At 46.3% G+C, this 49,768-nt stretch carries 48 protein-coding genes; 23 read left to right on the top strand and 25 right to left on the bottom strand.

All coding sequences use genetic code 11. The features are described 5' to 3' along the window. Window positions 1-267: 267 nt before the first annotated feature. Both L0U89_RS19015 and L0U89_RS19010 read right to left on the bottom strand, forming a co-directional pair. The gene (locus L0U89_RS19015; protein WP_234862970.1) at window positions 268-693 is read right to left on the bottom strand and encodes a hypothetical protein; all 426 of its coding nucleotides are present in this window, start codon (window positions 691-693) and stop codon (window positions 268-270) included. A gap of 358 nt (window positions 694-1,051) precedes the next feature. After that, on the bottom strand, window positions 1,052-1,432 hold the full coding sequence (locus L0U89_RS19010; protein WP_008628100.1) for a PH domain-containing protein: 381 nt from the start codon (window positions 1,430-1,432) through the stop codon (window positions 1,052-1,054). Window positions 1,433-1,822: 390 nt separating this feature from the next. Here L0U89_RS19010 and L0U89_RS19005 point away from each other — a divergent pair, with 390 nt between their 5' ends. The 4 genes from L0U89_RS19005 to L0U89_RS18990 all read left to right on the top strand — a co-directional run bounded on the left by L0U89_RS19005 (window position 1,823) and on the right by L0U89_RS18990 (window position 5,086). Further along, window positions 1,823-2,545 carry a hypothetical protein gene (locus tag L0U89_RS19005; RefSeq protein ID WP_234862969.1) on the top strand — a complete coding sequence of 241 codons (723 nt, stop codon included), beginning with the start codon at window positions 1,823-1,825 and terminating at the stop codon, window positions 2,543-2,545. Between the two features lie 94 nt (window positions 2,546-2,639). Further along, window positions 2,640-2,990: an iron chaperone gene (locus L0U89_RS19000; protein WP_234862968.1), complete on the top strand. Its 351-nt coding sequence runs from the start codon at window positions 2,640-2,642 to the stop codon at window positions 2,988-2,990. Window positions 2,991-3,092: 102 nt separating this feature from the next. Continuing rightward, a complete protein-coding gene (locus L0U89_RS18995) occupies window positions 3,093-3,587 on the top strand; it encodes a hypothetical protein (protein WP_234862967.1) in 495 nt (164 codons plus the stop codon). Between the two features lie 173 nt (window positions 3,588-3,760). Further along, window positions 3,761-5,086: a GntP family permease gene (locus L0U89_RS18990; RefSeq protein WP_234862966.1), complete on the top strand. Its 1,326-nt coding sequence runs from the start codon at window positions 3,761-3,763 to the stop codon at window positions 5,084-5,086. Between the two features lie 39 nt (window positions 5,087-5,125). Here the strand turns inward: L0U89_RS18990 and L0U89_RS18985 are convergent, their stop codons facing one another. Next, window positions 5,126-6,370 carry an NAD(P)/FAD-dependent oxidoreductase gene (locus L0U89_RS18985; RefSeq protein ID WP_234862965.1) on the bottom strand — a complete coding sequence of 415 codons (1,245 nt, stop codon included), beginning with the start codon at window positions 6,368-6,370 and terminating at the stop codon, window positions 5,126-5,128. 302 nt (window positions 6,371-6,672) lie between these two features. Here L0U89_RS18985 and L0U89_RS18980 point away from each other — a divergent pair, with 302 nt between their 5' ends. Beyond that, window positions 6,673-7,485 (top strand): ion transporter, encoded by an 813-nt coding sequence (locus L0U89_RS18980; RefSeq protein ID WP_234862964.1) that lies wholly within the window; start codon window positions 6,673-6,675, stop codon window positions 7,483-7,485. A 1-nt stretch (window position 7,486) separates the two neighbouring features. On the opposite strand, the gene L0U89_RS18975 is transcribed toward L0U89_RS18980, so the two are convergent. The 3 genes from L0U89_RS18975 to ileS all read right to left on the bottom strand — a co-directional run bounded on the left by L0U89_RS18975 (window position 7,487) and on the right by ileS (window position 12,288). Further along, window positions 7,487-8,086 (bottom strand): hypothetical protein, encoded by a 600-nt coding sequence (locus L0U89_RS18975; protein WP_234862963.1) that lies wholly within the window; start codon window positions 8,084-8,086, stop codon window positions 7,487-7,489. Between the two features lie 100 nt (window positions 8,087-8,186). Then, window positions 8,187-8,834 carry a lipoprotein signal peptidase gene (locus L0U89_RS18970; RefSeq protein ID WP_008628114.1) on the bottom strand — a complete coding sequence of 216 codons (648 nt, stop codon included), beginning with the start codon at window positions 8,832-8,834 and terminating at the stop codon, window positions 8,187-8,189. 70 nt (window positions 8,835-8,904) lie between these two features. Beyond that, window positions 8,905-12,288, bottom strand: coding sequence for an isoleucine--tRNA ligase (gene ileS / locus L0U89_RS18965; RefSeq protein ID WP_234862962.1), 3,384 nt, complete (start codon window positions 12,286-12,288; stop codon window positions 8,905-8,907). Between the two features lie 252 nt (window positions 12,289-12,540). On the opposite strand from ileS, the gene L0U89_RS18960 reads away from it, so the two are divergent. Beyond that, window positions 12,541-12,993, top strand: a complete 453-nt coding sequence (locus L0U89_RS18960; RefSeq protein ID WP_234862961.1) for a DUF1569 domain-containing protein — start codon at window positions 12,541-12,543, stop codon at window positions 12,991-12,993. Between the two features lie 3 nt (window positions 12,994-12,996). Here the strand turns inward: L0U89_RS18960 and L0U89_RS18955 are convergent, their stop codons facing one another. Then, complete coding sequence (locus L0U89_RS18955; RefSeq protein ID WP_234862972.1) at window positions 12,997-13,377, bottom strand: RidA family protein; 381 nt, start codon at window positions 13,375-13,377, stop codon at window positions 12,997-12,999. Window positions 13,378-13,507: 130 nt separating this feature from the next. Here L0U89_RS18955 and kynU point away from each other — a divergent pair, with 130 nt between their 5' ends. Continuing rightward, window positions 13,508-14,794 carry a kynureninase gene (gene kynU, locus L0U89_RS18950; RefSeq protein ID WP_234862960.1) on the top strand — a complete coding sequence of 429 codons (1,287 nt, stop codon included), beginning with the start codon at window positions 13,508-13,510 and terminating at the stop codon, window positions 14,792-14,794. Window positions 14,795-14,818: 24 nt separating this feature from the next. Next, complete coding sequence (locus tag L0U89_RS18945) at window positions 14,819-16,174, top strand: FAD-dependent oxidoreductase (protein WP_234862959.1); 1,356 nt, start codon at window positions 14,819-14,821, stop codon at window positions 16,172-16,174. A gap of 829 nt (window positions 16,175-17,003) precedes the next feature. On the opposite strand, the gene L0U89_RS18940 is transcribed toward L0U89_RS18945, so the two are convergent. Then, window positions 17,004-17,912: a M28 family peptidase gene (locus L0U89_RS18940; protein ID WP_234862958.1), complete on the bottom strand. Its 909-nt coding sequence runs from the start codon at window positions 17,910-17,912 to the stop codon at window positions 17,004-17,006. A gap of 72 nt (window positions 17,913-17,984) precedes the next feature. Between L0U89_RS18940 and L0U89_RS18935 the strand changes: the two genes are divergently transcribed. Beyond that, window positions 17,985-18,965 (top strand): NTPase, encoded by a 981-nt coding sequence (locus tag L0U89_RS18935; RefSeq protein ID WP_234862957.1) that lies wholly within the window; start codon window positions 17,985-17,987, stop codon window positions 18,963-18,965. A gap of 350 nt (window positions 18,966-19,315) precedes the next feature. Here the strand turns inward: L0U89_RS18935 and yjjX are convergent, their stop codons facing one another. Continuing rightward, window positions 19,316-19,885 (bottom strand): inosine/xanthosine triphosphatase, encoded by a 570-nt coding sequence (gene yjjX, locus L0U89_RS18930; RefSeq protein WP_008628146.1) that lies wholly within the window; start codon window positions 19,883-19,885, stop codon window positions 19,316-19,318. Window positions 19,886-19,935: 50 nt separating this feature from the next. Continuing rightward, window positions 19,936-20,643, bottom strand: a complete 708-nt coding sequence (locus L0U89_RS18925; RefSeq protein ID WP_234862956.1) for a YebC/PmpR family DNA-binding transcriptional regulator — start codon at window positions 20,641-20,643, stop codon at window positions 19,936-19,938. A 150-nt stretch (window positions 20,644-20,793) separates the two neighbouring features. Here L0U89_RS18925 and L0U89_RS18920 point away from each other — a divergent pair, with 150 nt between their 5' ends. After that, window positions 20,794-22,137 (top strand): NAD(P)/FAD-dependent oxidoreductase, encoded by a 1,344-nt coding sequence (locus L0U89_RS18920; RefSeq protein WP_234862955.1) that lies wholly within the window; start codon window positions 20,794-20,796, stop codon window positions 22,135-22,137. Here L0U89_RS18920 and L0U89_RS18915 read toward each other — a convergent pair. Continuing rightward, window positions 22,125-22,574: a gamma-glutamylcyclotransferase family protein gene (locus tag L0U89_RS18915; RefSeq protein ID WP_234862954.1), complete on the bottom strand. Its 450-nt coding sequence runs from the start codon at window positions 22,572-22,574 to the stop codon at window positions 22,125-22,127. The two genes, L0U89_RS18920 and L0U89_RS18915, sit on opposite strands and share 13 nt — an antisense overlap. 155 nt (window positions 22,575-22,729) lie before the next feature. Here L0U89_RS18915 and L0U89_RS18910 point away from each other — a divergent pair, with 155 nt between their 5' ends. Continuing rightward, window positions 22,730-23,131: a DUF4890 domain-containing protein gene (locus L0U89_RS18910; protein WP_234862953.1), complete on the top strand. Its 402-nt coding sequence runs from the start codon at window positions 22,730-22,732 to the stop codon at window positions 23,129-23,131. 47 nt (window positions 23,132-23,178) lie between these two features. Here the strand turns inward: L0U89_RS18910 and L0U89_RS18905 are convergent, their stop codons facing one another. The 4 genes from L0U89_RS18905 to L0U89_RS18890 form a co-directional block, all read right to left on the bottom strand. Beyond that, window positions 23,179-23,742 carry an HI_0787 family protein gene (locus L0U89_RS18905; RefSeq protein ID WP_234862952.1) on the bottom strand — a complete coding sequence of 188 codons (564 nt, stop codon included), beginning with the start codon at window positions 23,740-23,742 and terminating at the stop codon, window positions 23,179-23,181. Window positions 23,743-23,835: 93 nt separating this feature from the next. Further along, window positions 23,836-24,447, bottom strand: a complete 612-nt coding sequence (locus L0U89_RS18900; RefSeq protein ID WP_234862951.1) for a class I SAM-dependent methyltransferase — start codon at window positions 24,445-24,447, stop codon at window positions 23,836-23,838. 38 nt (window positions 24,448-24,485) lie between these two features. Further along, the gene (locus tag L0U89_RS18895; protein WP_008628160.1) at window positions 24,486-26,009 is read right to left on the bottom strand and encodes a P-loop NTPase family protein; all 1,524 of its coding nucleotides are present in this window, start codon (window positions 26,007-26,009) and stop codon (window positions 24,486-24,488) included. A 3-nt stretch (window positions 26,010-26,012) separates the two neighbouring features. Beyond that, window positions 26,013-27,113, bottom strand: a complete 1,101-nt coding sequence (locus L0U89_RS18890; RefSeq protein ID WP_008628161.1) for a vWA domain-containing protein — start codon at window positions 27,111-27,113, stop codon at window positions 26,013-26,015. A 322-nt stretch (window positions 27,114-27,435) separates the two neighbouring features. Here L0U89_RS18890 and L0U89_RS18885 point away from each other — a divergent pair, with 322 nt between their 5' ends. From L0U89_RS18885 to L0U89_RS18875, 3 genes are all read left to right on the top strand, one after another. Next, window positions 27,436-28,521 carry an AI-2E family transporter gene (locus tag L0U89_RS18885; protein ID WP_234862950.1) on the top strand — a complete coding sequence of 362 codons (1,086 nt, stop codon included), beginning with the start codon at window positions 27,436-27,438 and terminating at the stop codon, window positions 28,519-28,521. A gap of 125 nt (window positions 28,522-28,646) precedes the next feature. Next, window positions 28,647-28,853, top strand: coding sequence for a hypothetical protein (locus L0U89_RS18880; RefSeq protein WP_234862949.1), 207 nt, complete (start codon window positions 28,647-28,649; stop codon window positions 28,851-28,853). Next, window positions 28,840-29,112: an acylphosphatase gene (locus L0U89_RS18875; RefSeq protein ID WP_234862948.1), complete on the top strand. Its 273-nt coding sequence runs from the start codon at window positions 28,840-28,842 to the stop codon at window positions 29,110-29,112. The genes L0U89_RS18880 and L0U89_RS18875 overlap by 14 nt, the downstream gene beginning before the upstream one ends. Before the next feature lie 3 nt (window positions 29,113-29,115). Here L0U89_RS18875 and L0U89_RS18870 read toward each other — a convergent pair whose 3' ends face one another. Continuing rightward, on the bottom strand, window positions 29,116-29,361 hold the full coding sequence (locus tag L0U89_RS18870) for a Kazal-type serine protease inhibitor family protein (RefSeq protein ID WP_234862947.1): 246 nt from the start codon (window positions 29,359-29,361) through the stop codon (window positions 29,116-29,118). Window positions 29,362-29,555: 194 nt separating this feature from the next. Here L0U89_RS18870 and L0U89_RS18865 point away from each other — a divergent pair, with 194 nt between their 5' ends. The 6 genes from L0U89_RS18865 (at window position 29,556) to L0U89_RS18840 (ending at window position 35,669) form a co-directional block, all read left to right on the top strand. Then, on the top strand, window positions 29,556-31,310 hold the full coding sequence (locus tag L0U89_RS18865; protein WP_234862946.1) for a carbamoyltransferase family protein: 1,755 nt from the start codon (window positions 29,556-29,558) through the stop codon (window positions 31,308-31,310). Window positions 31,311-31,333: 23 nt separating this feature from the next. After that, the gene (gene prmC / locus L0U89_RS18860) at window positions 31,334-32,278 is read left to right on the top strand and encodes a peptide chain release factor N(5)-glutamine methyltransferase (RefSeq protein ID WP_369413260.1); all 945 of its coding nucleotides are present in this window, start codon (window positions 31,334-31,336) and stop codon (window positions 32,276-32,278) included. 73 nt (window positions 32,279-32,351) lie between these two features. Then, complete coding sequence (locus tag L0U89_RS18855; RefSeq protein ID WP_234862945.1) at window positions 32,352-32,789, top strand: hypothetical protein; 438 nt, start codon at window positions 32,352-32,354, stop codon at window positions 32,787-32,789. 56 nt (window positions 32,790-32,845) lie between these two features. Then, entirely contained in the window at window positions 32,846-33,673 is an 828-nt protein-coding gene (locus L0U89_RS18850; RefSeq protein ID WP_234862944.1) for a hypothetical protein, read from the top strand. Further along, window positions 33,670-34,347, top strand: coding sequence for a response regulator transcription factor (locus L0U89_RS18845; protein ID WP_234862943.1), 678 nt, complete (start codon window positions 33,670-33,672; stop codon window positions 34,345-34,347). The genes L0U89_RS18850 and L0U89_RS18845 overlap by 4 nt, the downstream gene beginning before the upstream one ends. After that, window positions 34,344-35,669 (top strand): sensor histidine kinase, encoded by a 1,326-nt coding sequence (locus L0U89_RS18840; protein WP_234862942.1) that lies wholly within the window; start codon window positions 34,344-34,346, stop codon window positions 35,667-35,669. The genes L0U89_RS18845 and L0U89_RS18840 overlap by 4 nt, the downstream gene beginning before the upstream one ends. A gap of 60 nt (window positions 35,670-35,729) precedes the next feature. Here the strand turns inward: L0U89_RS18840 and L0U89_RS18835 are convergent, their stop codons facing one another. From L0U89_RS18835 to rbsK, 6 genes are all read right to left on the bottom strand, one after another. Then, a complete protein-coding gene (locus L0U89_RS18835) occupies window positions 35,730-36,338 on the bottom strand; it encodes a thiamine pyrophosphokinase (RefSeq protein ID WP_234862941.1) in 609 nt (202 codons plus the stop codon). Between the two features lie 236 nt (window positions 36,339-36,574). Continuing rightward, window positions 36,575-37,507, bottom strand: coding sequence for a hydrogen peroxide-inducible genes activator (locus tag L0U89_RS18830; protein ID WP_234862940.1), 933 nt, complete (start codon window positions 37,505-37,507; stop codon window positions 36,575-36,577). A gap of 185 nt (window positions 37,508-37,692) precedes the next feature. After that, window positions 37,693-39,078 (bottom strand): nucleoside hydrolase-like domain-containing protein, encoded by a 1,386-nt coding sequence (locus L0U89_RS18825; RefSeq protein ID WP_234862939.1) that lies wholly within the window; start codon window positions 39,076-39,078, stop codon window positions 37,693-37,695. A gap of 212 nt (window positions 39,079-39,290) precedes the next feature. Further along, entirely contained in the window at window positions 39,291-40,289 is a 999-nt protein-coding gene (locus L0U89_RS18820) for a GRP family sugar transporter (RefSeq protein ID WP_234862938.1), read from the bottom strand. 27 nt (window positions 40,290-40,316) lie between these two features. Next, complete coding sequence (locus L0U89_RS18815; RefSeq protein WP_234862937.1) at window positions 40,317-41,894, bottom strand: ADP-ribosylglycohydrolase family protein; 1,578 nt, start codon at window positions 41,892-41,894, stop codon at window positions 40,317-40,319. Between the two features lie 22 nt (window positions 41,895-41,916). Continuing rightward, on the bottom strand, window positions 41,917-42,849 hold the full coding sequence (rbsK, locus tag L0U89_RS18810; protein WP_234862936.1) for a ribokinase: 933 nt from the start codon (window positions 42,847-42,849) through the stop codon (window positions 41,917-41,919). Between the two features lie 158 nt (window positions 42,850-43,007). Between rbsK and L0U89_RS18805 the strand changes: the two genes are divergently transcribed. The 3 genes from L0U89_RS18805 to L0U89_RS18795 are packed head-to-tail and all read left to right on the top strand — an operon-like array spanning window position 43,008 to window position 46,388. Then, window positions 43,008-44,321, top strand: a complete 1,314-nt coding sequence (locus tag L0U89_RS18805; RefSeq protein WP_234862935.1) for a Gfo/Idh/MocA family protein — start codon at window positions 43,008-43,010, stop codon at window positions 44,319-44,321. A 12-nt stretch (window positions 44,322-44,333) separates the two neighbouring features. Further along, complete coding sequence (locus L0U89_RS18800) at window positions 44,334-45,188, top strand: TIM barrel protein (RefSeq protein ID WP_234862934.1); 855 nt, start codon at window positions 44,334-44,336, stop codon at window positions 45,186-45,188. Between the two features lie 12 nt (window positions 45,189-45,200). Next, window positions 45,201-46,388 carry a redoxin domain-containing protein gene (locus L0U89_RS18795; protein ID WP_234862933.1) on the top strand — a complete coding sequence of 396 codons (1,188 nt, stop codon included), beginning with the start codon at window positions 45,201-45,203 and terminating at the stop codon, window positions 46,386-46,388. 729 nt (window positions 46,389-47,117) lie between these two features. Here the strand turns inward: L0U89_RS18795 and L0U89_RS18790 are convergent. The 3 genes from L0U89_RS18790 to L0U89_RS18785 all read right to left on the bottom strand — a co-directional run bounded on the left by L0U89_RS18790 (window position 47,118) and on the right by L0U89_RS18785 (window position 49,065). Further along, window positions 47,118-47,579 carry a nuclear transport factor 2 family protein gene (locus L0U89_RS18790; protein ID WP_234862932.1) on the bottom strand — a complete coding sequence of 154 codons (462 nt, stop codon included), beginning with the start codon at window positions 47,577-47,579 and terminating at the stop codon, window positions 47,118-47,120. A 142-nt stretch (window positions 47,580-47,721) separates the two neighbouring features. Next, window positions 47,722-47,847, bottom strand: a complete 126-nt coding sequence (locus tag L0U89_RS20490) for a hypothetical protein (protein WP_255777950.1) — start codon at window positions 47,845-47,847, stop codon at window positions 47,722-47,724. Between the two features lie 75 nt (window positions 47,848-47,922). Then, complete coding sequence (locus L0U89_RS18785; RefSeq protein ID WP_234862931.1) at window positions 47,923-49,065, bottom strand: metallophosphoesterase; 1,143 nt, start codon at window positions 49,063-49,065, stop codon at window positions 47,923-47,925. Window positions 49,066-49,768: the final 703 nt, after the last annotated feature.

Below are 49,768 nucleotides of genomic sequence, written 5' to 3'. Positions count from 1 at the left end.
TGAAAGGAGGTGTGTCAAAACTAATTTATGCCTTGAATATGGTTCAAGGTTTTGTTGGTGCAAACCGGCTATACGGCCCAGAAACGCGGTTTTTTCAAAAATCGACAGATTATTTCACAGCCTGACGGTTTGCAGCTACAAGAAGTTGGCGATTTCGGAGACGAAAACTGTCAGCTAGGAATGAACTTGATACGAAGCACAAAGCTTCATTTAACCACTGAACCGCCAATTTCTTGTAGGTGCTGTTAGCACTCGTTTTTCTCATCCTTAAACGAAATTCAAATAATTAATTTCTTCAGTCAATATCTTCTTTTCAGTCTCGTTTAGTGTCGAAGCTAATTTGCTTTTCGTTGTTTGTCCAATTTGCAATATTTCGAGCCACTTCGGGTCATTTAAAATTGCTGAGTGGTCATAGTCGTCATTTTTCGGTGAGTCGTATTGATCCAATGCTTCGTGCCAGTCCTTAATTATTTCAAACTCCTGATTTGTCAACCAACCTTTGTCAATCGGATATTTATAATGGTCGTCAATTCCTAAGTCGTCAAAATAACTGCACATAAATTCGACAAATGACCAATGCGGATTTGTATGTGTCTTGTCGAGCCAAGATTTATTTTGAAGGTCAAGCGAAGTCAATTCGTTAATACAACCAAGCCATCTTTCTCGCCATAAATTCTTGTCGTCACTTGTCATGATATTTGTCTGTGTTGTCTGTTTTTAAAATGAGTGCTAACGATTGTATATCCTCAATATTGATGATATCATCCCGATTTGGAGTGATATCAACAATATTGTTGATATTTTTCATTTAGCCTAAAAGTAAGCCCCTTTAGTTCAAAATCCAATAGAACCGAACGGAAGGGTTTCATAAAATCCCCCACTCAAAAAACATCGCCATTGCCCCCGTAACCATAGGTATTCGATCAAAGCAGAAAAACTCAATCTTTCCCCTAGACATCATTTCTCGCAGCGTCCGCGGCTTTTCTTCGCAGCACTATCTGAGTGAAAGACGAAAAACAATCAATCCAAATCAGATGGACTGCTCCGCTTCCTACTTCAACACATAATAAGCCAACAGCCGCTGCACCTCGTAGACGTTGACGGATTTGGAAAACTGCTTGCGGATACTGGGTTCCTGCTCGCTGGAAACCCAAATCTTCAACTCGGCGTCCAGTTCAAAGGTGCCCGCCGTCTCCACGCTGAATCGGGAAATGCTCTTGTAGCTGATGGATTTGTACTCGACCTTGCTGCCAGTAATGCCCTGCACTTCGATCAGGATCAGGCGCTTGTTGGTAAAGATAAACGTATCCCGAATCAGCTTGAAGCCCAACTCAATTTGCTCGTTATCAGTGAGAAGCAGGCCATATTTTTTGAGCAATTCCTCCGGGCTGACTGCACCTGCATTGCCTAACAAAGCTGAAAATAGTCCCATGGTGATTGAATTTTATCAAAGCTAAAAAAGGAAAACCAATTTTTTGGAATCAATTTTTCCCAATAAACGAATTGGTCTCATGCAAACAAACGCATCAACGAGAACGAAAAAATTTAATGTGAGGCTGCACTTGATTGTCGGGAGGATTAGTTGGATATTTAACGAAACCATTTTATCAAATATGCCATGAAGTTCGTTTGCCTTTCCTTTCTTTTCACACTCTTAACTTTTTCCATCATTGCACAAGAAGCTACAGGATCCATTCCCTTTGTTGCTTACTGGCATGCAGGGGATTCCTACGATTTCAAGGTCACAAAAATCAAGAAACAATGGGAAAATGGAAATTTCACCAAGAACGACTCCACAAGCTACCAAACAAATTTTCTTGTTTTGGAGGAAACCGAAAGCGAGTACACAATACAATGGAGCTATCAAAAAGTATTTAGCGCAGCGATACCGGGTCCTCTCGAAAAGCAACTCACGGAAGGAATTCCAAACCAAATCATTTACAAGACAGATGAGACAGGAATATTTAAAGGAATTGAAAATTGGCAAGAGATCGCCAAGGCTGTGAACTCTATTTTCTCCCATTTGACAATCGAAGGCGAACTTGAGGAACAAGTCGCGAATGCAGTAAAACCGATTGTGAATGCTTTAAACACTAAAGAAGGGGTAGAGATGATTCTTTTCAAAGAGCTTCAATATCTCCATTTTCCGTTCGGTATAGAGTATACAATGGGGGAGGACATTACCTTTACTGAATTGTTGCCAAATAGCTTCGGCGGCGATCCGATCAAAGGGAATTCGACAATTTCTCTTCACGAACTGGACCAGGAAAAATCAACATGTACTTTACTTTACGAGATGATTCTTGACCCGGAGGACACAAAAAGGGCAATTCTGGATCTGTTGGCCCGAATGGGCCAAAGTAATGATGAATTCGCAAAGGCATTAGGGAACATGCAATTCGACATGTGCGATCAAAATGTTTTAAAATATTTCTACAACCCAGGTATTCCAATGAATATCGAATTTAAAAGGGAGACTTTGTTAACCCATGGGGGAGAAAAAGTATTCGGTATTGAAATCACAAGAATTGAACTAATCGAGTGATGTTTGAATTTCGATTGCAATCAAATTTTCTGAAAAACCAAATTTTGCAACCTAGGCCTAAAGCAAATTTATAATTATCCATTCCTTCATTCTCTTGTCCCCCATCGACCAATATATCGACACTTTTCCTCCCGAGGTTCAAGTACAACTAAGGAAAATCCGCGGGCTAATCTTCGAAATCGCCCCCGATGCGGAGGAAACGATGGCCTATGGGATGCCGGGCTACAGGACCCAAGGAAAACCACTTGTCTACTTTGCAGGCTACAAAAACCATATCGGCCTCTATGCCCTTCCCACAGGACACGCTGCTTTTGCGGCCGAACTCGCCGGCTACAAGCAAGGCAAAGGTTCGGTTCAGTTTCCGCTGAACAAACCGATGCCCTTTGATCTAATTGAGCGGATTATCCGCTTCAGGTATACCGAAAACCAAGGGAACAAGGGTTAGCCAGCGTTGATTTCACGCAAGACTGAATTTTAGTCGACTAATGTCTTTTTAATTCGTGTTTTGTTTAGTACATTAGTCCTGTTCATCAATCCAATCGTTGTTATGAAAAAGCTTATTCTTTTCTCCTTCCTTTTTGCTGTCACCGGAAGCAGTCACGCAGCAAACTCCCTTTCGGCACCGCTGAACAAACCTTCAGACTATCGACTGGCATTGATTTCGGAATATCCCAACCCAAACGACCCTGCTTTGGAGGAGCTTTTCGACTATTTCAGGAAAAACGTTAAATACCCGACTGAACTGCGACGCGATAATGTCCAAACCCACATGGTGGTATTTGTCCAAGTAGACGATAGCGGAAAAGGCAGCGTCGTAGAGATCATAGGCGAAAACCATGAGGGATTTTCCGGGCAGATCATCGCACTAATCGAAAAATATCCCAACAAATGGGGCGAATCATATTTTGGAAAGAAAGTAGGCATGCCCTTCATTTTCCAGAAACACAAGGGAAAGGAGATTGTCCCACCTTCATTGAAAAACGCAAGCTTTGATGAGCTTTTGACACCGATTACAGTCACCGGCTACGACGCCGTGCGATAGGAAAATCAGGTTGTACAAAAACAACGGCCGCCGCTTGTCTGCCATGGGTTACGCCACCTATCCGACAAGTAGCGGCCTTTTCGCATTTTGATTTGATATTTTTTGCGGAAACAGCTATTTTCCTATGTTGGGGAGAAATGCATTTTCCCAATTAACCATAAACCCGTCCCGCAATGCTGCTCCTCACCATCTTTTTTGCTTTGGCGCTGATACTGATCGCCATCGTGAAGTTTGATATCCACCCGTTCTTGGCATTGTTTGTTGGGGCAATCGTGTACGGACTAATGGCCGGCATGCCAACAGCAATGATCGTAAAGTCCATCCAGGAAGGATTTGGCGGGGTTTTGGGAAGTATCGGATTGCTGATTCTGTTGGGTGTCGTGATGGGTACGTTTTTGGAAAAGACCGGCGGAGCGATTGTAATCGCAGAGAAAATCCTCTCTTGGATTGGCCAAAAATCCATCACCATGGCCATGATGCTCAGCGGCTATATCCTCTCGATTCCAGTGTTTGGCGACAGCACATTCATCATGATGAATCCGATCAGCAAATCCCTTTCGTTGAAAGGCAAGGTGCCATATGCTGCCACCACAATCGCTTTGGCCCTGGGCGCAACAGCCAGCCATTCCTTGGTGCCGCCGACTCCGGGACCTATTGCCACAGCTGGAATATTGGAGGCTGACTTGGGAATGATCATTTTCTGGGGATTGATCGTCAGTTTGATTACCCTGATTCCAAGTTACTTTTTCATTCGAAAGTTTGTGACATCGATACCTCTTGAAGCCAAGATGGCCATCTCCGATGTTGAAAATCTTGCCGCAAAAAGACCATCCGCATTCAAGTCTTTTCTCCCGGTGCTGGTGCCTCTTTTCTTGATTATCCTAGCGTCTATCGCAAAATACCCAACACAGCCTTTTGGAGAGGGAGCCCTTGTGGACACGATCCTTTTTATCGGTACGCCAGTGATTGCATTGCTGATAGGTGCGTTTCTTTCTTTTTCTTTGCCGACCAAGTTTGACCGAAAAATCCTCTCCTCCACAGGCTGGATCGGGGAAGCCATCCTCATTGCCGCACCGGTGGTATTCATTACAGGCGCAGGCGGTGTTTTTGGGAAAATGCTCCAAAACTCCGGCATCGGTGACCTCGTCAGCGGCAACCTCAGTCAAGCGGGTTGGGGGATATTTCTGCCTTTTGCAATCGCCTTTGCGCTGAAGACTGCACAGGGTTCCTCTACCGTGGCGATGATCACCACGGCATCGATCATTGCGCCTTTGTTGGGTACGTTGGGACTCGATTCGGAGACGATGCGGGTTTTTGCGGCTTTGTCAATCGGTGCCGGTGCGGTGGCGATTTCCCATGCCAATGACAGCTTCTTCTGGGCCGTCACCCAACTCTCGGGACTCAGCATCAAGCAAGGCAATATGAGCCACAGCATCGGAACGATGATTATTTCCTTTACGGCGATTGCTTTGATCTATCTGCTGACGCTGGTGGTGTAGACTGTGGGTAATACGAATTATATTATTAGGATAATCGGCTTAAAATCTCCCTACCTCAAACGCTTTCAAATCCAGTGGACTGGCATAGCCTTGGTGCAGGTCTGTGAGGATTTTGCCGGTGGCGGGTGCCATGCTAATACCCATCATTCCGTGACCTGAGCCAATCCACACGTTTTGGTAACCAACAGCTGGACCGATATAGGGCAAGCCATCCGGCGAACATGGCCGGAGTCCTTTCCAAATCTCGGCTTCATTGGGGAATTTGGACTGAAAGCCTGGGTAATATTTATTGATCGATTCAAAAATCCCCCTTACCCGATTCATGTTGATACGCTCGTCAGTGCCGGCTATCTCCATTGTCCCACCGAATCTTACTTGATGACCATAAGGGCTCACGGCGACTTTTTTCTCTGTCAAGATACTGGCTTGGCGGATTTCGGGTTGGTTGTTTTGTAGAAAACTATATCCTTTTCCCCCCATCATCGGCATCGATATCCCGAGCATGCCCGCCAACTCCGCGGACCACGCACCACCACAGAGTATGAATTTCTCCCCTTCTATCCTTTCTCCATCAGTGACCAATGCTGTCACCTTGCCTGCTTTGGATTCAAAGCCTTTCACCTTCAAGAGGCTCTTGAATACGACACCCCTTGATTTCAGGTGTTTCTTCAGAAAGCCATACAAAGCCGATGGCGACAAATGCGCATCCCCCGGAAACAATACCGCACCTCGCGCATTCACTTCGAGATTAGGTTCAATCCTTTGGATATCTGCCTTTGTCAAGACTTCCGCCTCCAAGCCATGCTGCCGTGCGAGGTGGGCAAATTCTACCTCTTCCTTCTCCACTTCCGCGGTTTGGTACAGCATCATGAGGCCTTTTTCGAGCATTTGAAGGTCAGTGCCCTGATGGGCATCCCGGAATTGCTGGTAAAGGGACTTGCTCAATAGGCTGAGGTTTTTGAGATAAGGGATGGATTTCTCAACATGGGATCTATTGGCCGAGCGGAAAAAGAGCCAAGACCACTCCAACAACTTCCTGTCAAGCCTCGGGTGGATGTAAAAAGGACTCTTGGAAGAAAACATCCAAGCGATCCCTTTGCTAATCATGCCGGGCGCCGCCAATGGGATAATATGACTCGGCACAATCATGCCGGCGTTGCCCGTGGAGCAATTTGACTCTAGGTCGCCTTTGTCGACGATAGTGACTTCGACCCCTTCCTGATTTAGAAAATAGGCGGTAAACAAGCCAATAATGCCTCCGCCGACGATGATGGTTGGTTTCAATGTTTGAATTTGTTGTAGTCCTACGCGTAATTTTCAGCTGTTTATAGTACCAAGTTATTGGTATTTGCCTAATTTCTCAGAGTTAGGATCAATGGAGTTCAAAAAGGGGCTAATGCTGGAGGGTGCCAATCTATTTCGGTTAAGCTGACCTTTAAGAGGTTGTCTTACAAAATACGCCAGTGATCTCCGACTACGGATTTACTGGCTTCGGTCACTTGTACAAATAGGGCATTCTTGAATTACCATATTTTCTCCATTTCTGGTGGAAATTTCCTACTTTAACAACACTTTCATCCCTACTCATGTCCCTTTTTCCAAGCAAAGAACGGCTCGCCCATATTGTCTTTGAGCACAGTGACAAAGCCTCCCGACGGTTTGACATCACGGTCCTTTGGTTGATTCTCTTGAGCGTTTTGGTCGCGATCCTGGATTCCGAACCTTGGCTTCATGAGCGATATAAGAGGGAGTTCTATTTTTTGGAATGGGCATTCACCATCCTATTTACCATTGAATACATCCTACGCCTTTACCTAAGCAGCAGAAAACTGGGTTACATCTTTAGCTTCTATGGAATGGTGGACCTCTTGGCCATCCTTCCCACCTATTTGAGTATTTTCCTGGCCAATACCCAGTTCCTCGTGGTGATTCGTGCACTGAGATTGCTTCGGGTGGTTCGGATTCTGAAATTGGGAAGGTATGTCAAGGAAGCAGAAATACTCAAGTCGGCGCTGCGAAAAAGCCGTGCGAAAATCCAGATATTCATCGGTACCGTATTGACGATTGTATTGATCACAGGCACATTGATGTTCATTGTAGAAGGGCCTGATAGTGGGTTTACAAGTATCGGGGTGTCTATGTATTGGGCTATCGTCACCCTGACCACTGTGGGATACGGCGATATCACACCGATTACGCCGATTGGAAAATTCCTGGCCGCAGTGATCATGTTGCTCGGCTATGCCATCATTGCAGTGCCGACAGGAATCATCACCTCGGAACTGACGACGAGCTCCAAGTACACGCCGGATTCGGGCACAAAGGTCTGCAAGACCTGCAAATCAAGGCATTTGGACGCAGACGCCAACTACTGCAAATACTGCGGAGAGCGGCTGTGACCTATTCCAATGCCAAAAAAGTCATGCGGTATCTGCCTTCTTTCCCGTAGAGATAGAGCTTATTGCTTTCGATTTGGTAGACCTTAACCGCACGAAGGTATTCCAAGAATGTATTTTCAAAGTGATGCACAGGCAGCGTATTGGCCACATTGCTCGGTATCTCTGTAATGCCTTTGGAATCGATCACCATTGAAATCCCATCTGCATCATCTTCGTAACAACCTTCGATGATTCGGGCTATGGTGCGCGCTTCGAAACTTCGCAAATCCGCGCAATTCCCTGATTCCGAAATTTCCTTTTCAAATTCCAGCGAGATCTTCAGCAAATTGTCAAAATCCTCCCCGTTCAACGCAAAATGTGCTATTCGCGCGCTACAGGTCGTATTTTGATCAAACTCGCCCGTTTGTATATCCTGAAAACCAACGAATTCCCATTTTTGGTACAGTTCAAAATTTCCTGCTTTGTCGGAAATGTCAAAATCACAAATATGCCTTTGCTTCGGTGGATTTTCCACGATCACTTCGTTGGAAATAGGGATTTCATCCTCCTTGCAGGAAAAAATAATTACACTAAACAACAGAAAAATCAGGCATCTTGACATACGCCAAAATAACGAAAAAGCATCCGCTTTATTGGAGAAAACAAGTGCTTCTTTGAAAATGAAATTAGGAAATCGACAACATTCTACGTCTTCGGCGCGACTATCGATTCTCCTCTCCTTCGATAAATTGTTTTTGGATTTCATCGACTTCCCCAGGTTGGGCGGGCTTTGGCTCTTCTTTAAAAAATCTCCCCTGGAAAATCAAAATGATACTTACCCCCACAAATATCGAGGCATCGGCAATATTGAAAATTGGCCAAAGGGCAGTATAGGAACCTCCCCAAACAGGAATCCAATCGGGAAGATAACCTTCCCAAATATCGATGTAAAACATATCGATCACCTGACCATGAAACCACGGCGTCGGGGCGTTGTAAGGGGCATTGTTAAGGTAAACCCCATAGAAAATACTGTCGATCAAGTTACCGATCGCGCCGCCTAGAATCATTGAAATGCAGATGATGTAACCCACATGCATTTTCCTTTTGACAATAAAATACAAATAATACCCGATACCAAACATGGCGATCAGCCTGAAGGTAGTTAGTATCATTTTGCCATATTCCGAGCCTATCTGCATGCCGAAAGCCATCCCCGGATTGGTGGTGTAATGGAGCTTGAACCATTCTCCAAAGACTTTTATCTGTCCCGGTGTACCAAAATCCATGTTGTAATGGACCAGCATTTTGACGATTTGGTCAAGGATGATGACCGCGAGGGCAATTCCGAAATATTTTAGGTATTTCATGTATTTCTTTTCAAAGCCACAGATTTAAGGAATTTTTTGAAGAATCCTGTCGCCGCAGCGCCTAAATTGATTAATTCACTTTTTCAACATTCACTATCAACTCAAACTCATCCATATCCAAGACGACACCGTCTGCAATCGTCTCAAGGATTTCCAAAGACAAAGCCTGGGTCTCGGTTTGGATGTACTTCGCAAAGTTGGTGATCGCCTGCGTCACCAAATCAGAATGCCGTGAAACTTTGATTCGGATCTTGTCCTGGACTTCCAGACCCATGTCTTTGCGCAGGTTTTGTATCCTGTTGACAAGGTCACGGGCGACTCCTTCCTGCTTCAATTCATCCGTAACGGTCACGTCCAAAGCCACGGTGAGTTCCTGGTCGGTGGCCACGGACCAGCCAGGAATATCCTGCGAACTGATCAGCACTTCTTCCAGCAAGAGTTCGATGGTTTCGCCCTCAACTTGAACATCTATTTTGCCATTTCGCTCGATTTGGGCAATTTCCTCCTGGCCCCAAGCGTTCACAGCAGCTACCACGAATCGCATCTTTGGTCCTAGCTTTTTACCCAAAACAGGCAGGTTGGGTTTTACACTTTTTACTAAAATCCCGGAAGCATCGTCCAAATACTCGATTTCCTTGATATTGACCTCTGACTTGATCAGATCTTCTACGTGTTGGATTTGGGCTTTTGTTTTGGAATCCAAAACAGGTACCATGATGCGCTGAAGGGGCTGACGGACTTTGATGCCGATTTTTGGATTTTTCCTCAGCGAGTGAACCAAGGAAGAAATCCGCTGTGCCAAGTCCATGCTTGCTTCCAAATCCGCATTAATCAACGAGGTGTCTGCCTTGGTCCAATTGGTCAAGTGGATTGACTCAGGAAGGTCGGTGCGTGATTTGGTGAGGTTTTGGTACAACCATTCCGCATAGAACGGCGCAAATGAAGACATCAATTGCCCAACGACCATCAGGCACTCGTAAAGCGTTTCATAAGCCGCCTGCTTGTCGGGATTCATATCGCCGCGCCAGAATCGCTTCCTGGCAAGGCGCACATACCAGTTGGACAATTGGTCCACGGTGAAGTTCATGATCGCGCGGGTGGCCTTGGTGGCGTCATAGTTGTCCATGGCAGCCTCTACGTCCAAGATCAGCGATTGTAGTTTGGAAATGATCCATCTGTCCAACTCCGGCCTTTCGGCCACAGGGATGATATTTTGTGGATCGATTACAAACTCATCCAAGTTGGCATAGAGCGCAAAGAAATTGTAGGTATTCTGCAATGTTCCAAAAAACCTACGCTGCACTTCCGCTACGCCTTCGAGGTTGAACTTGAGGTTGTCCCAAGGGTTGGCATTGCTCAGCATGTACCAACGCAAGGCATCGGGACCGTATTCCTTGAGGGTCTTGAAGGGATCCACGGCATTGCCCAAGCGTTTGGACATTTTGTTACCGTTTTTGTCCAACACAAGCCCATTGGCAACGACATTTTTGAAAGCCACCGAATCAAACAGCATCCCTGCGATCGCGTGAAGCGTGAAGAACCATCCCCGCGTTTGGTCGACACCCTCGGCTATATAGTCGGCAGGGAAGTTGGCTTGGAAAACGTCTTGATTCTCGAACGGATAATGCCACTGCGCGTAGGGCATGGCGCCCGAATCAAACCAAACGTCGATCAGGTCAGTCTCCCGGTACATTTTCTGCCCTTTGCTGGAAACCAAAATGACGTCGTCCACATAAGGTCTGTGCAGATCGATCTCTTTGCCTTCCCATGGGGATTTTTGCATAAAGCCCTTTTCTATGGCTTTCTTCATCTCAACTTCCATTTCGGCAATGGAACCGATGCAGATTTCTTCCGTGCCGTCCTCAGTTCTCCAAATCGGAAGTGGCGTGCCCCAAAAACGGGAACGACTGAGGTTCCAGTCCACCAAGTTTTCCAGCCAATTGCCAAAGCGACCCGTGCCGGTAGCCTCGGGCTTCCAGTTGATGGTTTTGTTCAAGGCGACGAGTTGGTCCTTGTAGGCGGTAGTTTTGATAAACCAGCTTTCCAGGGGATAGTACAACACGGGCTTGTCTGTCCGCCAGCAATGCGGATAGCTGTGTTCGTATTTTTCTACCTTAAAGGCCTTGTTTTCGTTTTTGAGGATGATCGAGATAATGATGTCGGTGCTTTTGTAATCCTTGTCCGACTCATCGTCTTCGGTATAGTTTTTTACAAAAAAATCATCAGGACCATAGCTCTTGTGCGCAGTGATACCATGCTCCTGCATTTTGGCTGCGAGGTATTCGCCCACGACGTGGATAAATTTACCGCGTTTGTCTACGACAGGGATATCATTTCCAAGCTCATCCTTTACAAAGACTCCGGGGACGTTGTTCTGTACCAAAGTCCTGAAGTCATCCGCACCGAATGCTTTCGCCAAGTGAACGATGCCGGTACCATCCTCCGTAGTCACATAATCCCCAGCCACAACCGTAAATGCCGGATGCGGCAATGCCAAAGCGCCTATCGGGAACAACTGCTCGTATTCCCAGCCCAGCATCTGCTTGCCTTTGAACTCCTCCACGATCTCGTAAGGAATCAACTTGTCACCGGGCTTGTAATCGGCTACTGCGATTTCCTTTGCCTTCGGGTTGAAATAAGCAGACAACCTGGCTTTGGCCAAGATGGCGAGCATGGGCTCGAATGTGTACGGATTAAATGTTTTTACTTTGACATAATCGAGGTTTTCACCGATCGCCAAAGCGGAGTTGGAAGGCAAGGTCCAGGGCGTGGTCGTCCAAGCGAGGATATAGGTATTTTCCTGTCCCTTGAGTCTAAATTGGGCGGTGACGGAAGTATCCTTCACATCCTTGTAAGTGCCGGGTTGGTTGAGCTCATGTGAACTGAGACCGGTACCTGCTGCAGGAGAATAGGGTTGGATGGTGTAGCCTTTGTACAAAAGCCCTTTTTCATAAAGCCGCTTCAGCAAATGCCAGAGGCTTTCGATATAGTCCGATTCGAAAGTGATATAAGGATCGTCCAAGTCGACCCAATAGCCGATTTTCTCAGTCAAGTCGTCCCATTCATTCTTGAAGCGCATGACCGTCTCTCGGCATTTTTGGTTGTATTCGGCAATGCTTATCTTTTTGCCGATGTCCTCCTTGGTGATGCCCAGTTCCTTTTCTACCTGCAACTCAATCGGAAGACCATGGGTATCCCAGCCACCCTTTCGTTTGACTTGGTATCCCTGAAGCGTCTTGTACCGACAGAAAATATCCTTCAGCGTCCGCGCCATCACGTGGTGGATACCCGGAGTACCATTGGCGGAGGGTGGTCCTTCAAAAAAGGTGAAAGATGGTGACCCGTTCCGATTCGTAATGGACTTATTGAAAATATCGTTGGATTTCCAGAATTGCAGGATACTCTCCCCGATTTGGGGATAATCGACTTGTTTGAATTCCTGGTACTTTTTCACGGTATACAGCGGTTTTTTTACAGAAATTGCGCTAGGCTGTTGCCAAGCGCAAGATTGGTTAGGTGTTCGCTTGAAGTTTCGGCCAATCAAAACGGCCGTGGCAATTTCCTTCCGAAAAAGGCAAATTTTTGAAAGGCAGGCGCAAAGTTAAAATAAATTGCAGGAATAGAGGCAAATCGCCCGATAATTCGGAATTCGCTTCAATACTGCATTTATCGAAAAGCCCAATCAAAAATTGATTAGATTTAAACCATGCAAAAGACCATCTACGCCCCCGAAACCATACAAGAAATAATCCATAGAATCGACAAACTGAAGCCGACAGATTCCCCCAAATGGGGCCAAATGAATGCCGTGGAAATGCTCACCCACTGCAACATGGCTCATCAATCTATCCTCAAGGCACCACCCTCCGACGAAAAATCCACCCTCAAGCAGTTGGTTTCCAAGTTCATCTTTTTCAGGATAAAGAATGAATTTCCCCGATTCGCCCGCGGGCCAAAGAGGTTTGACATGAAAGGAAAAGTGAATGCCGAGGCCTTTGAGGAAGAAAAGTCAAAATACAAGCATATAATTGGCAAATACGGGAAATTGGAAGGAAAGATCGCCGCGATGCATCCGCGCCTAGGGAGACTCAGCCATGCCGAATGGGGTCGATTTGTCTGGATGCATGCCGACCACCACCTGCGGCAGTTTGGCCTTTGAGCCTTATTTTACCGCGATACAGGAAATCTCCACATTAACGTTTTTTGGAAGCCGGCTTACCTCTACTGTCTCTCGCGCGGGAGGATTGGTTTTGAAATATTGACCATATGCCTCGTTGATCGTGGCAAACTGGTCCATGTTTTTGATGAAAATCGAACACTTCACCACATTACCGAAGCCATAGCCCGCTGCCCGCAATACCGCCTCGAGGTTTTTCATCACAGCGTGGGTCTCTTCGGTGATATTCTCATTGATCAACTCGCCCGTTGCTGGATCCAAGGCAATTTGTCCCGATACATAGAGCGTGTTCCCAGCTTTTACTGCTTGGCTGTAAGGTCCGATCGGTGCCGGTGCTTCTTTCGAAAAGATGATTTCCTTCATGATTTTCTATTTTCCCGAAAAATAGGAATCAGAAACCACCTTTGAAAAAAATGCGGTTTTTTTGAAAGTCCAAAGGTGGTAATTTCGACAACCAAACATCAACTTTCAAGTTTTGTCTTCAAAACCCTTCCAAATGACAACGACCGATTTTGAATATACCGAGGACTTTGCCCAGCGCATGGACGATTTGGATCCGCTTCAACATTTCAGGTCGATGTTTCACTTTCCCTACGTCAATGGAAAAGAGGCCATCTATTTCTGCGGCAACTCTCTCGGATTGCAGCCAAAATCGGTGCGGGAATACTTGGACAGGGAGCTCAAAAACTGGGAATTGATGGCAGTGGATGGCCACTTTCATGGCGAAGATGCTTGGTACCATGTGCGCAAAAAATCCAAGCCTGCACTGGCGGAGATCGTGGGCGCCCACGAGCACGAGGTCGTTGCAATGAACAACCTTAGCTCCAACCTGCATTTCCTGATGGTTTCTTTTTACCGCCCAACAAAGGAAAGGTATAAAATCATCACCGAAGCAGGCGCCTTCCCTTCGGACATGTACATGCTGGAAACCCAAGTCAAATTCCACGGATTTGATCCTGCTGATGCGATCATCGAAGTCGCTCCACGACCGGGTGAATACACAATCCGCACCGAAGACATCCTGGCGGCGATCGAGGACAACCAAGACGAATTGGCACTTGTGATGATGGCGGGCTTGCAGTATTACACAGGTCAGGTATTTGACATGGAGGCAATCACGAAAGCCGGGCATCGCGTGGGCATACCCGTTGGATTCGATTTGGCGCATGCGGCTGGCAATATCCCACTCCAACTCCACGACTGGGGCGTAGACTTCGCGGCCTGGTGCAGCTACAAATACCTCAATTCCGGTCCAGGAAACATTTCCGGAATTTTTGTCCACGAACGCCACGCCGACAATACCGAGTTGCCCAGATTCGGGGGCTGGTGGGGCCATGATGAGGCAATCCGGTTCAAGATGGAAAAAGGTTTTGAGCCGATGTACGGGGCTGACGGATGGCAGCTTGCCAACTCGAACGTATTGTCTTTGGCGGTTCATCAGGCTTCCCTGGACATTTTCAAAGACGCTGGAATTGAAAGACTTAGGACAAAAAGTGAACTATTGACGGGGTATTTGGAGTTTTTGATCCGCAAAGTGGGCGTTGCGAATGGCGTATTGGAAATAATTACCCCAAATAATCCAAAGGAAAGAGGTTGTCAGTTATCTTTGCTGGTTCACAAAGGTGGAAAATTGGTTTTTGACCACCTTTATGCCAACGGCGTAGTGGGTGATTGGCGTCACCCCAACGTAATTAGAGTAGCACCCACACCCCTATACAATAGCTTCACGGATGTATTTCGATTTGCAAAGATCCTTGAACATTCCCTACAAAAATTCGCTTAATGCTTAGGCGATAGCTCTCAAACCATGAAAAAAAACGAAATCAGCATCTTGGGTTCTGGACTTATAGGTTCCCTGATGTCCATATACTTGAAGAAAAGAGGACTTGATGTCCAAGTCTACGAAAAACGGGCCGACAATCGGAAGGTCGAGTACAAAGAGGAAGGACGATCCATCAACATGGCGCTCAGCGACCGGGGTTGGAAAGCACTCGACAAAGCAGGTCTGCGGGACAAAGTACTACCACTCACCATACCGATGTATGGAAGGAAAATCCACGACGAGCATGGTAAGACGACTTTTATTCCCTACGGGAAAGAGGGCCAAGCTATCTATTCCATTTCAAGGGGAAGATTCAACCAACTACTTGTAGAGGAAGCGGAAAAACTGGGCGTCGAAGTCCACTTTGACCACCGGGTGGATGAAATAGACCTGAGGACCAATGAGATTTTGGTCACCAATCCCGAAGGCATTCAGGAAAAAATACCGTCCAATGTGATCATTGGTGCGGATGGCGCCTATTCCGCTTTACGAAACGCAATGCTGAAGCAGGTGCGATTTGACTACAAGCAAGAATATATTTCTCATGGCTACAAGGAATTGACGATTCCGGCTACCGAAGCAGGGGAATTTGCGATGGACCCGAATGCGCTGCATATATGGCCTAGGGGAAGCTTTATGCTGATTGCCCTGCCCAATCCTGACAAGTCATTTACGTGTACGCTTTTTCTTCCCTTCGACGGTGAACGGGTCTGCTTCGAGAATATCCGGGACGAAAAAGACCTCCTCGGAATGTTTCAGACCTACTTCGACGATGCGTTCCAACTGATGCCTGATCTGGTGGGGGAATATTTTCGTAACCACACCTCAGCCCTCATCAACATCGAATGCTATCCTTGGATGCTCAAAAACGCCATCCTCATTGGAGATTCATCCCACGCGATGGTACCGTTCTATGGTCAAGGAATGAACTGCGGCTTTGAGGATTGCTATGTCTTGGACGGCTTGATCGAGAAACTGGGAACGAATGTCTGGGAATTGATTTTTGCAAAATTCCAAAAAATGCGTAAGCCAAATACTGACGCCATCTCCCAACTCGCGATGGAAAACTTCGAAGAGATGCGCAACGAGGTAGCCGATCCGAAATTCCTCATCAGAAAAAAAATCGAAGCGAAACTGCACGACCTGTACCCAAAAGACTGGATTCCACTTTACACGATGGTTACATTCTCGGATATTCCCTATTCCGAGGCGTATGCGCAAGGGAAATTGCAGAAAAAAATCATGGACAAAGTCATGTCCAATCCATTGATTACCCAAAACTGGAACAAACTCGATTACGAGGACATTGTCAACCAGATGGATAAAGCGAAAGCCTTTTAACTAAAAGCCCGATACTACAAAACCTATCGGGCTTTTTTATTTAATTTCTCCCAGCCACCTAGTCGAACAAACGATCACTTTTTATTCTCGCTACCAAAGAAATAAAAGCTACAAAACGTGTTCCCAACATAATTGAACAACTCCTGTTAAAATATAATTTTCCCAATATCAAACTTGCTTATTCAGACCGAGTACCTTTCTCCCAAAGGGCAGCGTGAACTTTCACTTCTGGATTTGCCAAATTTTATTTTAAACTACCCAGGTTGGATAGCTGAAAACGGACAAAGTTTAAGCTTAAAAATGGTTTGGAAGTGGGTGAAAACCGCTCCAAATGAGGCATATACAAGGATTGGAAAAAGCAAGCATTATTTATCCACATTTATCCACATTTATCCACAGAGGATAAATTCAAGCATATATCTATCTGATTTTCAATGTTTTAACTTTTATCAAAAAAAGCCAAATTGTGGATAATACGCTGCAAATCAGCAAATTGGAATTATACAGCTAGAAAAAGAAAGTGGATAAATCGGAAAATTGGAATAAAATTTTGTGCCGCAAATCCTCGGAAATTACAAAGCTAATGCCGGTTGCCATGAAAAAAATAATTTGTCCCACAGGCTATACGCTCATTCCCAACAAATGGCTTTTTTACATCTCTATTGAAAGGCTTGGTCAAGACCCAATACCATAATTTGCATTTTTCAGATAAACAGTTGTGAAAAACAAATAATCAGATCGGTGATTTGTATTTACTGTTTTTTGGCTTTTGTACCTATTTTTTTGTTTCGATCATCTCCTGGCCTATACCAGTTCTTTTTCTTTAGCTCTAATCTTCAAGCAAGTCTCTGTCTAATGCAAGCAACGCACCAAGTATCAGGTTTGCGGCATTGACAAAAAACTCCGGCTGAATCCGATCAAAAGTATCTGTTGTTTTGTGGTAATCCTCATGGTCCTCCACTCCAAAATAAATGAAAGGAATCTTGTTGCGATGGAAGGGCGCATGGTCCGAGGAATACGTCCAATCGCCTCTTTCACCGGGAACATCATGACCAAACCTTAACCTGGGTTCGCGCCCTTTTGCTACTTCTTCCAAAATCGGCTTCAAGCTAGGATAGTGATGGGTCCCGACCGCATATAGCTCGCCGTCCTTGTTTCGGCTAATCATGTCCATATTGACATTGAGCACGATTTGCGGAAGAGGAAAAGGAAAGTCCTCAACAAAGGCCCTTGCTCCCTGGATTCCCAATTCCTCGGCATCCAAGGCCGCAAACAACATCGAATGCTGCGGCCGGTTTTTTGAAAAATATTCGGCAAAAGCCATCAAGGCCGCGACACCGGAAGCGTTATCGTCAGCACCGTAAAAGATCTGGTCACCGTTTTTTCCGATATGGTCATAGTGCGCCGTTACCACAATTATCTTGTCTGTTTCCTCGCCTGCTACGAAGCTGACCACATTTGCGGCTCGTTCATAACTTTTTCCACTTCGTCTGTCGGTAAAATCAAAAAACTGAAGGTAGTCCTTGTATTGGGTAGCTAATCCAAGCTCTTGGAAGCGATCTTGAATATATTTCCGCGCCTTGAGTCCACCAGATTCGAGTGTTTTTCTCCCTTCCATTTCCTTGGAGGAAAGGGTCTCTATATCCTTTAGCAATTTTTGGGAATCGATTTGTTGGGAGACTGCATTCGAGAGTTGAAAAAATAAAACAAAGACAAGGCTGTAGATTAATCGATGCATATTACTTTGGAAATTGGTACGTTAATTATATTCGTAAAATTAACAAGATAACTGCCCCGATTCACCTACCCCATGAAATATCTTCCAGCAGGCCTGTTTTGGGTACTTTTTTCACTTTCATCACTTGCACAGGGTTCACTTCCGGAAAGTTTCCTGGACGGCAAATCAGTTGTGTTGATTTCGAATGCCCCGCAAGCCAGACCGGCATTTCTTTGGACCCAATTGGCGGACGAAATCCACAAAGGCCTGGTGGCAGCCGGCGGCGATCCTGTGGCTTATTATGAGTTGGAGGATGTGGCGATTTCATCGGAAACACAAGCGGGTTTTGCTACCCAATTTGCAAAACGCAGAGTCAGCAGCATAGTCGTATTGACTCGGAAGGCAAACGGTACCGTTGAATTGAACATTGGCCCCTTTACCAACAATGCGAATATCATTCCTACAAGTGGCCTTTGGAAATTGGAATCTGCTGATATCGGCAGAATGAATGAATCCTTGGAAGCGATCGGCAAAACCCAAAGCAGCAAAAACTACCTAGTAATTGAGGTACCAGAGTACCCCGCAGGAGCAAGTGCTAGCGTCACGTCAAGACGCTTTTTCAACAGAAATCCACTGAATCTTGATGTATTCAAGCTGGGTATTCCGCTTTCCGGATCCTCAGGTGAAAGCGGTTTTCTAGGAACGTTTCGCTACGATCTGCTTGGTAAAAGCCCGGAAACAATCGCTGCTGAACAGAATGCCGAAAAATCAGGCCTGGAAGCGATATTCAAAGAACTCTATCCACACCAGTATGAGTTTCTCACGACAGCCAAAAGCGACGCAGAGCTGATTCGAGAACGGGTACAGTTTGTATTGGTCAAGGTGGAGGCACGAGAGGGAGACCTAAAAAGCAATATGGGACTTGAAACATCCGGGACAGATGAAAATCGGATCGTCGTCAAATACTATATCCGGTTTCTGGTAAGGGATGAGCTGTATATCGGACCAGTTTGGGATGCAGATCCTGATTGGGAAATCGCTTTGAGAAATTTTCTCACAAACCTCCAAAAATGATCAGAGCCCTCAAGGGGCTCTTTAAAAATCGGTTTGTAAAATGGGGTGACCAAACACTCTCCGCTGCACTTCTATCGATCAATTCTTCTTTTTGGACTCCGAATCCGCACTTCTTTCTATCAAAGCTATTTTTGAGAACGCTTTCAGAGAAGATCATTCAATGACAAAACGCCTCAATTGTCTTTTTGTTTTACGCTCACACTTACCAAACCCTCAATGAGAGGCTATAATCTGGCAAATTATCGTGTGAACCAAGAAACCCATTCAACACTGATTTGCCAAAACGTGGCGCAAAATTAGCGGCTTACTTTGATATAACCAATTGATTTTCTCTATGATAGACAAAACAATCAGTATAAGTCAGGCTTAATAAAAGGCACTAAAGCAAGTAGTACCGCCTGCTGGTAATAGTTTTTGCGATCAAGAACGCCGTTAGTCAAGATCCCAACAGCACCATCCTGTTCCTTTGAGTTTTCCCTTTCGAAGAAGTGATCATCAGCCTTCCCCAACTCCATTCCAGATTTTACCAGTTTTGCTATTTGTTTTGGTAAAAAGAAAACTGATGTCTTGGCTCTTCCAATCCTTCCGTTTTTATCAATGACAACCACCCAAGCAAAGGCGAGCATCTCTCCCTGAAAATCATCCACGCCCCCTTCGATGCCTACCCAAAAATCCGCCTCAGGAAACACGACCTTGGAGTTCTGCGCCCTGTTCAAAGCCCCCTGATACGTTTGTGCATCACCGACAGGCTGGGCAGCGACACCAGACCCTACATTGAGCCCCTCCACGAGATACGAGCTGTCAAATGCCTGGTGGAAGCCCGCTTCGGTACAACTGATTTTTACCGGATTTCTACTCCCGACAATGACTAGATTTTGGCGCTGCTGCTCCTGGATATTTTTTCTTTTTGGAAAAGCCATGAAAAAGGTCTTTATGATAGTTAAAGTAGCTCAATAAACATCGTCCGCGATCAGGCGACGTTGGTGAAAACCTGGTTGACGTCATCATCCTCTTCCAATCGCTCGATCATTTTATTGATTTCTTCCTCCTGTTCCTCAGTCAGTTCGACAGTAGTACTCGGAAACCACTGGAAGTCGGCGTTGATGATCTCGATATGGCGGTCTTCCAGGACCTTTTGCATTTTGCCAAAATCCTCAAACGCAGTATATACAAAAATCTCTCCTTCATTTTCGGCGATCTCTTCCAATCCATAATCTATCAGCTCCAATTCCAACTCCTCAATATCGAGACTGTGCTGCGCAAAACGGAAAACGGCCTTTTTGGTAAACATGAAGCTCACCGATCCTGAAGTACCCAAGGAACCCCCGGATTTGGTGAAATAGTGACGGATATTGGCAACAGTACGGTTGATGTTGTCAGTTGAAGTCTCCACGATCACCGCCACCCCGTAAGGACCATAACCCTCGTATACGATTTCCTCATAGTTTTTTTCATCCTTGTTGGACGCCCTTTTGATCGCAGCTTCGATTCTATCCTTGGGCATCGCTGCACCTTTGGCATTTTGGATGACTGTTCTCAGTTTGCTGTTATTGGAAGGGTCCGGGCCTCCGGCTTTGACAGCCATGACGATTTCCTTGCCAAGACGCGTAAACACCTTGGACATCTTACTCCAACGCTTAAACTTTCTTTCTTTCCGAAATTCAAATGCTCTGCCCATTTTTGATCAATTTGCTAAAAGGTGGGTAAAATTATAAATCTTTTGGTATGCAAACCAAACCTAAAAACCCAATCAAAGTTCTTTTGACCACCCTTTCTCTTAATTATATTTGATAGATTTACCCAATTTTAAATTTTCTTTCTTTTTGGTATGAGCAATCAAGAGTTACTCCCCATCCCCAATATTCCGGACGCAAAGTACAAGAGGATCGTAATTGTGGGAGCTGGCTTTGCAGGCTTAATGCTCGCGCAAAAACTTTCCAACAAGGCCTATCAAGTAGTGTTGCTCGACAAAAACAATTACCATATGTTCCAGCCGCTACTATACCAAGTAGCCACGGCCGCACTTTCTCCCTCGGCGGTATCTTTTCCGCTCCGTAGACTTTTTCACAAGACAGACAACGTAATATTTAGAATGGCAGTGGTCCGGGAAATCGATAAGTCCGCAAAGACTATCCTTACCAATCTAGGCACTTTGACCTACGATATGCTGGTTTTGTCACAAGGTGCAAACACCAACTACTTCGGAAACCAGAATATCAAGAAATTCTGCGCACCGATGAAGACCACGTCCGAGGCGCTCTATATCCGCAATAAGATCATTTCCAATTATGAACGGGCAGTGAACATCGCCAATCCTGCTGAAAGGAAGCCCATCATGAACGTAGTGATAGTTGGTGGGGGTGCCACAGGGGTAGAACTGGCGGGCTCGATCGCCGAATTACGCAACAACGTGCTGCCGAAGGATTATCCCCAACTCAGCTTTGAGAATATGCGGGTGATCCTGATCGAAGCATCCGGGTCCCTTCTCAACGGCTTGACCCAAAAATCCCGCGAAAAGGCCTTGGAGTATTTGCAGAAGCTTGGTGTGGAGGTCATGCTCAATACCATGGTGGAAGATTATGATGGCTTTGTGGTGAAGCTCAAAGAAAAGGATCCGATCGAGACATTGACCTTGCTTTGGGCAGCCGGCATTAAAGCCAATTCACTTATCGGTGTGGAAGAAGATCAAATGGCTCCGAATGGTCGCCTATTGGTTGATGAATTCAACTGCCTGAAAGGCGAAAAAGACATCTATGTCCTCGGTGACCAATGTCTGCAAGTGGAGGAAAAATTCCCGAAAGGTCACCCCCAAGTCGCTCAAGTTGCCATCCAACAATCAAAAAATCTCGCCAAAAACCTATTGGGCGACCTGAAGCAAAAGCCGTGGAAACCATTCAGATACAATGACCTCGGCTCAATGGCAACCGTCGGGAAGAAGATGGCCGTGGTGGATTTGCCTTTTGTGAGCTTCCAAGGATTTTTTGCCTGGTTTGTATGGCTATTTGTACATCTGATGGCGATTTTGGGAGTCAAAAACAAACTGATGGTTTTCATCACTTGGGCATGGAAATACCTCTCATTTGACCCAAGCCTAAGGCTGCTGATTAGGCCACGGTACGTGAAGGATTTTAAGCGGCAATGGATGCTGGAAGAAAAGGACTACGAAGATTGAATTTTCCCAGCGCGATTGATAATCTGTGCCAGATAGGACTCGGGAATTCCGTTCTCTTTTCCACCTTTGACAATCAATTTCCAATAGTCCTCGGCGGGGAAAATGCCTGACTGAACCAGACCGGATTGAAAAGTGAAGGCTTGAATTTTTCCATTTTTTGTCAAAATCTCCTTTTCCACAAAATCATATCCCGGCTCGGATTTCAAAAAATATTGTCGATCGTTAGCATCAATCCAGTACACCAAACCATAGACGGTTTCATTGGGACTTTCCATGATATTGGCCCTTGCGGAACGGTCTGGATTAAGAACGTTGAACCTAAAGCCATGATGTGGCAGAATACCGACGCCCACAAACCGCGGCGATGTCTGCAACCTTCCTTCCAAAGTACCCCGATCAAGATTGCTGGCATATCCAAAGTAGTAAAATCCCTCCATGCCCTGAATTTAAGGTTAATTAACATTGCTTCCTCATCTGTCGATTAAACTTCGGGTAATTCCGCTGGGTCTAAAGATCAAATTCAATCCCAAAGCGAAGAAAGATTCCGGATGATTTCCGAGCCAAGGGGTTGTCAAACCAAATCATAGAAATCATGAAAAAGCTATTATTGATTGCCGTGCTATTTTCCATTGGATTTGCCGCCATGGCGCAAAAAGGTGGACAAAGAGGAAGCTCCACACCAGAAGAACGGGCCGAAAGAATAACGAATAAGATGGTCGAGGAACTCGCACTTTCGGAAGAGCAAAAGAAGAAAATCTATCAAATCAACCTGGATCACGCCAAAAAAAGGCAAGCCGAAATGGAAGCGAGGAGGGCTGCCATGGAAGCCGACATAAAGGCGCAAAACCAAGAGATCGAAGCTTTACTCTCTGAGGAGCAGAAAACCAAATGGTCTGAAATGAAGGCTGAAGGAAAAAAGAGAATGGAAGAAGAAGGCCGCGGCAGGCGGGGCGGACCGGGTAGAGGCCACCGTGGCGGCGGTTCCACGAATTAATCCGACTGGAAAAATGCAGCGGTTGGGCGACCCCAACCGCTGTTTTTTTAGGCTTGTTGCGATTCCTCAATAATCGTGTCACCATAGAGCCACCCGAACTTCCGCATTTCCAGATAGTTCATTTTGTCCCCCAAGTGCAACCGCTTCACAAAGTCGTTGAGCACACTACAGAAGACAGGATAGGTATCCACTTTGTCCGGATCGTAGTCCAGTTTCAAATTGCGGATGTATTTGACATAGATATCCAAATGTTGTCTAGAGAAAATCGGGAACAACTTTGGAAAGTGATAATTGCAATAAAGTGACGCAAATTCCAAAAACGGAGGGTTGTTGCCAACTTTTGCAATATCATCGACCAAGCTGAGATCGCCCTTTGCAAGACGTTCATCAATATTGAGTTTGAGGATATGATCCGAAACTTCCTTAACGCCGCTATAGCGCCTGACATCTCCATCATTGATAGCTGATACTTTGGTGATGATGTCCTCAATATTGTTGTTTTTGGGAATGTCCTGGAAGAGTTCCCAATTCCGAACATCATTCTCAAAATACATCTTCTCGTCCTGAAATATTCCCCAGTATTTTTTGAGTACTTCTTCAAACTTGCTCATGGCCTTTTTGGATTTAGTATCTTAAAGTTAGGGTTATAAATGGGCAAAAAGAATGATTTTTACCACAATAAGTGCCCAGAAAAACAAAAAAATCTAATTCTTTTTCCCAACTAGCCGGATTACAGCGGCTGTGCCTACGTGGAACAATCCTTCGTTCAATTCGACTTCTTTTTCCTCCAAAACGCTAATCCCCAGTCCTGCAAAATCGTCTTGAAGTTCATCGATAGAAAACAACATAGTAGGATCTTTTGGCCCACCAACCCGCTCGTTTTGGCTGTTCCAGCGAATATGTTCCTTACTGAAGCCCTCTAAGATGAGGGTTCCACCGGGCTTCAAACTCTGAAGGAGACGTCGATGGAATAGCCTTCTTTTATCGGCAGGAAAATGTACAAACACCAATGAAACAGCATCATATGCTGACGCTGGTAGATCGATGTGTTCAAATTCACCAACTTGATAGTCAATCAACACACCAAATCTTTCTGCCAACCTAATCGCTTTATTTTTTGCCTCTTCGCTCCAGTCAAAAGCATTGACCTGCCAGCCCAACTGGGCAGCGTAGACGGCGTTTCGTCCTTCGCCCTCTCCTGGAAACAAAATCCTTCCTGGCGGCAATTGTGCGAGTTGCTCCTTCAGGAATTCATTGGGCTCAATGCCATAGGCAAATTCCTTCTCCCGGTAACGCTGGTTCCAAAATTCCTTCATCCTATATCGAAATTGGAGCAAAACATCAATGATACAGATTACATGTCATCTTCTTCAAAATCCTCCTCATCACCTTTTCCCATGTCAAACATGCTGGAGAAAAGATCCTTAAACTGCAATCCGGTATCCAACAGCTTTTTGCTCAATTGGCTGTATTCCGCCAATCCATGGAGCAAAAATTCCATATAGAATTCCTTTTCTCGTTCGGGTAAATTTTGGATGGTCCTAGTCACAATGGATTCGAGACCGGGTACTTGGTGCAGCAGCGATTTGTAGTTTTTGTCGGATTGTGAAGCCAAGATATCAAGACTATTTCCTTCACCGAACCATGCCAATGGCATTACATATGGATTGCCTTGCTTCTCCTTTTTCTTTTGTTCGGGCGAAGGAAAGTATTCCACAAACAAAGTACGTATCGCTTTCCCGATCAGATTGTATGCCACGAGTCCGGCACCTTCCTGTTCGCCTTCATAGACCAATTCCACCTTTCCCGTTATTGCCGGAATAACTCCGATCAAATCCGAAACGCGGACGACGGTGTTCTGTTCCCCATTCAGGTAGAGTCTCCTTTCGGCCGAAGAAATGAGATTTTCATAGGCCGAAATGGTCAAACGGGCGGAAACGCCGCTTTTTTCATCCACATATTCACTCTTCCTGGCCTCCACCGCAATCTGCTCTATCAGGTCCTTCATGAGCTCAGGCACATGGATTTTGGACACGGGCTTACCTTCCAAATTGGCTTCCTGTGCGGTGATTTTTTTGCCGATTTCGATGGTTTTTGGGTAATGGGTGATGATTTGGCTTTCGATCCGGTCTTTGAGTGGCGTGACAATCGATCCGCGGTTGGTGTAATCTTCCGGATTGGCAGTGAACACAAATTGAATATCCAGTGGCAACCGAAGCTTGAAACCGCGGATTTGGATGTCGCCTTCCTGCAGGATGTTGAACAAGGCAACCTGTATCCGCGCCTGAAGATCGGGCAATTCGTTGATCACGAAAATGGAACGGTGTGAACGTGGCACCAAGCCATAGTGGATTACCCGCTCATCGTTGTAAGAAAGCTTCATGGTCGCAGCTTTGATCGGGTCTACATCTCCTATCAGGTCGGCGACAGAAACATCAGGCGTTGCCAACTTCTCCGTGTAGCGATCATCCCGGTGCCACCAATGAATCGGCGTATGGTCACCCTTGGCTGCAATCAATTCTTTTGCATAACTGGAAAGTGGTGCCAACGGGTCGTCGTTGAGCTCGGAACCCTCCACCACGGGCACATATTCGTCCAAAAGATGGGTCATCAAGCGCGCAATACGGGTCTTTGCCTGACCGCGTAAGCCGAGGAGATTGATGTTATGCCGGGAAAGGATCGCTCTCTCGATATCCGGAATTACGGTATCCTCATATCCCCAAATACCTTCAAAGACATTTTCCTTGGCGGAAATCTTTTTGATCAGGTTCTGTCTCAATTCCTCCTTGATAGAACGGGCTTGGTATCCCGCCGCCTTGAGTTCACCAAGGGTTTTTATCTTCAATAAATCCTTGCCATTGAGGCTGTGGTAGTCCATAGGTTAAAACTTTTTGGTTCTGTTTCTTCGATAGTCTTCAAAAATCAAATCCCCCAATCCCTTCAGGCTGCTGTAGTAGGCGTTGCCGTTGTTGACTTTGGTAAACTCCTTTACAAATTCTTTCAAATAGGGGTCGGAGGCAATCATGAAGGTGGTCACGGGAATCTTCAGCTTCCGGCATTGTGCGGCCAACTTCAGTGTCTCATTGAGGATTTTGCTGTCTATCCCGAATGCATTTTTGTAATATTTGATCCCTACCTTGAGGCAGGTGGGCTTGCCATCGGTGATCATGAAAATCTGCTTGTTGGGGTTTTTTCGTCTCCGAAGCAGGTCCATTGCAAGTTCCAGTCCAGCGACCGTATTGGTATGGTAGGGGCCAACTTGCAGGTAGGGAAGGTCCTTAATCTCAATCTGCCAAGCATCGTTGCCAAAAACAATCACATCCAAGGTATCTTTTGGATAGCGGGTTTTGATCAGTTCCGCCAATGCCATCGCAACCTTCTTCGCCGGCGTGATGCGGTCTTCGCCATACAGAATCATCGAATGGGAAATGTCAATCATCAGCACCGTCGATGTCTGTGAACGAAACTCGTTCTCCACCACTTCCAAATCATCTTCCGTTAGAAGGTAATCACTCGCAAACCCATGGTTGATCTGTGCATTTCTGATCGAATCGGTCAGCGCGATTTGGTCGATATTGTCTCCAAAAGCGTAGGGCCTACGATCGGTTCCTTTTTCTTCCCCTTGCCCCGAGTGCACGGTCCGGTGTTGTCCGCCTTTCGCTCGCTTCAGTTTTCCAAAAATCTCCTCCAAGGCATTTTTCCGGATCGTTTGCTCTGATTTACCGGTGATTTTGATTTCCCCCTTTTGGTTTTCCTCGGTGATATAGCCCTTGGTCTTGAGGTCTTCGATAAAATCCCCGATGCCATACCCTGGGTTGGTCATATTGTAGCGTTTGTCAAGGTTGGTTAGCCAAGACAAAGCTTCTGCCACATCCCCGCCGGTCATGGTCACCAATTGCAGGAAAATGTTGAGCAGGTTCTCAAACGTGCTCTTCTCCGGGTCTTGGATTGGTTCGTATTTGGTAAAGCGGAATCCCTTCATGATATGGTCTAACAAAAACTTGGTGAAGCTGGTTTGAAAACAATTTTGTTTTTATCAAAATCGACAAACTATTATCGCCACACGAAAGTTTGGGTACATTTTTTCACAAACAATTTCGCTATCAGGTAGTATCCAAACGACTCCTTCATACCGGAAAATTGCTTTGGCAACATATTCTTCGGAAAATGTAGGGCCAAGCAAAACCAAACCCCAGCAAAATCTTAACAAGCAAAAAATGAACGTTGTCGACCTCAATATTTTATGTCCAAAATTTTAACACAGAGTATTTATCGAGTAAATTTCATAAATCAACCAGCCTCCTATGTCCTCCAAAGATCAGTCAACTTCGCAAAGGCCCGGAATCGATCCTGTCTTTCATTACGCCATCCAATTGCTGGCCTTGGCCCTGCTTCTGGTTTGGTGTTTTTATATAATCCAGCCATTTATTTCCATCCTCGTATGGGCCGCGGTACTTTCCACGACACTTTTCCCACTGCACGAGACACTCAAACGGAAACTGAACAACCGAAATGCGCTTTCTGCCACGATCATTACCATTTTTCTTTTAGTAGCGATAATCGGTCCTGGCGTATGGATATTGACAGCCACGGCTGGGGAATTCAAGGAACTGGTGGAAGAATTTCGTGCAGGAGAATTGCATGTCCCTCCACCGCCAGAAAAAGTAGCTTCATGGCCCATCGTGGGCAATAAAGTCTATGGGCTATGGACAGAAGCCTCCTCCAGCCTGTCTGCTACCGTCTCCAATCACCAAGAAGAATTGAGACCTGTGTTGCTCAAGTTTTTTGGCCTAATCAAAAGTGCGGCAACTGGTATTCTGTTTTTTGCAGCATCGATTATCATCAGCGGAGTACTGCTTGCCTATTCGAAGGAAAGTGGCGCCGCTCTTCGAAATATTGCGGTCGCGCTTGCCGGAAAAAACGGTGAGAAAATGGCCGAAAACGCCGAAATTACAGTAAGAAACGTGGCAAAAGGAATCTTGGGTGTGGCTTTACTACAGACAATCCTGGCAGGTTTCGGAATTGTCTTGGCGGGGATTCCCTTTGCTGGAATTTGGATCGCACTTTGTCTTATACTAGCCATCATCCAGGTTGGGATTTTGCCGATCTCCATTGGCGTGATCGTCTATATCTGGGGCGCGGCAGATACCACCACTGCCATCTTGCTGACAATCTGGATGCTCTTGGTGGGTGCCTCGGACAATGTCTTAAAGCCTATCGTCATGGGTAAAGGCGCTCCGGTACCGATGTTGGTCATTTTTATCGGTGCTATCGGAGGATTTATTCTTTCTGGGATCATCGGTTTGTTTACCGGTGCAATTGTCCTTTCGCTTGGCTATAATCTCGCAACTAAATGGATGAATCCAACAAACGAAACTCGCTCAGCCTAGATAAATGATTTTCAGGGGTTTAATAATGGAACAGTAGGCCGATTTATTTCATTTTCCGACACAAATTAACGCCCTCGGGCAACAAATGGGAGCTTTGCTTTGTTTTTGAAAAAAACTATTCAAACATGAACTCCTACCTATTTCCCGTTTACATGACTACCGCGGTCTTGATCGTGTATGTGACCGCCATTCTCGCAGGAATCAATGCCGCGATCATCATGTTCATCTTCTCTATATCGCCGGCATTCGTGATATGGATGGTATACCGAGTCCTTACAGCCAATGTCGAAGTGAAAGCCACATTCGACGAAAAATGGTATGAAGATCAATAAAAGCGTGCGCGTTTTTGGAAAAGTGCAAGGGGTATATTTCCGTCAAAGCACTTTGGCGAAAGCCCTAGAATTCAACGTTACCGGTTGGGTCAAAAATGAGCCTGACGGATCAGTTTCTGCAGAATTGGAAGGCGATGAAGCACACATCTCGACGATGCTGGAATGGATGAAAAAAGGCCCCGAAAGGGCCTCTGTCGACAAAATTCAAATCAGTGAAGGTAAGGTAAGAGAATATTCCGATTTCAGGATTATCAGGTGATGCCTACTTTGGACACTCTCCTTTTTCAAAAGATTTCACCCCGCTGATTCCGGCAATACAGGAATTTCCGTAAGTCTTTCCGTCACAGCCGCAAACCGGGTCATATATCATGATGCAGGCCATATCCTTTCGGACCATTTCGGGGTCAATACAATCGGCCAATACCTCATCCGTGGGATTTTGTTCTTCGCATTGGAACGACATCATGAGCAAGGCAAACAAAGCGATAATGAAAGATTTGGTTTTCATAGTTGTAGATTTACTTCAATAAGACGCATGTTGATGCCAGATATGCGACAATTTATTGAATGTTTTTTTCGCTTTTTTGACAACGAAAAAATATTTCGAAAAAATTGAACATAAATAATTTTAATTGGTAATTTTCAAACCCGAAACATGTTTAATTACATCGGTAAGTCACCCAACTCACCCAATTTTCTATTATGGTTATTTTAGGATTGAACTACTATTTCCACGATTCCACAGCCTGTATCGTGGTAGACGGCAGATTGGTGGCGGCAATCGAAGAAGAACGATTGAACCGCGACAAACACACCAAGCTTTTTCCGCAATTGGCTATCGAGCGTTGCCTAAAAATGGCAAACCTCAGCTTCAAAGACATTGACCACATCGCCGTATCGATCAAACCTGATCTGTATATCGGCAAAAAGATCAGGTACGGATTGAGTAATCCAACAAGCCTGCGCTATTTGGTCAGCCACGAATTTGTACATGCCTACCGCAGGCAAAAGCAGTTTTGGCGCTGGTACAAGGGAATCTATGAATCGGAAAACATCGGTCCAAAGGTGCATTTCATCCCACATCATTTCAGCCATGCGCCAGGATCATTTATGGTCTCACCTTACAAAAAGGCCGCATTGTTGGGCCTTGACGGCTCGGGCGAATGGGGTTGTACCTTTTTGGGATATGGCGATGGAAATCGCATAGAACAGTTTGGCGAGACATTTTTCCCACATTCTTTGGGTTCATTCTACGAAGCCGTAACCCAATTCTGTGGGTTTCGGACGAATTACGACGAAGGGAAAACAATGGGCCTTGCACCGATGGGAGATCCAAAGGTATTCTACGATATCGTAGAGAAAATCGTCCACGTCAACGCAAAAGGTGAAGTCACGCTGGACCTCAGCTACTTCAACTTCCAAAAAATGCAGTCAGGTGCCGATTCCCACCTCTCTCCCAAGTTCATCCAAACATTTGGTAGACCGAGAAAGCACGGCGAGGAATTTGAAAAATACCACATGGACGTGGCGGCGGCATTTCAGAAAGTGCTGGAAGACAAAGTACTTCAGATCTGCGAAATCCTGCATGAAAAGACCAATGCGGACTATCTTGTCATATCCGGAGGTGTTTCCCTCAACAGCGTCATGAATGGGAGAATCGTGCGCGAAAGCAAATTCAAAGATGTCTACGTCATGCCGGCTGCTGGGGACAACGGAACGGCGATCGGCGCAGCATTTTATCTGTACAATGGTATGCTCAAGCAGCCAAGGAAATTCGTACACCTGAATCCTTACATCGGCACGGAATACAGCAATGCCGAAATCGAAAAAGTGCTGAAATCCTGCAAACTCACCTACACGGAACACGAGGATATCTGTGAAGTAGCAGCTACGTTGCTAGAGCAGGGTAAAATCATCGGATGGTTCCAAGGTCCGATGGAAATTGGGCCGCGGGCTTTGGGAAGCCGAAGCATCTTGGCCAATCCGGCATTCCCGGATATGAAGGCCAAGATCAATTCCGAAATCAAATTCCGGGAAGCATACAGGCCTTTCGCTCCTTCTGTAATTGTAGAAGCGAAAAATGAATTCTTTGACCTGGAAGTCGAAGCGCCATTCATGTTGAAGGTTTGCAATGTATTGCCGGAACAGCAATCCGTCATTCCCGCCATCACCCACGTGGACGGCAGCGCGCGCGTACAGACTGTGCGCAAGGAAATGCATCCGCGGTACTATGAAGTCATCGAGAAACTCGGCAAAAAGACTGGCGTTCCAGTCGTACTCAATACAAGCTTCAACATTCAAGGTGAACCAGTCGTCGAATCACCCAAAGATGCGATCCGCTGTTTCTATTCCAATGGCCTGGATGCACTGGTGTTGGGAAACTTTCTGCTTGTCAAAAAAACAGTCTCCCTTTCTGGCTTGGAGGAAAGAATGATGATGGAAATTGTAGAAAAATAAATGAGACATCAAAAAGGGGCGCCATGTGTGCCCCTTTTTTGTTTGTAGCCGGAAGACAAATCCCTTCTTTTTGGTGCGTTGCCAACCTAACTTCGCAAAACCATCAGACTTCCAACTACATGAAGAAAGCGAAGGATATCTTTTTCGAGTTTGTCAATCAACTTTCCGAAAGTTACCCAAAGCCAGAAGCCGAAAGCCTCGTATCATGGCTCTTTGAGGAAAATTTGGGATTAAAAAAATCTGATTTGGCGAGTGAAATCCAAATCGAAAGTATTCCAGATAGCCTCAGTGAGGCGTTTCGCCAGTTGTTATTGAACAAACCGATCCAATACATTCTCGGAAAGGCGCCCTTCTATGGCAGGGAATTCATCGTCGATCCCTCGGTCCTCATTCCCAGAAACGAGACGGAGGAGTTGGTACATTGGATTTTGCAAGAAAACAAATCACCCAATCCAAAGATATTGGATGTTGGAACGGGTTCGGGATGCATTCCCATCACGCTAGATTTAGAGATGAAAAACGCGAATGTCTATGGAATGGATATTAGTGCGGATGCTTTGGAGGTAGCCAAAAAAAACAACCGCCTTCTCGGTGCCAACGTGCAGTTTATACATAAAGATATTCTCAGTGAACCCATTGGCTTGTCTGATTTGGATATTGTCGTAAGCAATCCGCCATACGTGCTCGCATCAGAAAAAGACCAAATGCTTCCGAATGTCTTGGATCACGAACCGCATTTAGCCCTTTTTGTCGAAGATGAGGATCCCTTGCTTTTTTATCGCATCATTGCGCAAAAAGCGAAACAGGCCCTTCGTACCGGAGGAAGTCTCTATTTCGAAACGAATGAAACCAAAGCGGAGGAAGTCTGCCAATTGCTGAAAGGTCTCGGATATGCAGAAGTCGAAAAAAAGTCCGATATCAACGGCAAAGAACGGATGGTAAAGGGAGTATCCCCCGGAAACATTTGAATTCGATGAAGGTAACTTCATCAATTCTTCATGTTCCATTGCGTGCTTTACGGTATCATTATCCAAAAAACCCATGAAAACCCTGCTTTTGGTAACCTTTCTTTTCTTCTCCACCGTAAGTCTCGTGGCACAGACACAGGGAGGCAAAGATCCCAAGATTCCGGTGATCGAAAGAAAGTCGGATCCTGTCGTCGGAAACACGCCTTCGTCAGCGACGCCGGCAGGGCCAAGACAACGCGGAGTGAGTATTTCTAGTGCAGCCCGTAGAAGTTCCCTACAGACCCCGCCTGCACAAGGTGCAAATGGACATGTGGAAACAACTGGAAATGCCAAACAGGGAAAGTCGATTGCCAACCAAATGCGCCAAAATCGTATCGAGCGACCCAACGCCGGCAATCGTCCCAACTTGAGAGTTCCTGCGGCAAGGCCTTCCGTGCCGGTCGTAAGGCCCAACAGACCTCTTCCCAATAGACCAATCAGACCCATTCGCCGTCCAGGGGCCCGGATTTGATGGGCGCGTAGCTTAATCACTTGAGTTTTTTTCCACATTTGAAATCGTGGATACAAATGAAGAAAAGAGTTTTTCTAGTTATCTCAATCGTATTGTCCCTTGTGTCGGAAAAAGTCCTGGCACAGGAATCCGATTCATCGTATACGGAGGAAAACTACCCAAAAACTGGTTTCATCATCCTCAGCGGAAAATACCAAAACGCGTTCACCTTCCTCGGTAGGGATTTCGGACAAACCATTCCCTTCATCAACTTCGATGCAATGTACATGTTGGACGGTGGCTTGTACATGAATCTGGGGGCATTCAAATTCCTTCAAACCGAGGTCCCTTTTCAATATGCTGCCACTTTGGGCTATGCCAAGGAACTGGGAAAAAAGACAGACGTACACCTCAGCTATAGCCAATACTTCGTGACGGATATGAGCGAAGTGATCGGCATCCAAAACTTGGGATTGTTGCAAACCACCTTTGGCTTGGACTGGAATGTTCTTTATTCGACCTTCCAAGTACAGGGCTTATTCAATGAACATCCCGATTTTTTCGCCAGCATGACACATTCCAGGTATTTCCAATTTGACCAAAAATTGTTCAAAGCCGTCATGGTTTCCTTTGAACCGACCTTCGAGCTACTTGCAGGCACAAGTCAATTTTATTGGATGGGCGGATTTGAGGAAAGCAATTTTACTTCGCATGAATTCAGCAAATTCAAGTTGCTGAGCGCTGAAGCCAGCATGCCTCTGGTTTTTGGAATTGGGGGCTGGGACCTCGAATTCGAAACCAGATACGTAATGCCCATGAATACTGCCGAATTTGACAATTCGGAAAATCGATTTGTCTTTTCCCTGGGACTTTCCCATGCAATACCCATTCAAAGAAAGAAATGAGAATTCTCCTAATTGAAGACGAAAAACAGCTGGCCAAGGAAATCAAGGCCTTCCTGCGGGACGAAGGATACATTGTGGACCACAGCGAACGGCACGCTGATGCATCGGAAAACATCGCAATCAATACCTACGATTTTATCCTTCTTGACCTGGGATTGCCCGACGGCGATGGCATGGGGCTGTTGTCGGAAATCCAGAAGGCCCAACCACACGCCGTAACCATTATCCTGACCGCAAGGACCGAAGTCAACGACCGTGTTTTGGGTCTGGAAAAGGGTGCCGACGACTACCTCGCAAAACCTTTTTCCCTCTTGGAACTGAAAGCCCGCATGGCTGCCATCCTCCGACGAAAAAGCGGCTGGAATCGTGAAGAAATCAATATTGGCTCCTTTAAATTGGATTTGGGGAGCCGAAAAGTCATTTTTGGAGAATCGGAAATCAATCTCACAAAGAAGGAATTCAACGTGCTGCATTTTCTTATCCTCCACAAAAACCGCGTCATCAACCGCTACCAGCTATCAGAACACCTTTGGGGTGATCATATAGAGGATGATTACCAATCCAATTTTATCGATGTGCATATCAAAAACATCCGTAAAAAGCTCGGAGAATTTGGGGATGTCTCTTGGTTGGAAACGATCCGCGGCATCGGATACAAAATCAAAGCCCAATGATGCGCCTCAGCACAAAGATGCTTTTGTTCAATCTTTTGGGAAAAGGATTGATTTTATTGCTATTCATCGTTGCAGCACCAAAGATCCTCCAATACTATGCCCTGCGAAACACCGACAAGCAGCTCTTGTCGAAGCGCGAACAGGTCTTGGATATCATCAGGGAAGAAGGCATGGTCAATTTCTTTGAAGATGGGAGCGGCGAAGATGGTTTTGGCAGCTACAATATCCTGAAGGAAGAATACATCCTGCTCGAAAAAATCTCCGAACCTTTCTATCTCGACTCGATCTATACAGAAGATCGGATATTGGACAATGTGGCCGTGACCTACCGCGTAAGTTCCTTCATGTTCGAGTTTGAGGAAGAATTTTACCTCCTTGAGATCGGGAGAAGCTTGCAAACGATCCAAGATATCGAATCGATCGTCTTCAGAATCCTATACTTCACTGTTTTTGGATTTCTGGTGCTCACGATTTTTCTGGATGCCGCTTTCAACAAGTGGATCATGAAGCCGCTATTGCGTTTGGTGAGCGAAAAGCTATCCCAAATCAAGGAACCGCAGCAGTTTTCCCATCAACCCTTATCTACCAATACCGCTGAGTTCCGGGTGTTGGACGATGCGATCGGCGATATGATGAAGCGAATCCAAAAAGCCTTCAACCAAGAAAGGGAGTTTATATCCCATGCTTCCCATGAACTCAAGACCCCGATTTCGGTATTGCAATCCAAAATTGAAGTATTCTTTGCTGCGCCGGATTTGAGCGAATCGCAGATGCAAAAGCTCATGGATATGCAAAGTACTGTACAGGAAATGAAGAAGGTGGTGAATTCCCTGCTTTTGATTTCCAAGGTCAACAATGCCCAATTTGTCAAAGATGAGACGATCCATGTGGATAAGTTATTGGCTGATATCCACGAAGAATGGGAAATCGCTGCGGAGGAGAAAAAAATCAAGCTCCAATTCCACGCCGCAGGAAAGCATGTGTGGGGGCCAAGCAATGTATCGCTTTTTCGTATCATGATTCAAAATGCCCTGACCAACGCATTGAAGTATGCAGGTGAAAGCACCAGAATCGATATGAGACTACTGCAAAAATCAGGTCATCTCGAAATACAAATTTCCGATCAGGGGCCTGGCATCCCGAAAGAAATCATGGAGCAAATCCAAAGCGGAACCGTCTTTTTGAAGGATGCGCAAAACGACCGCTCAGGCTTTGGATTGCTGCTAATGCATAAGATCGCCCTTTTTTTAGGGATTCAAGTACAGCTTGAAAGTGACAACAAAGGCACTCTGGTTAGCTTTCTCCTTCCAACAAACAATTAAGGGGCCCTTTTTTATTGGGAAAAAGCCACACCATTGTGGATAACCTATCAAAAATCCATTTTATATTTTTTCTCCAATCCAAAAAGGGCAGGGGGCCAAAATTTCCAAAGAGCCTTCCTGGGTTGGGAAAACCACCTCCCCAACGACTTGCAATGTGGATAACTTCCCGCCGAAGCCAAAGGAAAATAGGGATTCTTCCGACGCATAGACCCTGATTTCTCCTTTCGGAAACCATTTCCTGAAGCGTCCTCCTGCAATGGGAAAATACCGAATGCCATTTTTCCACAATACGATATCCAAACCTAGCTCCTTACTGGGAAAAACTTCAAACTCCCAAGGCGCCAAGCCGATAATGTTGACAGCATAATGCTTGGTTGCAACGAGATATTGAAGGCCCTCTTGGAAATATTTACCCTGCTGCACCCCAAGGAACTTCACGGGATATTGCTCTTCCAATAAATGAAAATTTGCCCTTTGGAAGTCCAAGTCAGCCAAGATGACATCGATTTTGATCCCCCAAGAAATCACTGTCCAAACCTCAGTTTGACTTACCAACACGGTGGGCACCCATTCCAACAGGGGTGCTACTGTCTCAAATGACAGGTCTTCGGTCTCCAATATCAACAAAGCCGGCTCTTGATTTTCCTTGACAAAATGATGGGAGGACATGGGGAAATTGGAAGGTTATTGGGTTACAAAGTTATTGGGTTATTGAGTTAAAAGGTTTGGAAGGTTAAAAAGTTACTTCGTTACAGAGCAATTTGATTGGTTCATTGGGTGCTGTAAGGCGGTTTGGCAGGCACGATCGTCGATAGAATCTTCATGGGGCATGTAAAGAGACGAAACCGCCGGCAGCTTTTCCACACCCGCCTTTTTACTTTGTACTTCGTACTTGGTTCAAAACCTCACTTAAACCTCACCACCTTGCCGTGTGCCTTCGACGTCATAGCTTGTGGAATAGCATTGCAAATCTCGTGGTAAAGCAGTTCGACGAGCTTCCGCTTCAAAAAGCTTCTGGTCAAGACGATACTGATCTCGCGCATGGGTACCTCCCCCTCAAATGGCCTAAGTCGCTTCTTTTCCTCTTCATCCATGGACAATGTGGATAACTCTGGAAGCAAGGTTATTCCTTTGTACTGGTTGACCATGTTTCTGAGGCCTTCGAGCGAGCCACTTTCATAGTGAAAGTTCATGCGCTGAAATTTGGATTGGTTGCAAAGGTTCAGAACTTGATCGCGAAAACAATGACCCTGCTGCAGCATCCACATATCGTCGGATTCCAAATCCTTAGGACTGATCTTGGACTTGCTGGAAAGCGGATGGTGTTCGGAGAGGTACACCAAAAACTTCTCGTAGAACATCGGCTTTTCCACAATGCCCGGTTCCTCCAAAGGTGTCGCCACAATCCCCAAGTCCAACTCGTCGTTTTTCAGCTTTCGCACAATTTCCTCGGTGACCGTCTCTTCGACTTGAAGCTTCACGTGTGGATACTTTTCCAAAAATGACTTGATAAACCTGTGTAAAAGATAGGGTGCTAAAGTCGGTATGATACCCAATTTGATAACCCCACTGACGTCCCCCTTCAGCTGCGCTACCAACTCCATGATGCCCTTGCTTTCAGAAACGACGCGTTTGGCCTGCTCGATGATTTGAGTGCCAATCTCGGTAGGAATCACCGGCATCTTGGACCTGTCAAACAATATCACATCCAATTCCCGCTCCAATTTGTTCACTTGGGCACTCAGCGTAGGCTGCGTCACAAAGCATGATTCAGCCGCATGGCCGAAATGCCGATACTTATCCACGGCGATGATATATTCCAACTGTTGAATCGTCATGATTCCTCGGTTTCAATGATGGCAAAGATATCAATGTTTTTGTTTTTATTTAGAATCAATTTAAATAAAAATAGTGCCGCCGAAGGTCCTCTAACAGTCGGAGGTTATTAAGAGGGCATGACTACCAGATGCATTACCGCATTTTCCGCAAAGAACACCTTTGCCAGACTATCACGAAAATACTTTCATCCGGCCTTGATGATTACCCGCTTGTACCGCTGCAGGGCAGGCGCACCTTTGTCCTCAACCGTCAGCACGATGTGGATAACTCGGTCTCCAATATCTTGTGGAATCTGCAAGGTGATGGCCGAAGCGGCAGGATCGATGATTTCCACATTGCCAGGATAGTTGTCGGCGGGCTGATACCTCCACCAGTGAAATGAAATTGCGTCCCCATCGGGGTCACTTGAACCCGAAGCATCCAAATGGACTTTTTCGCCAGGCTTCACTTGGAGATACAGGATACTGGCAGAAGCATCCCCGTTGACCGAGGCTATTGGTTCATGGTTCACCTCGGCCGGTGAGCGTACAGACCACTGCAGGCGATTCAAAAAACTATTCCTTGCTGCAGGGGCCCACCTCACCAATTCATACTTATCCACATCACAGGTGCTGAAATAAGTGCCCGGAAATTCCGTTCCCATGGGCTTGAACAAACTTCCCCAACTACCCTGCGTAGGGTCTGCCGGGTCATTGAGTCCCAAAGCCGCACTGAGCAAAAACAAAAATGCCGGGGTATCCCCTTCACCGCCATTATCGTACAACTCGGACATTGGTCCATGTCCGCGTACCTCCTCTGCCTTCATCGGTTTTTGCCAGGTAGAATCCCTTGAAAACACATAATGCCAAAAATGTCCGTTGTCATATAACACCATCCCCAAGTCTACAGGGTCCTGTTGATAAGTCGGAATGGCGGTGCCAAAATCGGCACAAGTGAATTCCTTCATTTTTTCGAAATCAGCAAAATACTCAAATGAAATGTCCTGAAAGAGGATGCCAAACAAATGGATCTTCGGAAGCAACTGTCGAAACTTTTCCTCCCCATGTTTTTGCCGATACCTGTGCAACGCCTGTACAAATGTGATGGTGCCTCCCCATGCCTGTACGTAAATCGGCCGGTCATCGTCTTTTTCGAAAACACCCACCAACCAATCACTCCCCTCGGAGTCCTTGGAATCACCCTGTGGATTAAGGCCTTCCCCAATCCAATCATGGAAATACACCGAATCCCATTCACTCGTGACATACCTGTCAGCGATATTGTTGGAGAAATACAGCGTGTTTGTCAACCAAATGATGGGTATGTTCCCACGTCCACGCTTGGTCACGGCGAGCAATTGTTCGGCATCAGGGAGATCAGGATCGTGTTTTCTCAATTGCGGCAACTCCTCCTTGTAGGCAGACAAAATTCCCATCGCCTTGTCCCAAGGCCCTGATTCGTTGTACTTGTAATCAGGCAGCTGATTGGTCACAATCAGCCCCTCAAGATCAAAAAGAGAGGAATAATACAAGTACCGAATGAGCGAATTTCCGTCGTCATGCGTCATATCGGTAAGGATGACGGTCCTCATTTTCTGGGGTTTGGACTCGGACTTTTCCTGGCTCGAAAATCCACAAGACCCAAAGACGACCAACGAACAAAAAAGAATGAATTCCCGCGTTTTCATGCTAGCAATAAATTGATTCAACCACCGAGTTAACGATCGAAAAACAACGCCGATCAAGGATGTGGATAACTTTGACTTTCGCCAATTCCCCATCCAAACGGAATGGCTTTATGAGACTACATCCCAGCGTACACAATCAAACTCAAACCAAGTATAAACAGCGCAAACATCCCCGCGATTAGGCCATTGGTTCCCTTGGGCGCAGCACGAAACTCCCGCCATATGAATACGCCCCAAAACGCCGCCACCATCGTTGCGCCTTGTCCAAGTCCATAGGAAATTGCGGGCCCCGCCTTTTCGGCTGCGATGATGCTGAAGGACATACCGATGCACCAGATGATTCCACCCAAAATACCTACCATGTGTACGGGAAGCTTTCCCGCAAAATAATCAGCCATGACTAAGGGTTTTCCCTCAATCGGCCTTTTCATCAAGACAGTATTGAAGAGAAAATTGCTCAATAGAATCCCGATTGAAAATATGAATACCGCCCCATAAGGCGTGAATTTGCCCACCTCAGGTGTGGAAAACTCCAAAGACATTGACTGGGCGACAAACCAATAGAAAAAAGACATCAAGAACCCACCCACCAAGGCCAACATCAAACCAACCCTTGGGTTTTTCTGGTTTGTGCTCGCCAGTCTTCGATAGGCCAGCGCATCCAGTACAATAGCCGCTACGACCAAAGCGACTCCCGAAAAAAGGAGAACCGGATTCCCCTGTTGGTTGGAAAGGTAATTGACAATGACACCAAGGACCAAAGCCAAACCAATCCCCACCGGAAACGCCACCGACATCCCCGCATAGGCAATTGCTGCGACAATCAGGATATTTGCCAAATTGAAAAGCGCGCCACCAAACAGGGCCAAGCCATAGCTTTTGATCTCCGCCTGTCCCAAATCGACGAGGAAACCACGACCGGCCTGCCCGGTACTACCCAAAGTCAGCCCAAATACCAAAGCCAACAACACAATTCCCAGCACATAATCCCAGTAAAACAACTCAAAACGCCAGTCCTTCCCGGCGAGCTTTTGGGTATTGGCCCAAGAACCCCAGCAAAGCATGGTGATGATGCAAAAGACGACGGCAAGAGAATAGGATTCGATGATGTACATGGCTTTGGGAATCAGAATGTGGCTGAATCAATACGTTCGCTTTGGAGGCTGTACTCCGGAATAGGTGATGTACTCCTGAACATGGATGGAGTAGCCTTTTGGAATGTGGATAAGTACCAATTTGACCTCATGTGCGGTTTCCGTCAAATCGTAATTCCAGAACACTTCATGTTTGCGATTTTGAAATCCAGTGGGCATTTTTACCCTTTCTACTACCTGGTTATCCACATATACGTCGAGCACCAGTTCCGCATCAGGTAGTCCCGCATCTTTGCCCGCATATCCAGTGATAACCAAACCTTTTCCTTCGGCTGCAAACTTGACTTCGGGATTATCCAGATCAAGATTCTTGAAAATATTTCCTCTTTTGGTTGGGTAAAGACCCTCGAAGGCCACTTCAAGCGGAAGGGTTTCCGGAACTTGATAAAGGATAGTGACCTCATCGCCCTCCACTTTTCCACCATTTCTTTCAACCATTTGCAGCGCATGGTCCATGCCGATTTCGTATACCTTGTTCAGCGACATGCTGGTATACTTGAAGTCCATATCCTCCACTTTGTCCAAGCCCTGCTTCCAATAATCCGGGATTTGTGAATAACCGATCATCGTTCCCAAAATCCCCGCGGCATTGGCGGGGTTGCAATCGGAATCCAATCCGCAGCGGGTGCTGATGTCGATGGTCTTCCCATAGTCGCCATTTCCATACAGCAGGCCAATGACGATATAGGCAGCATTAATCTTCGCATCAATATTGAAAGCCTTGAAAACACCATCCGGGCAGCCTTTGTCATTGGACCATTTCTTTTGGACTTCAAACCAAGTTTGCTTCCAGTCATCCGGATACTGTCGATGCCAGCGGATGACATCCGCAATACACTGGTGGAATTCACTTTCCTTTGGCACCGCCTTCAACGCTTCCTCCACGACATATTCCATATCGTTGTGGACAAACGCCAAAGCATACATGCCTGCGACATACACCCCCCCATACACCCCATCGCCATAATTCATGATATGGCCAATCCTATCGCCTACCAACGCTGCCGCGTTTATCATACCCGGAGACATCAGACCGGCGAAATCGGCCTCAATTTGAAAATCGATATCGTCCGCATGGGGATTGTTTTTCCAAAAACCCGAGGCCGGCGGCATCATTCCCTGAAGAATATTGTAGCGGGCTGCTTGGTTGGCATGCCAAAGTTGGTATTCAGCCTTGGCAAAGGCAAGCGCATGCAAGGAATCAGGCGCATCGATGCCGTGCTTTTCGAAGATATCCACAAAAGTCAAATCCATGTATACGTCATCATAGAGACCTGGCGCATTTTCATACCACCACAGCATTTGCTCTCCATCCCAAGGTATCGGAACCTCATCCCCAATCATGGTGCCGTTGAACCTAAACTCGGTGGGTCCACCGTAGGTGCAACCAATCACCTGTCCTGCCCAGCCTCCTTTGATTTTGTCCAAAAGGATATTCTTGTCCATCTTGATCTCCTGCCCCGCGGTATAGGTAGGGGTGGTTGCCTCTTCCGCTGTTGGGGATTTACAGGCGAAAAAAACAGTGAAGCAGGCAATGATTAGACTGAGTCGAGATGTGGATAACATGGCTTTTGGGTTTTTGGTAGGATTAAAGTTCGGACAAATAGGGAATGGAGGATTGTGCACCCAAACGCTGCACAGAAAGGGTTGCGGCTTTGAGGGCAAAGGATACTGCCATGTTGATACTTTCGCCCCGTCCTAAGGAAACCGCCAAGGCACCATTTAAGGTATCGCCTGCTGCAGTGGTATCCACGGCTTTGACCCTTTTCGTAGGAATGATCTCTTCTGTGTTCCCGTCAGCCAAAAATGCCCCGTTTTCACCCAAGGTAATGATCACCTTTTGGATGCCGGATGCATTGATTCGTGCGGCTGCAAGCGCTGCTGAGGAAATATCCGAAACGGAAATCCCGGTGAGAAATTCCGCCTCCGTTTCATTGGGAGTGATGATATCCACATTTTCCAAAAGTTCGGCGGGCAGGGCCCGGGCAGGCGCCGGATTAAGGATAACCTTCTTTCCTTGCGCTTTTGCCATCCTTGCGGCCTCCGTCACCACTTCCAAGGGAATCTCTAGCTGCAGCAAGACCACATCCGCCCAAGCAAACTTGTCGGCTGCCTTTTTCAAGTTATCCACATCCATGCCGGCGTTTGCCCCTGGGGCAACAATGATCGTATTTTCTCCAGATTCGCTTACCGTTATCAAAGCCACGCCGGATGGCAAATCAGGATTCCTTTCAATCAAGGAAGTATCAATCCCCTCCCTTTCGTAGCTTTCCAAATTCACCTGACCAAAAGGGTCATTGCCCACTTGCGCCAAAAACACAACGTCACCGCCCAGTCTGGCAGCTGCTACCGCCTGATTGGCGCCTTTTCCTCCCGAAATCATGGAGAAGTTCCCGCCAATAAGCGTCTCACCTGGTCTAGGAAAATGGTCAGCCTGAATCACCAAGTCCATATTGGAACTACCGATGACCAGTATTTTGGGTTTTGCCTGCATAACCTTACACATGCTGAATCCCGCCATTTATCAAGTTGGCACAGTGAATCAGCAATTATGGAATGGAATATTGTTTACAACAATTAAATTGGAGTAGAATTATAAACAAATACTCCTAGACTGCCAAATAATCTATTTCAAAAGGCTATTTGTTGATTTTCAAGACGATAAACCCCAAAACCGATATGAACAACGAAAAGAAATCCCTCTCCAGAAGGTCCTTTTTGGGCAAGGGAATTTTAGGCGCTTCGGCACTGTCCCTCCTCCCGCATTTGACTTATCCACATTCCATTCAAACGCCCAACCCAGCGGATATGCACGCAGTGCGTTTGGGCTTCATCGGGGTCGGCAGACAAGCCATGGGCATCCTCAATGGCATGATGCGGATTCCGGGTGTTGAAATCAAAGCCGCAGCTGATGTCTACAAAATCAAACTGGATCGTTTCAAACTGCGTGTGGATAAAATCTCCAAAGACCTCGGCAAACCCGTTCCCCAAGTCGATGTCTACGCCAATTACAGAGACCTGCTTGCCAGAAAGGATATCGACGCCGTGGTCATTGCCAGTCCTGACCATTGGCATGCACTGATGGCCATCGACGCCTGCAATGCCGGCAAAGATGTCTACCTCGAAAAACCGCTCACCTTGACCATCAAGGAAGGACAGGAACTCGCCAAAGCAGTGAGAAAAAACGGGGCAATTCTGGCAGTAGGCAGTCAGCAGCGGTCCGACCTCAATTTCCAACATGCCGCCAGGATGGTACTCAAGGGCCAAATCGGCAAAGTCGAAAAAGTCCTTGTACACGTCGGGCAACCCGAACATCCAAAGCCTTATGACCTTCCGGAACAGCCACTGCCCGAAGGTTTGGACTGGCAAACTTGGCTTGGACCATTACCCAAAATCCACTACAACGAAGCCCTCAACCCCGCCATCACCCTCAATCCCGAACAAAATGAAAAGATCTGGGGCGCATGGCGTTCTTACAAGGAAACCGGCGGAGGTTACATGACGGACTGGGGCGCACATATGTTTGACATCGCCCAATGGGGCCTCGGCATGGACCGCAATGGGCCTGTACGCGTAATTCCCGGAAAAGAAGGTCAGCCCTTGACCTACCAGTATGCCAACGGTGTCGAAATGGTCGTCGGACCTTTTGACGAAGGCAGACAAGGAGTGAAGTTTATCGGTGACAAAGGTTGGATAAAGGTCTCCCGTGGCAATTTCGATTCCTCGAATCCCGAGTTGAAGCCCACTTTGGAAAGGCCAAACCTCGGTTATCCACCGCACTATTGGGACTTTATCGATTCGGTGGTCAAGCGAAAAGACCCCATCGTGCCCGTTGAAGTGGGACTCAGCACACTTATCGTCTGCACCATTGGCAATATCGCCCATGAATTGGGTCGTCCACTCAATTGGGACCCCGTGAAACAAACCTTTGTCAAGGACAAAAAGGCAAACGCCAAATTGCATTACAATTACGAAAACGGTTATACCCTTTAAGTTATCCACATCATGGACAGCAGAAGAGATTTTCTCAAAATATCGGGTGCGTTGGCGATAGGAAGCCTTTTGGCACCCACTAACCTTTGGGCCTTCGCCAAAAAACCCATCGGCCTGCAACTGTATTCCCTCCGAAAGGATATGGGGGAAAACCCCAAGGAAACCCTGCAAAAAGTGGCCAACATGGGCTACAAACACCTCGAAACAGCCAGCTACCGGGACGGAAAAGTCTATGGCATGGATCCCTTGGAATTCAAATCGTATGTGGAAAACCTTGGGATGAAACTGCAAAGTGCCCACGTAGGAGGTCCACAATACGACGCCAACAAGCAGGCGGAAATCATGGAATTTTGGAAAAAGGCCGTCGACGACCACAAGGCCATGGGGGCCAAATACATTATCAAACCCTCGATGCCCATCCCCAAGACCCTTCAGGAACTACAGGTATGGTGCGACTACTACAACGCCGTCGGAAAGGTAGCCAAAGACGGTGGCTTGCTATTTGGCTTCCACAACCATGCCCGGGAATTTGAACCGATCGAAGGAAGAATCATGATGGACTACATGATCGAAAATACGGATCCCAAATTGGTCTGCTTTGAGTTGGATGTCTATTGGTCCCAAAAAGGCGGACATCCTGCCGTGGATTATCTCAAAAAGCATGCAGGAAGGTTCCCAGTCCTCCACATCAAGGACGAAGAGGAAATCGGTGCCAGCGGTACGATTGACTTCAAACCCATTTTTGAAGCAGCCTACAAACAAGGCATGAAGGACTTCTATGTGGAGGTGGAACGCTACAATTTCGAACCGGTGGAAAGCGTTCACAAAAGCTTTGATTACCTCAATAATGCCTCCTATGTCAAATAAATGACAAAAAAGATGAAAACTCCAAAGTTATCCACATGGGTCTTCTGCTGCCTGATGTTTGGCTTCGCTTGCGAGAAGAAGCAGGCAACCGTCGTTGAGGAAGAAAAGGCTTTCAGCCCCAATCCCCAGGAAATGACCGAACAGCCCGTGGGCAAATTGGCCATCGGCGACCCGGCCCCCTACTTCAAACTCCCCGACACCGAGGGCAATTGGGTAAGCATCGACGACTTCAAGGATGCTTCGGTTTTGGTTATCAACTTCACCTGCAACCATTGTCCAACAGCACAGGCCTATGAGGATAGGTTTATCAGTGTCGTGAATGACTACAAATCAAAAGGAGTCGCTTTCGTCGCCATTTCCCCGAACAGTCCGATCGGGATTTTGCCCGAAGAGTTGGGGTATACCGACCTCAACGACGACTATGCCAGCATGCAAGTTCGCTTTGAGGATAAGAAGTACAATTTCCCTTACCTCTACGACGGCGACTCGCACCAGTATTCCTTAGCCTACGGACCGGTCGCGACGCCACATGTTTTTGTATTTGACAAGGAAAGGAAACTCAGCTACTCGGGGCGGATTGATGGTTCGGAAAAACCCGGAACTGCCAATGCCGAAGACCTACGGATGGCCATTGACAAAACGCTGGCAGGAGAATCCATCGATGTGGATAAGTCAATCACCCCTGCCTTTGGCTGCTCGACAAAATGGGCCTGGAAAAACGAGTACACCAAAAAGACCAACGAGGAATGGAAGCAAAAACCCGTCGAGGTCCAGAAGTTATCCACAGCCGGATTGGCTGATTTGCTCAAGAACGACTCCGACCAACTCCTCCTCGTCAACTTTTGGGCTACCTGGTGCGGGCCCTGCGTCATCGAGTACCCGGAATTCATCGAAATCCAACGCATGTATGGGGGCAGGGATTTCAGGTTCGTGTCGGTCAGCTTGGATGCCCCGGACCAAGAGGACAAGGTGTTGAAATTCCTCAAAAGCAAATACTCGGCAGTACCGAATTACCTGATGGATACGGATGACAAATATGCCATCATCGAAGTGGTCAAAAACGATTGGGACGGCAGCCTTCCTTTGACCCTGTTGATCGAACCGGGAGGAAAGATCGCCTACAAAGTCCCCGGTGAAGTCAAGGTCCTCGACCTCCGCAAGGCCATCGTCGACCACCCGATGATTGGGAGGTATTATTGAATGAAAAATGATAAGTTTAGAATGATGAATGAGGAGGCGGGGTGAGGAGTTTGAAATGTGCGATTCTTTGTCATTCCGATTCTAATAAGTTGCCATTTACGGAAAATCAATGATAACAAACCCAAACGGGGGATCAACATTTTCCATTTTCGGATCATTTCTGTAATTGGAATGTACTAGTTATCCACCCTTTTCTTCTCCAATCCTTATTCCCCCGCTCCGCCAGGTTGACAAAAATGAGGAACATAGTTTTCATGGGGATAACCGTGTGCGAAGTAGTCGTTAATCGTTTCCCCACAGGAACGAGTCTGGATAAGGTGACCATTATTCCAAAACTGACTATAAATCTTTATTTGTTCGCGCGGAGGAGTGAAAGTCCGCCGGGCCGGCCAGGGCCTCGCGGGCTGATAGGATCGGACTTTCTTGACTTTTTGGTTACTTTTTTGTCAAGAAAAAAGTAACAATGGAAAGTAACATTAAGGACTCAAATAAAGAATTGACAGGCCTATTAGCATTCCATTCAAAATAGAAAATGAAATTACCTTTCCGATTTTAAAATTTGGCATTAACAAAAAGGAAGTATCAATAGAAGCCAAACCCCCAACGGGGCTTGAACATTGAATAGCCCCGGGTTTCAACCCGGGGTAGCGTGTGATGCAATTTCGGATCAACCCCAAAGGGGTTGAACTGTTGATGTTGGGATTCTTGTCATTGGTAGGTACCAAGAACCTACCCAGCCATATACCGCTTCAGCAATCCCCTTGACTGTGCCTGGATCTTCTTCCGCATCAGCGGCGTCCAGCCCAACAGCCATCCTTTCCAACCCAAAGCCATCCGGGACCATTTCCACAAATCAAAACTATCCCGGTGCCAGACAATCTTCCCTTCCTGCACCCGAAACTCCGCATGAATCTTGTTGATAACTTTTCTTCGACTCGGTCCGAAAAAGTAGACCGCCTCCCATTTGGCCAAAATCCTATCACCCTCCTTGTGGATATCTCCAAAAGTCACGGTCAGATCTCCCTTGGAGCGCTCCAGCAGCATCCGCCACATGGCCTTGGCTTCCGCACCCTTTAGCTTTCCAAATGCCGGATCCTCAAATTCCACGGCATCGCTATAGCACGCAGCCATTTCTTCTGACTTTCCAGCCGAGAAGGCCCCGTAAAACCGCTCAATCAAGTTCTCTTCCATAGGCATTCAGGTATGTGGATAAGTGGGAGAATAGTCAATAGACGATAGTCCATAGAAGTTCATTATTCGACATTGGAAATTCGACATTCATCATTATTCCCAATTGGGAATTCATAATTTTTCATTCTTCATTATCGACTCCTCATTCCCCCACTTTTTCCAAAAACATCTCCCGCATCTCACTCAGTGGCAATTCCTCCAAAGCCTCCCGTTCGGAACCCTTCCCTTCATCCCTCCACTTCACCATGAACACGAATCTATCGACCATGGTCCATAGAAGTTCATTATTCGACATTCGAAATTCGACATTCATCATTATTCCCCATTGAGAATTCATCATTTATCATGTCCCCACTTTTTCCAAAAACATCTCCCGCATCTCACTCAGCGGCAATTCCTCCAAGACCTCCCGTTCGGAACCTTTCCCTTCATCCTGCCACTTCACCAAGCGCACGAATCCATCCGCAATCTCAATCCCCGTGATACTGCCATCCGAGTAGCAGCAGCAACCCACGTTGAAATAGGTAGGCTTGTACTTGGGTAAATCCTGCACCCCCAAGGTACACTGACTCGGGTGTCGCTCGATCCGCTCTTCCAAATCCTTGACTTTATCCACATCCTGTCGGGACTTTGCCTCCTCCAACTGCGCCCGCAGATGTTGCAAGTGGCTGTAGGAGTGAAATATCGGCTGATGGGTATGCCCTGTGACAAGGACCACATTGTCCTGCTGCTGACTCCACTCGTACATCAGGCGGTTGTGCAGGGTCTTTTCCGACTTGCTGACCGCAGGCGTGTTGATATTGATATCCAAAAAAGACTGCAGCGGACCCCATATATAGGCCACAAACCAAATCGAAAACTTGTTCCCATCGCTGCGTTTGTCGCCCTGATGGCCATGGGTACAGAAGACATCGATGTATTTCCCCTTCCCAAAAGGCACCCGCACAACGATGGCTCCATAGATATTCACAGGCTTCTCGTAGACCTGCCACCGGTACATCTTTGAAAAGGGGTCGATCTCCCAAAATAGGTCATGGTTGCCATAGACCTTGAAAAAGGCATTGCGTTTTACAAACCGCTTCTCGGCTTCAAAAGTCTCCTTGTTGTGCTGCAGGATAGAGAAGATGTTGAACTTCCACAATTCCTCGCTGTCGCCGAGGTTTATGTAGTAGGAGCCTTTTTTATCGTAATGGTCCAGGGCGGCGAGGTAGTTTTTTTCCGAAAACCTGAACTCGTCCCGACGCTTGCGGTTGCCCTTGTGCAGGTCCGAGAAGATGATGAAGGAATTGTCCTGTAAGTTCATCTCATACAAAGCACCATCCTTGGGCTGCGGGTTCTCGGTGATGTCCTTGTACATTTCCGACAGCCTGTGGAAAACCGCCTCGCGATTGGGCGAAGATGAAATCTTCTTGGCAAAGCGCTGTACTGGCTTTTTCAACAAAAAAACTATGGGGGCTTTCAGCCAAGCCAAGACCTTTTCCAGCATCGTTCAATCTTTATCGGAAGATGCAAAAAATATTCGGGCCAAACTACCGTGGCCCGTCGAATACCACAAAATCAAAATATCCGGGCTATCCGAACGTCGCATCTTCGGATTCCCGGTTCATCCGGGTCCAACGAATGAAATCCCATCTGTGAAAATCTGCGTAATCTGTGGTAAAATAAATAAACCACAGATAGCACAGATGAACACAGATAAAAGGTTATCCGAAGGAAATACCTCCTGATTGCTGAGTCATTCGTTTCCAACGAGATGAATCAAACCTCTTACATCATTTAATTCCATCTGTGAAAATCTGCGTCATCTGTGGTTAAAAATAATGAACCACAGATAGCACAGATGAACACAGATAAACGAGTATCCAAAGCTAATACCTACAGATTGCTGAATCCTTCGATTCCAACGAAATGAATTAATCCTCTTACATCATATAATTCCATCTGTGAAAATCCGTGTCATTCGTGGCAAGAAATACCAGCCACTAATTTCACAGATGAACACAGATAAATGAGTATTCAAAGCTTATTCCTACAGATTGCTGAATCCTTCGCTTCCAACGAGATGAATTAATCCTCTTACATCATATAATTCCATCTGTGAAAATCCGTGTCATTCGTGGCAAGAAATACCAGCCACTAATTTCACAGATGAACACAGATAAATGAGTATTCAAAGCTTATTCCTACAG

This window comes from Mariniradius sediminis (assembly GCF_021491425.1).
Taxonomy (GTDB): Bacteria; Bacteroidota; Bacteroidia; order Cytophagales; family Cyclobacteriaceae; genus Mariniradius; species Mariniradius saccharolyticus.
Note: the sequence above shows the minus strand (reverse complement) of the source record. Positions and strands in the feature narration are given on the sequence as shown.

Bases quoted from the DNA above. Each gene is read 5' to 3' on its own strand.
- L0U89_RS19015 (WP_234862970.1), bottom strand. From the start codon at position 693: ATGACAAGTGACGACAAGAATTTATGGCGAGAAAGATGGCTTGGTTGT.
- L0U89_RS19010 (WP_008628100.1), bottom strand. From the start codon at position 1,432: ATGGGACTATTTTCAGCTTTGTTAGGCAATGCAGGTGCAGTCAGCCCG.
- L0U89_RS18995 (WP_234862967.1), top strand. From the start codon at position 3,093: ATGAAAAAGCTTATTCTTTTCTCCTTCCTTTTTGCTGTCACCGGAAGC.
- L0U89_RS18990 (WP_234862966.1), top strand. From the start codon at position 3,761: ATGCTGCTCCTCACCATCTTTTTTGCTTTGGCGCTGATACTGATCGCC.
- L0U89_RS18980 (WP_234862964.1), top strand. From the start codon at position 6,673: ATGTCCCTTTTTCCAAGCAAAGAACGGCTCGCCCATATTGTCTTTGAG.
- L0U89_RS18975 (WP_234862963.1), bottom strand. From the start codon at position 8,086: ATGTCAAGATGCCTGATTTTTCTGTTGTTTAGTGTAATTATTTTTTCC.
- L0U89_RS18970 (WP_008628114.1), bottom strand. From the start codon at position 8,834: ATGAAATACCTAAAATATTTCGGAATTGCCCTCGCGGTCATCATCCTT.
- L0U89_RS18960 (WP_234862961.1), top strand. From the start codon at position 12,541: ATGCAAAAGACCATCTACGCCCCCGAAACCATACAAGAAATAATCCAT.
- kynU (WP_234862960.1), top strand. From the start codon at position 13,508: ATGACAACGACCGATTTTGAATATACCGAGGACTTTGCCCAGCGCATG.
- L0U89_RS18945 (WP_234862959.1), top strand. From the start codon at position 14,819: ATGAAAAAAAACGAAATCAGCATCTTGGGTTCTGGACTTATAGGTTCC.
- L0U89_RS18940 (WP_234862958.1), bottom strand. From the start codon at position 17,912: ATGCATCGATTAATCTACAGCCTTGTCTTTGTTTTATTTTTTCAACTC.
- L0U89_RS18935 (WP_234862957.1), top strand. From the start codon at position 17,985: ATGAAATATCTTCCAGCAGGCCTGTTTTGGGTACTTTTTTCACTTTCA.
- yjjX (WP_008628146.1), bottom strand. From the start codon at position 19,885: ATGGCTTTTCCAAAAAGAAAAAATATCCAGGAGCAGCAGCGCCAAAAT.
- L0U89_RS18925 (WP_234862956.1), bottom strand. From the start codon at position 20,643: ATGGGCAGAGCATTTGAATTTCGGAAAGAAAGAAAGTTTAAGCGTTGG.
- L0U89_RS18920 (WP_234862955.1), top strand. From the start codon at position 20,794: ATGAGCAATCAAGAGTTACTCCCCATCCCCAATATTCCGGACGCAAAG.
- L0U89_RS18915 (WP_234862954.1), bottom strand. From the start codon at position 22,574: ATGGAGGGATTTTACTACTTTGGATATGCCAGCAATCTTGATCGGGGT.
- L0U89_RS18910 (WP_234862953.1), top strand. From the start codon at position 22,730: ATGAAAAAGCTATTATTGATTGCCGTGCTATTTTCCATTGGATTTGCC.
- L0U89_RS18905 (WP_234862952.1), bottom strand. From the start codon at position 23,742: ATGAGCAAGTTTGAAGAAGTACTCAAAAAATACTGGGGAATATTTCAG.
- L0U89_RS18900 (WP_234862951.1), bottom strand. From the start codon at position 24,447: ATGAAGGAATTTTGGAACCAGCGTTACCGGGAGAAGGAATTTGCCTAT.
- L0U89_RS18895 (WP_008628160.1), bottom strand. From the start codon at position 26,009: ATGGACTACCACAGCCTCAATGGCAAGGATTTATTGAAGATAAAAACC.
- L0U89_RS18890 (WP_008628161.1), bottom strand. From the start codon at position 27,113: ATGAAGGGATTCCGCTTTACCAAATACGAACCAATCCAAGACCCGGAG.
- L0U89_RS18885 (WP_234862950.1), top strand. From the start codon at position 27,436: ATGTCCTCCAAAGATCAGTCAACTTCGCAAAGGCCCGGAATCGATCCT.
- L0U89_RS18880 (WP_234862949.1), top strand. From the start codon at position 28,647: ATGAACTCCTACCTATTTCCCGTTTACATGACTACCGCGGTCTTGATC.
- L0U89_RS18875 (WP_234862948.1), top strand. From the start codon at position 28,840: ATGAAGATCAATAAAAGCGTGCGCGTTTTTGGAAAAGTGCAAGGGGTA.
- L0U89_RS18870 (WP_234862947.1), bottom strand. From the start codon at position 29,361: ATGAAAACCAAATCTTTCATTATCGCTTTGTTTGCCTTGCTCATGATG.
- L0U89_RS18865 (WP_234862946.1), top strand. From the start codon at position 29,556: ATGGTTATTTTAGGATTGAACTACTATTTCCACGATTCCACAGCCTGT.
- prmC (WP_369413260.1), top strand. From the start codon at position 31,334: ATGTGTGCCCCTTTTTTGTTTGTAGCCGGAAGACAAATCCCTTCTTTT.
- L0U89_RS18855 (WP_234862945.1), top strand. From the start codon at position 32,352: ATGAAAACCCTGCTTTTGGTAACCTTTCTTTTCTTCTCCACCGTAAGT.
- L0U89_RS18850 (WP_234862944.1), top strand. From the start codon at position 32,846: ATGAAGAAAAGAGTTTTTCTAGTTATCTCAATCGTATTGTCCCTTGTG.
- L0U89_RS18845 (WP_234862943.1), top strand. From the start codon at position 33,670: ATGAGAATTCTCCTAATTGAAGACGAAAAACAGCTGGCCAAGGAAATC.
- L0U89_RS18840 (WP_234862942.1), top strand. From the start codon at position 34,344: ATGATGCGCCTCAGCACAAAGATGCTTTTGTTCAATCTTTTGGGAAAA.
- L0U89_RS18835 (WP_234862941.1), bottom strand. From the start codon at position 36,338: ATGTCCTCCCATCATTTTGTCAAGGAAAATCAAGAGCCGGCTTTGTTG.
- L0U89_RS18830 (WP_234862940.1), bottom strand. From the start codon at position 37,507: ATGACGATTCAACAGTTGGAATATATCATCGCCGTGGATAAGTATCGG.
- L0U89_RS18825 (WP_234862939.1), bottom strand. From the start codon at position 39,078: ATGAGGACCGTCATCCTTACCGATATGACGCATGACGACGGAAATTCG.
- L0U89_RS18820 (WP_234862938.1), bottom strand. From the start codon at position 40,289: ATGTACATCATCGAATCCTATTCTCTTGCCGTCGTCTTTTGCATCATC.
- L0U89_RS18815 (WP_234862937.1), bottom strand. From the start codon at position 41,894: ATGTTATCCACATCTCGACTCAGTCTAATCATTGCCTGCTTCACTGTT.
- rbsK (WP_234862936.1), bottom strand. From the start codon at position 42,849: ATGGCGGGATTCAGCATGTGTAAGGTTATGCAGGCAAAACCCAAAATA.
- L0U89_RS18805 (WP_234862935.1), top strand. From the start codon at position 43,008: ATGAACAACGAAAAGAAATCCCTCTCCAGAAGGTCCTTTTTGGGCAAG.
- L0U89_RS18800 (WP_234862934.1), top strand. From the start codon at position 44,334: ATGGACAGCAGAAGAGATTTTCTCAAAATATCGGGTGCGTTGGCGATA.
- L0U89_RS18795 (WP_234862933.1), top strand. From the start codon at position 45,201: ATGAAAACTCCAAAGTTATCCACATGGGTCTTCTGCTGCCTGATGTTT.
- L0U89_RS18790 (WP_234862932.1), bottom strand. From the start codon at position 47,579: ATGGAAGAGAACTTGATTGAGCGGTTTTACGGGGCCTTCTCGGCTGGA.
- L0U89_RS20490 (WP_255777950.1), bottom strand. From the start codon at position 47,847: ATGGTCGATAGATTCGTGTTCATGGTGAAGTGGAGGGATGAAGGGAAG.
- L0U89_RS18785 (WP_234862931.1), bottom strand. From the start codon at position 49,065: ATGCTGGAAAAGGTCTTGGCTTGGCTGAAAGCCCCCATAGTTTTTTTG.